The sequence below is a fragment of the Streptomyces sp. NPDC049954 genome (assembly GCF_040656295.1).
In the GTDB taxonomy this organism is placed as follows: domain Bacteria; phylum Actinomycetota; class Actinomycetes; order Streptomycetales; family Streptomycetaceae; genus Streptomyces.
Genome location: NZ_JBFALS010000018.1, coordinates 1 through 57671, shown reverse-complemented (window position 1 = coordinate 57671; position 57671 = coordinate 1). Strand labels below are relative to the sequence as shown.

The 57671-nt window shown below is 67.9% G+C and carries 48 protein-coding genes, 4 pseudogenes and 1 riboswitch (1 of these 53 running past the window's edge); of the genes and pseudogenes, 28 read left to right on the top strand and 24 right to left on the bottom strand.

The annotated features are described in order from the left end of the window. Positions 1–368: the 3' end of a metallophosphoesterase gene (locus tag AB0J21_RS30120; RefSeq protein ID WP_363149320.1), read on the top strand. Its footprint begins 796 nt before the window's first position; the window shows 368 of its 1164 coding nt (coding positions 797–1164); the start codon falls outside the window, past its left edge; the stop codon is at positions 366–368. 203 nt (positions 369–571) lie between these two features. Continuing rightward, complete coding sequence (locus AB0J21_RS30115; protein WP_363149319.1) at positions 572–1459, top strand: hypothetical protein; 888 nt, start codon at positions 572–574, stop codon at positions 1457–1459. 376 nt (positions 1460–1835) lie between these two features. Here the strand turns inward: AB0J21_RS30115 and thiC are convergent, their stop codons facing one another. Beyond that, the gene (gene thiC / locus AB0J21_RS30110) at positions 1836–3674 is read right to left on the bottom strand and encodes a phosphomethylpyrimidine synthase ThiC (protein ID WP_363149318.1); all 1839 of its coding nucleotides are present in this window, start codon (positions 3672–3674) and stop codon (positions 1836–1838) included. Beyond that, positions 3667–3815, bottom strand: a riboswitch (TPP riboswitch). (Overlaps the previous gene by 8 nt.) Before the next feature lie 72 nt (positions 3816–3887). On the opposite strand from thiC, the gene AB0J21_RS30105 reads away from it, so the two are divergent. Next, a complete protein-coding gene (locus AB0J21_RS30105) occupies positions 3888–5291 on the top strand; it encodes a YibE/F family protein (protein ID WP_363149317.1) in 1404 nt (467 codons plus the stop codon). A gap of 167 nt (positions 5292–5458) precedes the next feature. Here the strand turns inward: AB0J21_RS30105 and AB0J21_RS30100 are convergent, their stop codons facing one another. The 3 genes from AB0J21_RS30100 to AB0J21_RS30090 form a co-directional block, all read right to left on the bottom strand. Further along, entirely contained in the window at positions 5459–5914 is a 456-nt protein-coding gene (locus tag AB0J21_RS30100; protein WP_363149316.1) for an SsgA family sporulation/cell division regulator, read from the bottom strand. A gap of 826 nt (positions 5915–6740) precedes the next feature. Continuing rightward, positions 6741–6959 carry a DUF5326 family protein gene (locus tag AB0J21_RS30095; protein ID WP_363149315.1) on the bottom strand — a complete coding sequence of 73 codons (219 nt, stop codon included), beginning with the start codon at positions 6957–6959 and terminating at the stop codon, positions 6741–6743. A gap of 206 nt (positions 6960–7165) precedes the next feature. After that, positions 7166–7483, bottom strand: a complete 318-nt coding sequence (locus tag AB0J21_RS30090; RefSeq protein WP_363149314.1) for a cupin domain-containing protein — start codon at positions 7481–7483, stop codon at positions 7166–7168. 68 nt (positions 7484–7551) lie between these two features. Between AB0J21_RS30090 and AB0J21_RS30085 the strand changes: the two genes are divergently transcribed. The 5 genes and pseudogenes from AB0J21_RS30085 (at position 7552) to AB0J21_RS30065 (ending at position 12331) form a co-directional block, all read left to right on the top strand. After that, positions 7552–7932, top strand: a complete 381-nt coding sequence (locus AB0J21_RS30085; RefSeq protein ID WP_363149313.1) for a phage holin family protein — start codon at positions 7552–7554, stop codon at positions 7930–7932. A 232-nt stretch (positions 7933–8164) separates the two neighbouring features. Further along, positions 8165–9277 carry a cystathionine gamma-lyase gene (locus AB0J21_RS30080; protein ID WP_363149312.1) on the top strand — a complete coding sequence of 371 codons (1113 nt, stop codon included), beginning with the start codon at positions 8165–8167 and terminating at the stop codon, positions 9275–9277. A 275-nt stretch (positions 9278–9552) separates the two neighbouring features. Then, positions 9553–10469, top strand: a pseudogene (locus tag AB0J21_RS30075) (LysR family transcriptional regulator). Between the two features lie 72 nt (positions 10470–10541). Continuing rightward, positions 10542–11024: an NUDIX hydrolase gene (locus AB0J21_RS30070; protein WP_363149311.1), complete on the top strand. Its 483-nt coding sequence runs from the start codon at positions 10542–10544 to the stop codon at positions 11022–11024. Positions 11025–11422: 398 nt separating this feature from the next. Beyond that, positions 11423–12331, top strand: a complete 909-nt coding sequence (locus AB0J21_RS30065; RefSeq protein WP_363149310.1) for a GNAT family N-acetyltransferase — start codon at positions 11423–11425, stop codon at positions 12329–12331. 23 nt (positions 12332–12354) lie between these two features. Here the strand turns inward: AB0J21_RS30065 and AB0J21_RS30060 are convergent. Next, positions 12355–13238 (bottom strand): IS5 family transposase gene (locus AB0J21_RS30060; protein WP_363149364.1). Its coding sequence is split into 2 segments (ribosomal slippage): positions 12355–12818 and positions 12818–13238, totalling 885 coding nucleotides; the frame shifts between segments, so codons are not numbered across the junction. 249 nt (positions 13239–13487) lie between these two features. Here AB0J21_RS30060 and AB0J21_RS30055 point away from each other — a divergent pair. Together AB0J21_RS30055 and AB0J21_RS30050 are read left to right on the top strand one after the other, a co-directional pair. After that, complete coding sequence (locus AB0J21_RS30055) at positions 13488–13955, top strand: MarR family transcriptional regulator (protein WP_363149309.1); 468 nt, start codon at positions 13488–13490, stop codon at positions 13953–13955. Positions 13956–14065: 110 nt separating this feature from the next. Then, positions 14066–14518 carry a GNAT family N-acetyltransferase gene (locus tag AB0J21_RS30050; protein ID WP_363149308.1) on the top strand — a complete coding sequence of 151 codons (453 nt, stop codon included), beginning with the start codon at positions 14066–14068 and terminating at the stop codon, positions 14516–14518. 90 nt (positions 14519–14608) lie between these two features. On the opposite strand, the gene AB0J21_RS30045 is transcribed toward AB0J21_RS30050, so the two are convergent. Then, positions 14609–16009 carry a serine hydrolase domain-containing protein gene (locus AB0J21_RS30045; protein WP_363149307.1) on the bottom strand — a complete coding sequence of 467 codons (1401 nt, stop codon included), beginning with the start codon at positions 16007–16009 and terminating at the stop codon, positions 14609–14611. A gap of 117 nt (positions 16010–16126) precedes the next feature. Between AB0J21_RS30045 and AB0J21_RS30040 the strand changes: the two genes are divergently transcribed. After that, positions 16127–17131, top strand: a complete 1005-nt coding sequence (locus AB0J21_RS30040; RefSeq protein WP_363149306.1) for an aminoglycoside phosphotransferase family protein — start codon at positions 16127–16129, stop codon at positions 17129–17131. A 129-nt stretch (positions 17132–17260) separates the two neighbouring features. Then, positions 17261–18127, top strand: a complete 867-nt coding sequence (locus tag AB0J21_RS30035) for a GNAT family N-acetyltransferase (protein ID WP_363149305.1) — start codon at positions 17261–17263, stop codon at positions 18125–18127. A 668-nt stretch (positions 18128–18795) separates the two neighbouring features. Here AB0J21_RS30035 and AB0J21_RS30030 read toward each other — a convergent pair. From AB0J21_RS30030 to AB0J21_RS30015, 4 genes are all read right to left on the bottom strand, one after another. Continuing rightward, positions 18796–18942: a hypothetical protein gene (locus AB0J21_RS30030; RefSeq protein WP_363149304.1), complete on the bottom strand. Its 147-nt coding sequence runs from the start codon at positions 18940–18942 to the stop codon at positions 18796–18798. Positions 18943–19334: 392 nt separating this feature from the next. Then, positions 19335–19679 carry a hypothetical protein gene (locus AB0J21_RS30025; protein ID WP_363149303.1) on the bottom strand — a complete coding sequence of 115 codons (345 nt, stop codon included), beginning with the start codon at positions 19677–19679 and terminating at the stop codon, positions 19335–19337. Between the two features lie 38 nt (positions 19680–19717). Then, positions 19718–20032, bottom strand: coding sequence for a hypothetical protein (locus tag AB0J21_RS30020; protein ID WP_363149302.1), 315 nt, complete (start codon positions 20030–20032; stop codon positions 19718–19720). A 942-nt stretch (positions 20033–20974) separates the two neighbouring features. Beyond that, positions 20975–21256 carry a LysR family transcriptional regulator gene (locus tag AB0J21_RS30015; protein WP_363149301.1) on the bottom strand — a complete coding sequence of 94 codons (282 nt, stop codon included), beginning with the start codon at positions 21254–21256 and terminating at the stop codon, positions 20975–20977. Between the two features lie 259 nt (positions 21257–21515). Between AB0J21_RS30015 and AB0J21_RS30010 the strand changes: the two genes are divergently transcribed. Together AB0J21_RS30010 and AB0J21_RS30005 are read left to right on the top strand one after the other, a co-directional pair. Then, positions 21516–21911: a GNAT family N-acetyltransferase gene (locus AB0J21_RS30010; protein WP_363149300.1), complete on the top strand. Its 396-nt coding sequence runs from the start codon at positions 21516–21518 to the stop codon at positions 21909–21911. Positions 21912–22098: 187 nt separating this feature from the next. Beyond that, positions 22099–22929 (top strand): annotated as a pseudogene (locus AB0J21_RS30005) (IS5 family transposase). A gap of 432 nt (positions 22930–23361) precedes the next feature. On the opposite strand, the gene AB0J21_RS30000 reads toward AB0J21_RS30005, so the two are convergent. Then, entirely contained in the window at positions 23362–24300 is a 939-nt protein-coding gene (locus tag AB0J21_RS30000) for a zinc-binding dehydrogenase (protein WP_363149299.1), read from the bottom strand. 82 nt (positions 24301–24382) lie between these two features. Between AB0J21_RS30000 and AB0J21_RS29995 the strand changes: the two genes are divergently transcribed. Beyond that, positions 24383–24856: a MarR family winged helix-turn-helix transcriptional regulator gene (locus AB0J21_RS29995; protein WP_363149298.1), complete on the top strand. Its 474-nt coding sequence runs from the start codon at positions 24383–24385 to the stop codon at positions 24854–24856. 62 nt (positions 24857–24918) lie between these two features. Here AB0J21_RS29995 and AB0J21_RS29990 read toward each other — a convergent pair whose 3' ends face one another. Continuing rightward, positions 24919–25617, bottom strand: coding sequence for a hypothetical protein (locus AB0J21_RS29990; protein WP_363149369.1), 699 nt, complete (start codon positions 25615–25617; stop codon positions 24919–24921). A gap of 760 nt (positions 25618–26377) precedes the next feature. On the opposite strand from AB0J21_RS29990, the gene AB0J21_RS29985 reads away from it, so the two are divergent. Further along, the gene (locus AB0J21_RS29985) at positions 26378–26743 is read left to right on the top strand and encodes a hypothetical protein (RefSeq protein WP_363149368.1); all 366 of its coding nucleotides are present in this window, start codon (positions 26378–26380) and stop codon (positions 26741–26743) included. 198 nt (positions 26744–26941) lie between these two features. Here the strand turns inward: AB0J21_RS29985 and AB0J21_RS29980 are convergent. The 5 genes and pseudogenes from AB0J21_RS29980 to dnaB form a co-directional block, all read right to left on the bottom strand. Continuing rightward, positions 26942–27334, bottom strand: a pseudogene (locus AB0J21_RS29980) (TniQ family protein); the annotation flags it as partial. Continuing rightward, positions 27331–28443: an ATP-binding protein gene (locus AB0J21_RS29975; protein ID WP_363149297.1), complete on the bottom strand. Its 1113-nt coding sequence runs from the start codon at positions 28441–28443 to the stop codon at positions 27331–27333. The pseudogene AB0J21_RS29980 and the gene AB0J21_RS29975, both read right to left, overlap by 4 nt. Then, positions 28440–30572, bottom strand: coding sequence for a helix-turn-helix domain-containing protein (locus AB0J21_RS29970; protein WP_363149296.1), 2133 nt, complete (start codon positions 30570–30572; stop codon positions 28440–28442). Before AB0J21_RS29970 ends, AB0J21_RS29975 begins: the two co-directional genes overlap by 4 nt. Beyond that, positions 30569–31285 carry a TnsA-like heteromeric transposase endonuclease subunit gene (locus AB0J21_RS29965; protein WP_363149295.1) on the bottom strand — a complete coding sequence of 239 codons (717 nt, stop codon included), beginning with the start codon at positions 31283–31285 and terminating at the stop codon, positions 30569–30571. Before AB0J21_RS29965 ends, AB0J21_RS29970 begins: the two co-directional genes overlap by 4 nt. Positions 31286–31503: 218 nt before the next feature. Then, positions 31504–32979 (bottom strand): replicative DNA helicase, encoded by a 1476-nt coding sequence (dnaB, locus tag AB0J21_RS29960; protein ID WP_363149363.1) that lies wholly within the window; start codon positions 32977–32979, stop codon positions 31504–31506. Positions 32980–33456: 477 nt separating this feature from the next. Here dnaB and AB0J21_RS29955 point away from each other — a divergent pair, with 477 nt between their 5' ends. Next, complete coding sequence (locus AB0J21_RS29955; RefSeq protein WP_363149294.1) at positions 33457–34794, top strand: MATE family efflux transporter; 1338 nt, start codon at positions 33457–33459, stop codon at positions 34792–34794. 191 nt (positions 34795–34985) lie between these two features. On the opposite strand, the gene rplI is transcribed toward AB0J21_RS29955, so the two are convergent. The 4 genes from rplI to rpsF form a co-directional block, all read right to left on the bottom strand. Further along, positions 34986–35432 carry a 50S ribosomal protein L9 gene (gene rplI / locus AB0J21_RS29950; RefSeq protein ID WP_363149293.1) on the bottom strand — a complete coding sequence of 149 codons (447 nt, stop codon included), beginning with the start codon at positions 35430–35432 and terminating at the stop codon, positions 34986–34988. 18 nt (positions 35433–35450) lie between these two features. After that, positions 35451–35687, bottom strand: a complete 237-nt coding sequence (gene rpsR, locus AB0J21_RS29945) for a 30S ribosomal protein S18 (protein WP_008746874.1) — start codon at positions 35685–35687, stop codon at positions 35451–35453. Positions 35688–35732: 45 nt separating this feature from the next. Then, on the bottom strand, positions 35733–36326 hold the full coding sequence (locus AB0J21_RS29940) for a single-stranded DNA-binding protein (RefSeq protein ID WP_363149292.1): 594 nt from the start codon (positions 36324–36326) through the stop codon (positions 35733–35735). Positions 36327–36403: 77 nt separating this feature from the next. Beyond that, the gene (gene rpsF / locus AB0J21_RS29935) at positions 36404–36694 is read right to left on the bottom strand and encodes a 30S ribosomal protein S6 (RefSeq protein ID WP_104787430.1); all 291 of its coding nucleotides are present in this window, start codon (positions 36692–36694) and stop codon (positions 36404–36406) included. A gap of 275 nt (positions 36695–36969) precedes the next feature. Here rpsF and AB0J21_RS29930 point away from each other — a divergent pair, with 275 nt between their 5' ends. The 3 genes from AB0J21_RS29930 (at position 36970) to AB0J21_RS29920 (ending at position 39872) form a co-directional block, all read left to right on the top strand. Next, positions 36970–37296: a hypothetical protein gene (locus tag AB0J21_RS29930; RefSeq protein WP_363149291.1), complete on the top strand. Its 327-nt coding sequence runs from the start codon at positions 36970–36972 to the stop codon at positions 37294–37296. A 345-nt stretch (positions 37297–37641) separates the two neighbouring features. Then, the gene (locus AB0J21_RS29925) at positions 37642–38763 is read left to right on the top strand and encodes a peptidoglycan bridge formation glycyltransferase FemA/FemB family protein (protein ID WP_363149290.1); all 1122 of its coding nucleotides are present in this window, start codon (positions 37642–37644) and stop codon (positions 38761–38763) included. 77 nt (positions 38764–38840) lie between these two features. After that, entirely contained in the window at positions 38841–39872 is a 1032-nt protein-coding gene (locus AB0J21_RS29920) for an alanine racemase (protein ID WP_363149289.1), read from the top strand. Between the two features lie 96 nt (positions 39873–39968). On the opposite strand, the gene AB0J21_RS29915 is transcribed toward AB0J21_RS29920, so the two are convergent. Together AB0J21_RS29915 and AB0J21_RS29910 are read right to left on the bottom strand one after the other, a co-directional pair. Then, the gene (locus AB0J21_RS29915) at positions 39969–41516 is read right to left on the bottom strand and encodes a glycosyltransferase 87 family protein (protein ID WP_363149288.1); all 1548 of its coding nucleotides are present in this window, start codon (positions 41514–41516) and stop codon (positions 39969–39971) included. A gap of 305 nt (positions 41517–41821) precedes the next feature. Then, positions 41822–44521: a transglycosylase domain-containing protein gene (locus AB0J21_RS29910; RefSeq protein WP_363149287.1), complete on the bottom strand. Its 2700-nt coding sequence runs from the start codon at positions 44519–44521 to the stop codon at positions 41822–41824. Positions 44522–44882: 361 nt separating this feature from the next. Between AB0J21_RS29910 and AB0J21_RS29905 the strand changes: the two genes are divergently transcribed. The 3 genes from AB0J21_RS29905 (at position 44883) to AB0J21_RS29895 (ending at position 48097) form a co-directional block, all read left to right on the top strand. Continuing rightward, positions 44883–45557 (top strand): helix-turn-helix transcriptional regulator, encoded by a 675-nt coding sequence (locus tag AB0J21_RS29905; RefSeq protein ID WP_363149286.1) that lies wholly within the window; start codon positions 44883–44885, stop codon positions 45555–45557. A gap of 59 nt (positions 45558–45616) precedes the next feature. Then, entirely contained in the window at positions 45617–46699 is a 1083-nt protein-coding gene (locus AB0J21_RS29900; RefSeq protein ID WP_363149285.1) for an inositol-3-phosphate synthase, read from the top strand. Between the two features lie 105 nt (positions 46700–46804). After that, entirely contained in the window at positions 46805–48097 is a 1293-nt protein-coding gene (locus AB0J21_RS29895; RefSeq protein WP_363149284.1) for an MFS transporter, read from the top strand. Between the two features lie 153 nt (positions 48098–48250). On the opposite strand, the gene AB0J21_RS29890 is transcribed toward AB0J21_RS29895, so the two are convergent. Then, positions 48251–49717: a CCA tRNA nucleotidyltransferase gene (locus AB0J21_RS29890; RefSeq protein ID WP_363149283.1), complete on the bottom strand. Its 1467-nt coding sequence runs from the start codon at positions 49715–49717 to the stop codon at positions 48251–48253. 202 nt (positions 49718–49919) lie between these two features. Here AB0J21_RS29890 and AB0J21_RS29885 point away from each other — a divergent pair, with 202 nt between their 5' ends. The 5 genes and pseudogenes from AB0J21_RS29885 to AB0J21_RS29865 all read left to right on the top strand — a co-directional run. Then, positions 49920–52304: a DUF6049 family protein gene (locus tag AB0J21_RS29885; protein WP_363149282.1), complete on the top strand. Its 2385-nt coding sequence runs from the start codon at positions 49920–49922 to the stop codon at positions 52302–52304. 47 nt (positions 52305–52351) lie between these two features. After that, a complete protein-coding gene (gene murJ, locus AB0J21_RS29880; protein ID WP_363149281.1) occupies positions 52352–54640 on the top strand; it encodes a murein biosynthesis integral membrane protein MurJ in 2289 nt (762 codons plus the stop codon). A gap of 109 nt (positions 54641–54749) precedes the next feature. Further along, on the top strand, positions 54750–56477 hold the full coding sequence (locus AB0J21_RS29875; protein ID WP_363149280.1) for a protein kinase family protein: 1728 nt from the start codon (positions 54750–54752) through the stop codon (positions 56475–56477). Between the two features lie 20 nt (positions 56478–56497). Further along, a complete protein-coding gene (sigM, locus tag AB0J21_RS29870; protein ID WP_363149279.1) occupies positions 56498–57301 on the top strand; it encodes an RNA polymerase sigma factor SigM in 804 nt (267 codons plus the stop codon). After that, positions 57298–57671 (top strand): annotated as a pseudogene (locus AB0J21_RS29865) (hypothetical protein); the annotation flags it as partial. The gene sigM and the pseudogene AB0J21_RS29865, both read left to right, overlap by 4 nt.

Genomic DNA, 57671 nt, shown 5'->3' with positions numbered 1-57671 from the left:
CCTACCTCGACTACGGCGACACGATCGAAGCGGTCAACGACACGATCCACGAGATCCTCAACCGCAACGACGCCGACGAATGCTGGGACGTCTTCCGGAAGTTCACCAAACGCTTCGCCTTCCGGGACCAGTCGGGCCCCGAGGCGGTGCGCGAACTGCTGAGTGTCTTCGGCGGCAACCGCATCGTGCACGGCCACAGCCCCATCCCCTACCTGCTCGGTGACGTCGGCTCCGAGGACGGCGAGGACAGCGGCGGCCCCGTCGTCGACGGTCCGCACATCTATGCCGACCGGCTCGCCGTCGCCATGGACGGCGGGGTGACCATGGCCGGAAAGCTGCTCGTCCACCGGGTTCCCTTCCCCGCCTGACCCGGGTCCGCTCGCGGCGTGAACGGGCCTGTCCTCTTGGCATATACGGCCGTCATCATTCACCCCAGGTCAATTTCCAGAAACACCCTGTTACGACGCGCCATGCCCGGCCTACCATCGCCTTATCCGTAGCAGGCTCTCCTCCGTTTCCGCCCCACTGCCCGCACCCAGGCGGGCGTCCTGGCCCTACGGAGCATCGGGGGATGCATATGAACAGCGCTCCGCATCTGCTGAACCAGGACCGCCCCGAATTCGAGCGCGTCCTGGACGAGGCACTCCGTACGGCCGACGCCCACCCGGAAATCGCCCGGGTCGCGCAGCGATTCAACCCTGCCCAGCTGCGCACCCTCGCCACGGGTGCGACGATCTTCATCACGGCGGCGGCGACGGCCGAATATCAGCACTACGTCAACGCACGGGAGCGGTCCCGCGAACCGGCACGCATCAGCACCGAACCCCGATCCGAGAACGGCGAGACGCCGACCGAGGCGACACCGAACGGCATCGCCGCCGCACTCAGCGAGGTGACGGAGTCCGCAGGGGCCGGAGCGACAGCCATGGTGGCTGTACTCGCCCCTCTCCTGGCCGCGGTCGCCGCCGTCATCTTCCTCCTCGCCGGCTACCTGCTGAAGCTCCTGACCCCCGAGCCCGCCATAGCGAGTGGGCTGCTCACCGCCGGGTGGGTCTTCGCCGTCCTCGCCGCCCTCGGCATCCTGATCGCCGGCGCCGCGCTCCTGTTCACCGCTCTGCGCAACAACTCGTCCGCCAAGTCCTCGGAGGACGGAAGTGGGCTCGCCGGGGAAACACCCGAGGTCGCCGCCGCGCGTGCGGCCTGGCACCAGGCGCTGCTGGAGAAGGGTCTCCTGCCGTTCTTCCGGGATCTCGACGACGCTCCCCGCACGGAAGCCGGGCACGTTCCCGCCCATCCAGGACCGACCCCGCCCTCCCAGCAACGGATGCCTCGCCTCGGTTATCACCGGCCCGGTTTCAGCGGCCCGGAATCGGATGGTGAATCCGGGACCCGGCCCCGCTACTCCAGCCCCGATTTCAGCAGCCCCGACTACGGCGGGCCGGACCACCGCCCGGAATGACGGCGGCCCGGCCGACGCACGACGAGATCGCTTCGATGCACCATCCCCTGCGCCGGGACGGGTGCCTGATGTGGGAGCGCCCCCCTATTCGGAGAGGGATCGCTTGACCGGAATGAGGCGATGTTTCACGTGAAACCAGCGTCATCTCGATGTTTCACGTGAAACACCTACTCCACGGTGTTTCACGTGAAACGTCCTTCTGCGCCCTCTCCCAAACAGGCAGAAGGAGACGTCAGCCCGCCAGAGGAATCGTGTCCGGAAGCGGGCGGGCGCCAGGGCCCCGTCATGACGACAGGGCCCCTCTGACTGGCTGTCGGCTCGCTGAGATCCTCAGCCACCACTGCAGGCAGACGCCTCAGGCCCGCTTCTCGGTGTCTTACTCCGCCAGAGGCAGGTAGACGCGGCCCCCCGAAGCGGCGAACTCACGTGACTTCTCCAGCATCGCGGCGTCGATCTCGTCCTGACTCAACTCCGCATTCGCGGAACGGGCTTCGAGGAGGTCCGGGGCGAACTGCTCAGTGATGTCGTGGCTGATCTTCATCGAGCAGAACTTCGGCCCGCACATGGAGCAGAAGTGCGCGGTCTTGGCCGGTTCGGCCGGCAGCGTCTCGTCGTGGTATTCACGGGCGGTGTCCGGGTCGAGCGCGAGATTGAACTGGTCCTCCCAGCGGAACTCGAAGCGCGCCTCCGACAGGGCGTCGTCCCAGTCCTGCGCCCCGGGATGCCCCTTGGCCACGTCGGCGGCGTGGGCGGCGATCTTGTACGTGATCACCCCGGTCTTCACGTCGTCCCGGTTGGGCAGGCCCAGGTGTTCCTTGGGCGTGACGTAGCAGAGCATGGCGGTACCCCACCAGCCGATCATCGCCGCCCCGATGCCCGAGGTGATGTGGTCGTAGGCGGGGGCGATGTCCGTGGTCAACGGACCGAGCGTGTAGAACGGCGCCTCCTCGCAGATCTCCTGCTGGAGGTCGATGTTCTCCTTGATCTTGTGCATCGGCACATGTCCGGGGCCCTCGATCATCGTCTGGACGCCGTGTCGACGGGCGACCGCGTTCAGCTCACCGAGCGTCCGCAACTCGGCGAACTGCGCCTCGTCGTTGGCGTCCGCGATCGAGCCGGGCCGCAGCCCGTCCCCGAGCGAGTACGTCACGTCGTACGCCGCGAGAATCTCGCACAGTTCCTCGAAGTGCTCGTACAGGAAGGACTCCTGGTGATGGGCGAGGCACCAGGCGGCCATGATCGAGCCGCCCCGCGAGACGATGCCGGTCTTCCGCCGGGCCGTGAGCGGGACGTACGGCAGCCGGACGCCGGCGTGCACGGTCATGTAGTCCACGCCCTGCTCGGCCTGCTCGATCACCGTGTCCTTGTAGATCTCCCAGCTCAGCTCCTCAGCCTTGCCGTCGACCTTTTCCAGCGCCTGGTAGAGGGGCACCGTGCCGATGGGGACCGGCGCATTACGCAGCACCCATTCCCTCGTGGTGTGGATGTTCCGTCCGGTGGAGAGGTCCATGACGGTGTCGGCACCCCAACGGGTCGCCCACGTCATCTTCTCCACCTCCTCCTCGATCGAGGAGGTCACCGCGGAGTTGCCGATGTTGGCGTTGACCTTGACCAGGAACCGCTTCCCGATGATCATCGGCTCGGTCTCGGGATGGTTGACGTTCGCCGGCAGCACAGCACGCCCGGCGGCCAGCTCGGCCCGGACGACCTCGGGTTCGAGGTTCTCGCGCAGCGCGACGAACTCCATCTCCGGGGTGATCTCCCCCCGCCTGGCGTAGGCGAGTTGTGTGACGGCGCGTCCGCCCCTGCCCCGGCGCGGCTGCCGGGGGCGCCCGGGAAAGACCGCATCGAGGTTGCGGAGCCCACCCCGGGGGGAAGTGTGCTTGAGCCCGTCGTCCTCCGGTCGCACCGGCCGCCCCGCGTACGTCTCGGTGTCGCCGCGGCCTGCGATCCAGTTCTCCCTGAGCGGTGCGAGCCCACCGCGTACGTCGGTGCTCGCGGTCGGGTCGGTGTACGGGCCCGAGGTGTCGTACAAGGTCACGGTACGGCCGTTGGTCAGGTGCACGGCCCGCACCGGCACCCGCAGGTCGGGGCGTGAGCCCTCGACGTACGCCTTGTGCCAGCCGATGGTGCGTTCACTCTGCGGGGGCCTCGGCTGTTCGCTCGCGGGCCTCTCCTTCGCGGAGGCAGGGGTGTGCGCGTCCGATGTGGTCATGAGACCTACTCCCTACGCCGGCATTACCCGGTAACAGGTTCGGCGGTCGACGCAGCCTTCCCGCACTTCTCGCCGGGGTCCCGGCCGTACGGAGTTCAGCGTCCTCTCAGCCCGGTGCTCCGAGCTCCCGCGTGTACATATCGCGGCTTCACGCTAACGCCCTCCCGGGCGTGCTGAACAGAGGGCGTGTGCCGTTCTTGCGATGATCGGGCGGTGACGACACGACCCCCCACCGATCTCGGCCACGACTCCTCCCACGGCCACAGCCATCACCACGGCCCGGCGGCGCCGGGCTCAAGGAGACTGCGCACGGTCATCGCCGCCGTGCTCGTGCCGTTCACCGCTGCCGTGGTCCTGGGGCTCGTGACGCTGTGGCCCGGCGAGCCGCCCGAGCACGGGCGTTCAGGCGTGGGCTTCGACCGGCAGACCGTGGCCGGCAAGGTCGTCGGGATCACGCACATCGGCTGCAAGGACGGGACGGCGTCGAACGGTGCGTCGGGCACGGGTTCCGGGACGGCCGGGCCCTCCGAGGGCTCGTCGGGGGCAGTACCGGGCAACGGCGGGCACGCGGACGGTGTCTGCGAACAGGCGAAGGTCGAGGTCACCGAGGGCAAGGATCACGGGCGGACCTTCAACGAGCTGGTCCAGCCCGACTCCCCACGCCGACTGCACGTAGGCCAGGAAGTCGTTCTGGCCTACGCGCCGGACGCGCCCCGTGAACTCCAGTACTCCGTCACCGATGTCGGCCGAAAGCTGCCGATGCTGCTGCTTGCCGGGATCTTCGCGCTGGCGGTGGTCGCCGTCGGCCGACTGCGGGGGGTCATGGCGCTCGTGGCGCTCGCCGTGAGCTTCCTCGTGCTCACCTTCTTCATTCTGCCCGCGGTGTTGCAGGGGTCGAATCCCCTGGTGGTGGCGGTCGTGGGGGCGAGTGCCATCATGTTGCTCGCGCTCTACCTCTGCCACGGGCTGACGGCCCGCACCTCGGTGGCCGTCCTCGGCACCCTGGTGTCTCTGTTGCTCATCGGCCTGCTCGGCTCGCTCTTCATCGGGTGGGCGGCGTTGACCGGCAACACCGACGACAACACCGGGCTCGTCCACGGCCTCTATCCCCAGATCGACATGAGCGGGCTCCTGCTGGCCGGCGTCATCATCGGTTCGCTCGGCGTGCTGGACGACGTGACGGTCACGCAGACCTCGGCCGTCTGGGAGCTGAGGCAGGCCGACCCGACGATAAGCCGACGTGCTCTGTACCGCGCCGGTATCCGGATCGGGAGGGACCACATCGCCTCCGTGGTCAACACGCTGGTGCTGGCGTACGCGGGAGCCTCTCTGCCGCTGCTCCTGCTCTTCTCGCTGGCTCAGAGCGACGTCGGCACGGTCGCGGGCAGCGAGCTGGTGGCCGAGGAGATCGTCCGGACACTGGTGGGGTCCATCGGCCTGGTGGCCTCCGTCCCGGTCACCACGGCGCTGGCGACGCTCGTCGTCTCGGCCGACCGCCCCCACCCGGAGCCCGAGGGCACCTCGGTGTCCCCGCACCTTCCGACGGTGCCCGGCCCGGACCGCGGCCCGTTGCGCGGCGCGGTGCTCGGTGGCGGGGGCCGACGCCGCAAACGGTGAGACGGCCGGTGGAAGATCGCGCGCTCCGCTCGCCACGAGCGCCGGTGTCCCGCGCGGCAGCGGGGCCGCAGCAGACCGAGTCCGATGCGGCCCTTGGCACCCTTGACTTCTCCGCCAAGACCCATCGGCTCTCTCCAGGCCCCGAGGTCCGTTACCGACCTCCGGAATCAGCCCGCGCTCTGTTCCTCGCCGAGGATGCGGTGCAGGGCGTCGTCGAGGTGACTCTCGAAATCCGCCGAGGCGCGCTCCTCACCCAGCGGAACAAGCCGGTCGGTGCGGTCGAGGAACGCGACGATCGGCGCCATGCTCACCCGGAAGAGCGCGTGATCGGCTCCGACCTGCAGCCGGATGTGCATGTCGGCCGGCGGCTCCGCGTCCATCAGCGGGTCGAGTTCGACGGGGGCGACACGTACGTCGCCGTCTCCGCACGGCTCCTCGATACCGTCGCTGAGCAGGTCTCTCCCGAAGGTCCAGGAGACTGGAGCGTCCCCCGGGAGATGGAACGTCAGCCGGACGGCGTACGGATCGTCGGCCTCGTACCGAAGCTCGACGGGGATACGGAAGGACAGCTCCTCGGAAACGAGGAAGCTCATCATGACTTCTGCCTGTACGGACTCGCGCATCGCCAACCCCGTCGATTGCCGTCACCTGATCAGGGGCTCAGACCCCTGACACTCCTGACACATTGCTCAGTGCACACATCACATCACAGTGAGTGACACCACAGATACTGATTGAAGAACAAACCTGCGGGGAAAACTGTCCGCAACCTACTCGCCGAGCAGGCCGGAACTCCCACGACCGATCACCGGTATTCCGGCTGCCCCCTGGCAGATCGCGTATGCGCCGCGCCCTAGAGACACCGCACGTTCACTCCTTTGCCCCAGCGGGCCGCCTACGGAGCAGAGGGAAAGTCCGCCGCGGCAGCGGCGGCCCGAACATCGCGGAGTGTGACGCCTGGAACGGACGGCGAGCCCCTCGGGGCGCCGTCCGAGAACGGTGTGCGCCACGAGGGGCTCGAAGAGGGCACCCGAACCGGAGAGTTCGGTGAAGGTGCGGTCAACCGTGGCCAAGGGTCACTTCCAGGGCGCGAGTACAGCCTCCCCGCCATGGGCCGAGGAGGCACAGGAAGCGGCTGCGGAGTCGGGCCCCACGCCGGTGTCCGGACTGTAGCCTCTGGCGCTGTCGGATGGTGGCGGAGCGAGGAAACTTCCCCCGGGTGGGCGAACGGGCCCACGTCCTCGCCCCTCGGCACGCCCTGCGCGGGGACTGCGGGATGGTGCCCGCAGGCCGCCGCAAGGACGGGGCACCTGTCTCTGACGACAGGCCCCCGAGGTGGCGCGGCCACGCGACTGCGCGCCGAGCCGCCCTGCCTGCCTGCCTGCCTGCCTGCCTGCCTGCCTGCCTGCCTGCCGGACAGCGGCCGGACCCGCCCTGCGAGTTCCCGTGTCAGTAACGGCCGGAGGACGAACCCGAGTCCTTGAACTTGCGTACGACGTAAATCAGCACGCCCACCACCGCCACGAAAACCAGCACCTTGAACAGCAGACCGATCACGAAACTGAGGATCGAGGTGATCAGGCCACCGAAAATCACGAGGGCGACCACGGGCACGGCCACCCACTTCACCCACCACGGCATACCCGCGAATATCTCCCGAACCGCCATCGTCCCTACCTCGTCTCCCCGTAACCCGGTGCCCGCCCGTCCGTCGCTGTCGGCGGGGCTGTCGGCTGTACGTCCGGCTGCTGTACGTCCGTCTGGTCTCGATGCTAAGGCGCCATGCCTCCCTGGCGGGCGTCTCGCACCCCTGGCTCATCCCTGAACAATCCCTTAGGGGACTGCCGCCGAGCCGACTGGCCGTTCGGGGTGTCTCAGCCCTCCGGAGGCGAGAAGACGACGAGTACCCGCAGGTCCTCGCTGATGTGGTGGAACCGATGGGGGGTTCCGGCCGGCACGAAGACCACACTGCCGCGCGCGACCTCTGTCGTGTCCGGGCCCACGGTGACGGCGGCCCGGCCGCTCACCACGAAGTAGACCTCGTCCTGGCGATGAGGCTGCTGGGGGTCGGTGCTCCCCGCGTCGAGCGCGTACAGCCCGACCGACATGCTCTTCTCCCGGAGGAACTGGAGGTAGGCACCGTCGTTGACGGCCCGCTCCACCTCCAACTCGTCCAGCCGGAACGCCTTCATCGACTCGCGCACCTTTCGGTCACTCTGCTTACCTGGCCGGGCTGATCCTGTCTGCAACGATCAACCGCATGAAGAACTTCGTACTCAAGACGATCGCCAACGCGGCCGCTCTCGCCGTTGCGGTGTGGCTGGTCGACGACATCACCCTCGCCGGCCACAGCACGGGCACCAAAGTCCTCACCCTGATTATCGTCGCACTGGTCTTCGGTGTGGTGAACGTCCTGGTGAAGCCGCTCGTACAGCTCCTCACCCTCCCCCTTTTCATCCTGACGCTCGGGCTGTTCACCCTGGTCATCAACGCTCTGATGCTGCTGCTGACCTCGTGGGTGTGCGACAAGCTGGACGTCAGTTTCCACGTGGACGGCTTCTGGACAGCCGTGCTCGGCGGACTGATCGTGTCGGTGGTCTCCTGGGCGATCAGCCTGGCGCTGCCGGAGGACCGCGACTGATCCCCGACCTCCACAAGCACTAGTCACCGCCCGCCCCCCCTTTTTGGACAGCGATCGTTTTCGCTCCTTCCCTTTCTCACGAGGCCCACTTCCTCTTTCCTCGGAGTCGCCCCGGCATCGTCCTCCGACCGGAGGTGACCGATGCTGTATCCATCGCGCACGTACGACCACACAGGCAGAGGGCCGGAGGGCGAAGACAGCGCCCACAGCCCACAGAAAGGGGCAGGTCAGGATGACAGGGGAAGGCACGAGGGCGGTACGGGCGGGCTTGCCGGAGCCGACGAAGAACGCGCCGACGCTGCCGGGCCCGGTGTTCGCGGCTCACTACCATCTGCCCGGGGACGTCTCGGGGCCGTACACCTACGGCCGCGACGACAATCCGACATGGACGCTGCTGGAGCGGGCCGTCGGGGAACTGGAGGCTCCCGGGGAGGAGGTCGAGACCCTGGTCTTCGCCTCGGGCATGGCCGCGATCTCCGCCACACTCTTCTCCCAGGTCGCAGCGGGCGACATCGTCGTACTGCCGAACGACGGCTACCAGGTCCTCCCGCTGGTCCGTGAACAGCTCACCGCTTTCGGCGTCGAGGTACGCACCGCACCAACCGGCCAGGACGCCCAGCTCGACGTGCTGGACGGAGCGAAACTGCTGTGGATCGAGACGCCCTCCAACCCGGGGCTGGACGTGTGCGACGTCCGCCGGCTGGTCGCCGCAGCGCACGCGCAGGGCACACTCGTCGCCGTCGACAACACCCTGTCCACGCCGCTCGGCCAGCGTCCGCTGGAGCTGGGCGCGGACTTCTCCGTGGCCTCCGACACCAAGGGCCTCACGGGCCACGGCGATCTGCTCCTGGGGCACGTGACCGGACGTGATCCCGAACAGATGGCGGGCGTCCGGCGCTGGCGCAAGATCGTCGGCGCGATCCCCGGGCCGATGGAGGCCTGGCTCGCCCACCGTTCGCTGGCCACCCTGGAGCTGCGCAGCAGCCGGCAGAACACCAATGCCCTCGCCCTCGCCGAGGCCCTGCGACACCGCGGCGACATCAGCGGCCTGCGGTATCCGGGGCTGCCCGACGACCCGTCGCACAAGATCGCCACCGAGCAGATGCTCCGCTACGGCACCGTCCTCACCTTCACCCTTCCGTCCCGGGAACGGGCGGAGCGCTTCATGTCGAGCTTGCGGCTGGTGGAGGACGCCACGAGCTTCGGCGGCGTCCGCTCCACCGCGGAGCGTCGGCGCAGGTGGGGCGGCGACGCGGTCCCCGAGGGCTTCATCAGGTTCTCCGCCGGTGCGGAGGACACGGAGGACCTGGTGGCCGACGTCCTGCGGGCTCTCGACGAGAGCTGACGCCCGCGAGGTCTCGGTCCAAACCAGGGAGACGTCCTGTCCATGCGCTTCCGCCCCGGCCGTAACCCCTCGTTCCGGCCGGGGGCTGCGCCTACGGAGGCGGGCGGTCCGAACCTCCCCCCTCGTGGCTCGAACCGCCCCGGTTCCTTGTACGAAGGACCTTACGAGGCAGGCTAGTTGACCGACTGCCAGTGTCCAATCACGGCAGCGACAGCGGGGTATCGACATATTTGTAGTTGGCGGGTCCGGACGGACCGGAAGGAGAGGGGCCGACCGTGGACCTGGCCCTGCTCCGCACGTTCGTCACCGTGCACCGGGTGGTTCCTTCACGCGGGCCGCGGCACTTCTCGGTCTCTCGCAGCCTGCGGTCACCTCTCAGATCCGCACCCTGGAAAGACAGCTCGGCCGCCCACTGTTCCTCCGGAAGGCGCGTGGGGTCGTCCCCGCCTCGCTGGCGGAGGAACTGGCCCACAAGGCGGCACCCCACCTGGACGCTCTGGTCGCCCTCGCGGAGAACGGTCTCGCTGAAGAACCCAGCCCTTCGCGGACGCTGCATCTGGCGGGGCCGCCGGAGTTCACCGCGCAGCGTGCACTTCCCGCGCTGAGCGCGCTGACCGGCCAGGACGGGCAGGGCTTCAGCCTCCGCGTCACCTTCGGCTTCGGCAACGCCGAGGAGACCCTCGAAGGACTGGCCGCCGGTCACCATGATCTGGCCATCAGTACGACCAGGCCGCGAGGGTCCCTGCTGGCCGCCACCGCTCTGTGCGACGAGGAGCACGTCCTGGTGGCCGATCCCCGCTGGGCCGCGCGCCTGGGGCATCCGTACCTGCTGAGGGAGTCGGGTGCTGCGGCGCTCGACGATCTGCCGGTCGTCGAGGTCCACGAATCGCTTCCGCTGGTGGCCCGCTACTGGACTGCGGCCTTCGACGCCCTGCCGCCGGCCTCCGGCACCGTCGTGGTCCCGGACCTTCGGGCCGTACTCGCCTGCGCCGTGGCCGGAGCGGGTCTCACCGTACTGCCGCGGTATCTGTGCGCTGCGGCTGTAGCCCGGGGTGAGCTGATCATCCTGCTCGAACCCCCCGTTTCTCCCCTGCGTACGTACTTCCTCGCCGTGCGGACGGGAACCCTGGCCATGGCGCACATCGCCAGAGCGCACGAGTGGCTGCTGCGCTCGGCAGCGACCTGGTGCTGAGAACTGGCGCAAGCTCCGCAGCGAGGCCGCCCGCGATGTTTCACGTGGAACAACTCGGGCCACATTCCCTCCATGACCGTCCGCCCCGTGGTCAAGCGCACCGCACGAGCCGTTCTCCTCGACGGAGACCATCTCGTCCTGATCAAACGCACGAAGCCCGGACTCGATCCTTACTGGGTGACCCCGGGCGGCGGTGTCGAGCCGGAGGACCGCACCGTGATCGACGCCCTGCATCGAGAGGTCCACGAAGAGCTGGGGGCGAAGATCAGCGAGGTGGTTCCCTGCTTCGTGGACACTGTGGAACACATCGGCGAGGACGGCGGCGCGACCGGCGTGAAGGTGCAGCTCTTCTTCGCCTGCCGACTCGAATCCATGGACCTCTCACAACGGCACGGCCCCGAGATCGAGAACCCGTGCGGTAGGTACGAGATCGTGCGAGTTCCCTTCAGCAGGGTCGGGATCGCCTCGGTCCATCTCGTCCCGCTCTCTCTGCGCCACTACTTGGACGCGAATATCGAGGGAGTCGGTGCCCTGCTCTCCCCGGACCTCGCCTGACGCGGCTCCAGCGACACGTGATCCTTCCTGGTCGTCCCAGGTCGACAGCTCTGGACCTTGCCCGGACACCAGCCCAGACGCCACCTGGGTCTGCGGAACGGCCTTGAGGGCAGCACCGGGTCGGGGCCGGCGGCCGCCCCGCACCTGCCACGATCGCCACCGCGCGCATCGGACGGAAGCGCCAGCAGCCCGCGCGTACGGCGTAATGCTGAGCGTCGGCAGCCCACGGACGCGGCACAGGGATGGCGCCCCGGATTCCCTCCTCCTCACCGTCGATGCACCAGGACGCTTCTCGCTCGCCACTCCGTGTTTCACGTGAAACATTCCGGGCCGACGCTCTGGCCCGGCGTCCGAAAAGGGGGTGGACGTAGCTACCTTGCCTCCGTCAGCCTGACCCCGTGCCGTCACGCTCCTCTGCCCCACTCCCAGTCCGTAGGCTCACCCGGCGCGACCTTTCCGCCTGCACCGCTCTGGCCGAGGATCGGGGCTGGCCTCCTGAGACCCACCTGTGGTCGCTGCTGCTCAGCGCCTGCACCGGATACGGCGTCGATGACCCGCAGGGAGGGCTGGCCGCAGCCTGTGTCCTCTCGCTCTACGGCCCGGAGGAGCGGCCTGGTCTGGGCGTACTGGGGATGCTCCTGGTCGCTCGTCGGCACACGCGCCAGGGTTTCGGCCGCGCACTGGTGAACGCGGCGGCAGCGACCGCCGGGGCCGCCCCTCTGACCCTTAGCGCGACTCCTCAGGGGCTGCCCCTCTACGAGCAACTGGGCTTCACGACTACCGGAGGTGTGGCGACCCACCGAGGCCGGTTTGTGGGTGCCCCGCCACCCACCCCGTCCACCGCGCCGACGAGCACAGCACGTATCGGCACACGTCGTATCCGCACACGTCGTGCCACCGCCGGCGATCTTCACGCGATTCTGCGCCTGGACGGCGAGGTGTTCGGGCTCGACCGCACGGCGCTGCTCGCCCGGCTCCCGGCTTTCGCAGATCAGCTCCGCGTCGCCGAGGACGACGGTGTGCTCGTCGGTTACGCGGCGCGCTGGCCGGGTCTGCACGCCGATGTCCTGGGCCCGGTGATCGCCCACGACACCGCCACCGCCCAGTCCCTCATCGAAGACCTGGCGGGGGAAAGCACTCGGCCGGTCAAGGTGGACGTGGATGTCCGGCACAAGGAGCTGGGTGACTGGCTCCACGAGAGCGGGCTGGAACGTACATCCGTGAGCCCCGTCATGCTGCGCGGATCCGAGAGGCTGCCGGGCGACTGGCGCCGCCGCTTCGCTCCGCTCTCCACGGCGGTCGCCTGAGAAAGTGTTGGGTAACTAGTTGATCACTCGTGGTCGAGGTCGTCGGTGAGACGTTGGGCCGCTTCGGCTTCGATGGGGCCGTGGGGTTCGATGGTCTCGCCGGCGAGGCGGGCGGCCATGAGCCGGATCATCGCAACCTTGATCATGGCTTCGGCGTGCGCCGTCTTGCGCTCGTAGTCGCGGGCCAACCGTCTGCACCGTCCCAGCCAGGAGAATGTTCGTTCCACCACCCACCTGCGGGGCAGCACCTGGAAGCCTTTCACGTCCGCGTTGCGTGGTACTGCGACGATCTCGACGTTCTCGTTGTCCGCCGCCCAGCGGATCAGTCCGGAATCGACGCGGTTGACGTAGCCGCCGTCGACCCAGAGCAGGCCGACCTGCGGAAACAGGTCCCGAATGCCGGTGAGGACCAGTTTCGCTCCGGCCCGGTCCTGGACCGAAGCGGAGTGCACCACGGCGCGCAGTACGAGGCCGCAGGTGTCCACAGCAGATGGCGCTTGCGCCCGCGCACCCGTTTTCCCGCGTCGTAACCGATGCTCTCGCCACCCTGATGGGACTTCGCCGACTGCGAGTCCAGCACCGCGGCCGACGGCTCTGGATCACGACCGTCGGCCACCCGGATGCGGTCCCTCAACGCGTCATGCACCCGGTCCCAGGTCCCGTCGGCCGCCCATGACCTGAACCACCGGTAGGCGACGTCCCACGGCGCAAGGTCATGCGGAACCAGCCGCCAGGCACACCCGGTGCCCAGCACGTACAGCACCGTGTCCAGGACCAGCCGGCGCGAGAACTTCAGCGGACGGCCGCCGCGCCGCAGGTCACGCACGGGCAGAAGCGGCTCGATCACCGCCCACTGAGCATCCGTCAACGACGTCTCGTAGCAAGGCTTACAGGAACAGACGCACATGTAGATGATCTTCGCTGGCGCCTGACCCGCGAAGATCACCACCCGCCAGCAACAGAACGCAAGCGATCAGTTACCCAACACTTTCTGAGGCAGAGCCCTCGGCAGCTCTGGAAGCAGTCCTGGAACAGGACTCCTCAGCGGTAAGAGACAACCCCGGAATAGTTGCAGGCGCTTTATAGTTGCACGCAATGACTATTTCAGAGCATGCCCTACCCTGAATGCAGTCGCTCAGGACGGAGGAAGCCCCCCATGACCGCGACCGACCCCGCACTGACGGCGCTCGCCCACAGCTGGTCCGCCCTTTCCGTGCTGCACGGACGGATCGAGTCACGCATCGAGCGCGCACTTCAGGCCGGCCACCAGTTGAGTGTGCGCGAGTACTCCCTCCTCGACGTGCTCTCCAGGCAGCACGACGGCGAGGGCGGCCACCTCCAGATGCGCCAGGTCGCCGAGGCGGTCGTACTGAGCCAGAGCGCCACCACTCGCCTCGTGACACGGCTGGAGGACCGCGGACTGCTCTCGCGCTACCTGTGCCCCACCGACCGGCGGGGCATCTACACCGATGTGAGCGACGCCGGACGCGACCTGCTGGAAGAGGCCCGTCCGACGAACGACGCCGCTCTGCGCGCGGCCCTGGACGATGCCGCGCAAGACCCGCAGCTGGCCCCCCTCGTCACGGCGATGGAGGCCATGGAGACGGTTCAGCAACCTGTGTGACACCGTCGGTCCGAGACGGTCGCGGCAAGTCGGCGGCAGACCCGCCCCGGCTGTTCGTCACGTGCTGCTGACATCGCGGGGAGCCCCGGACGAACATCTAAGCTCGGCCCATGGCAGATCTTGAGATACGACGGGCCACGGCCGAGGACATCGCGGCCGTCGTGGACATGCTCGCGGACGACCCGCTCGGCGCCCAGCGCGAAACCCCGGACGACCTCACCCCCTACCGAGCCGCCTTCGCGCGGCTTGAACAGGACCCGAACCAGCAGCTGATCGTGGCGGTGCGGGAGGGAGAGGTGGTCGGCTGCCTCCAGCTCACCACCATCCCCGGGCTCTCCCGGCGTGGGGCCACCCGCACGCTCGTCGAAGCGGTGCGCGTGCGAGCTTCGGAGCGGAGCTCGGGCCTCGGCACCCAGCTCATGCAGTGGTCCATCGAAGAGTCCCGGCAGCAAGGGGCGAGCCTGGTTCAGCTCACCTCCGATTCCCTGCGTACCGACGCGCACCGCTTCTACGAGCGCTTGGGCTTCAAGGGTTCGCACGTCGGCTTCAAGCTCGCGCTCTGAGCCTGTGCGCATGTTTCACGTGAAACATGCGCACAGGCTCGCAGAGGTCATCAGCCGCGGTCCGCGTTGAGCGCCCTGTCGCCGGACGGCTCAGATGTCGAGTCCGCGCCAGCCCTCAGGGTCCGTCCCGCCCGGGACTGGCGCGGCCTCGTCGTAGGGCTGACGTGTGAACACGAACGAGCCGAGATCCAGATGCGTGACCTGGCCCGCGGTGTCTCGCACAGCCCGAAGCTCTTCCCCGGCGTAGTAGGAGTCCAGGCCGACCCAGGTACCGTCGCCGACCGGACGGAACCTCGACTGACGACCGCCGCCCACGAGGCCTCCCAGTTCCAGTCTTCCTTCGGCGGCCAACCGGACCGCGACCGCCTGGGTGCCCCAGTACCACGGCCCGGTCAGCGCCAGCAGGTCCTGGTCCACGACGGGGAGCGGTCGCCAGGGGGCCGGCAGCTTGGGCTCCGCGTCCGCCACGATCCCGACAAGCTCGGCGGCCACCGATCCCGCAGCCACCCCTGACGTGCAGTTGGCCAGCACCACCGCGGCGACATCGTCCTCCTCACAGGTCCACAGTCCGGCGACGAAGCCGGGCACCGAGCCCGTGTGGCCCGCGAGGGTACGGTCGCCCCTGCGCCTCAGCTGCGTCCCGAGGCCGTACGACTCGTCCCAGCCGCTCGGCGAGGCAGGAGTCCGCAGCTCCCGAACGGATTCCCCGGAGAGCACCTTGTCGTCACCGTGCATGAGGAACGCGGCGAAGCAGGCGAGATCGTCTGCTGTGGACCACAGCTGTCCGGCAGGCGCCATGACTCCGAGGTCCTCGACTTTTTCGGACTGCATGACGTCGGCCCACGGGTGCACCGCCCAGCCGCCCGCGCTCGGCGTCCGGGGCTGCACGCTCGTCCGGTGCAGCCCGAGAGGCACCAGCACCTCCTGCTGCAGTACCTCGTCCCAGGTCGCGGCGCGCAGCCGGGCGACAAGGGCGCCCAGGAGCGCGAATCCGGGGTTGGAGTAGTGGTGAAGACGGCCGCGCTCGTGGCGGAACGGCTGCTCGCCCAGCACGTCGCCCAACTCGGGCCGCAGAGAAGCGGGCGTGCGTTCCCACCAGGGTCCGGGGGTCTCGGCGGCCAGCCCCGCGGTGTGGGAGAGCAGCTGTGCGACGGTGACCTCGCCGACTCCGGTCCCCGGCAGATGCCGATCGAGGGGGTCCTCCAGACGCAGGAGACCTTCGTCCCGCAGCCGCATGACCAGGACGGCGGTGAAGGTCTTGGTGATCGAGCCGACCCGGTACTGCACGCTGCCGTCCGGCCCGTGCCCGTCCACCGAGGTCCGCGCCCCGCTCCATACCTGTCGACCGCCGCGTACCACCGAGGCGACCAACGAGGGCGCCCTCCCCTCGGACTGGGCCCGTGCGATGCGATGCAGCAGAGCCCTGCGTGTCCCTGGCAACAGCCCGGGTTCCGGAGAGACGTTCGCGAACTGGTCCTGAGGTGACGTCATGGCGGCACGGTAACGGTCCCCGCGCCACCGACAGAAGCGAGTATCGCTCCACGTAAGGCCGGGGTACGACGAGGAATCGGGATGCCGAGCGGCCGGTCGGGGTGGTGCAATGCCCGGATGCAGCTCGACGCGGATGAGGTGGTGGACCGCGGCTCGTATCCCGAGGCGGTGACACCGTGGGAACAGGCGACCTGGCGCGGTGAGGCGCTCGACTGGATCTCTCACGAACTGGACGCTCACGGTCTACGGGCATCGGGACCACGCCGGGTGCGACTGCGCCCCTGGTCCGTCCTCGTACGGTTGCCCGTCGACGACCGCACCGTGTGGTTCAAGGCGAACCCGCCCGCGAGCGCCTTCGAGGCGCCGCTGACCGACGCGTTGTCCCGCTGGGTGCCGCAGCACGTGCTGGCCCCCCTCTCCGTCTCCCCAGACCGCGGCTGGTGCCTGCTGCCGGACGGTGGCCCTCTCCTGCGGGACGTGTGGGACACCGGCCGCGCCGGATCACCTGCCTGGGAAGAGGCGCTGAGCCAGTACGCCGAAATGCAGCACTCGCTCGTGACGCGCACCGAGGAGTTGGAGGCACTCGGCGTCCCCGGGAACCGTACGCCGGACCTTCCCGAGGTGTTCGATCGTCTGGTGAGCGCCTCCGCCGTCCGGGAACTCGCCGACACACGCGAGACAGCGGCGTGGCGCCCCCGAGTCGTCGAGTGGTGCGCGGAACTGTCCAGCGCCGGAATCCCCGACGCCCTCGACCACTCGGATCTGCACGACGGGCAGCTCTTCGCCCCGGCGCCGGGTCGGTTCACCTTCTTCGACTGGGGTGACGCCGCCATCACGCACCCCTTCTGCAGCCTGCTGGTCCCCGCTCGCGCGGCCCGCGACCGCTTCGGCTCCGGCATCCTCCCCCGACTCCGTGACGCCTACCTCGAACCGTGGACCGGCAACGGCCTCACCACCGGGGAACTGCACCGCGCCCTGCACCTCGCCTGGCGCCTCGCGGCCATCGGCCGGGCCTGCTCCTGGGAGCGCCTCTTCGAAGGGAACGACGCCGACAAGAATCCCGCACGAGGAGCGGAAGTCCTCTGGTGGCTGCGTCACATGCTCACCGAACCGCCGCTCTAACCCTTGGGGTACCGCGCTCGCCCTGCCTCGCGCAACGGACGGCCGGTTCGCGCGCGCAGGACCGGTGGTCGGTCCCAGCGGTCGGTTCATCGATTGCGGACCTTGGGGGTGGGGTGTCTGATCCCGGCTATGACGATTGTGCTGGGAACGCCGGCGGTCGACGGGGCGTACCAGGCCATGGCCGCGCTGCGGGAAGGGCAGTACGACGGAGCCCCGATGCAATTGCATTCGGGGGACATTGGCTGGAACTGCCGGTTCGGAACGGCCGAGACAGCCGCGGTGGTCCGGACCTGGAGCCGGAACGGACGGATCCTCGCGGTCGGGATGCTGGACTCGCCGATGGTGATACGGATGACGGTCGATCCAGGCGCTTTCCGGGGCGAGGGCTTGGCGCGGCGGCTCGTCGAGGACTTCTCGCTGCCTGAGCGCGGCGTGCTGCCGGAGGGAGCGGTGTCGATCGAGGCGCCGCTGGGCCTGCTGCTTCACGACCTGTTGACCAAGGAGGGCTGGGGCGTCGACGAGACGTGGACGCCGCTCTTCCGCGGCCTCGCGGAGCCGGTCGAAGACCCCGGTGTGCGGATCAGGGCAATCGGACCGGAGCAGGCGCGGGACTTCGCCAACGTCCTGCGGTCGGCGTTCAACGCCTTGAGGCCCACACACGAGTACCGGCGCGCGATGTCGGCGGGACCGTTCTCCGCAGACGCCCGCTGCCTGGGGGCCTATGACGATAAGGGCAATGTGGCGGGGGTGGTGACGGTGTGGTCGGCCGGCCCGGGGAAGCCGGGGCTGGTCGAGCCGATGGGCGTACACAAGGACCACCGTGGTCGCGGCTACGGTCGGGCGATCACCGTGGCCGGAGCGGCCGCGCTGCGGGAGATGGGCTCGTCGAGCGTGCGCGTGTGCACGCCGAGTTCCAACGTCGGTGGCATCGCCACGTACAACGCCGCCGGCTTCGAGGCGCGGCCGGAGGTGCGGGACCGGATCCGGACAGCCTGACACCGTGTCTGCTCGGCAAAGCGGGCCCGGGGTGTCCGGCGCTCGCATCAACGAGGGACCGGACTCGGGCCGCCTGTGTCGCGCCACGCACGATGGTGTGTGTTAACTGCCGGGTGCGCATGCTGGCCGTGACCCATTCTTCGGCGGTGGCTTCGAGGTTCGCCTGGACGAGCTTGCGGACGTCGCCGGTGCGGCCGAGCCGGGCGACGGAGATCCAGAGCGAGTGACCTTTGCCGCAGGCCAGGGTGAGGAGGTGCCGGCCCTGACGGTGAGGCCTGCCCGAGCAGTTGGGGCGGTTGGCCTTCCCGATGCGGCACCGGGTGGGCTGTGGGTGCCGTCGATCAGGACGACCTCGGCGCCTCGCCGGACGATCTTCTTCGGGGCACGGACCACTCGCAGCCCTTCACGGCGAACAGGCCGATCAGTTCATCGCGCCGACGCCGCGCGGCGGAGACGTCGTTGCCGTCGGCCATGTCGGCCGGCCGCTGAGCACACCGGAGCACCGGAGCACCGGAGCACGCCAGAACGATCACGGCGATCCTCCCCGGGCGGCGGCCGCCCGTCCCCGCGACCGTATCGCCTTCAGGTAGCGTCGCAGCAGGTTGGCACATGGCTGACGGCGCGTCGGCGGCCGTCCGTCGGCCAGTGTGTGCGGCCGGCTGCCTCAGCTACTCGTACGGCGGCTCCCGCTTCCCGCGCGCCTCGATGTTCAGGCCCAGCACCTCGACGTTCTGCCGCACGACGACGGGACCGGCGGCCTGCCGCACAACTACCGGAAGGCGCTGAGAGCCCGTCGGCAGCGCAGCCCCAGACACCCCCGCCCCTGCCGGGGACCAGCCGCACCGGCCGACCGACCACCTCAATGGCCGACGACCCGGCCCCGGTCGCCCGTCGGCAGTCCGCTCGCTCGTCTCGCTGCACATACCCACTCCGCCAGGACGAGTTGGTCCCGCTCGGCCCGTTGCCTGGCCAGCCCCCCTTCCCGTTCGAGTCCGGCCAGATCCGCCTGCCGCGCGGTGAGCCGCGCCACCACTCCGAGGCCCGTCCTGCGCCGGACCGTAGGAGCGGCCTCTTCGACGACGGGCGGAAATCCACCAACCCGCGCTGCCGGACGATCTGCACCTCGGACTGCCGCCCACGACCAGCAAGCGCTCCCCGGAACAACGTCACATCAGCACCCCGACCAGCCCATTCAGGACGAGAAGCTTCAACGATGACTCTGCTGGACTACAGCCTTCTTGGACCCAGCGTCCAGGGTCTCCGGAAGCTTGTCGAAAGTGTCTGGAAGAACATCGAGCAGACCCCAGATCTGTTCACCGGTCCTGACTGTCAGCAACTGTTGGCACCTCCACTGCTGCGGCATCTCAGGTCGGTGCCTGAGCCGCTGCACGAGTGTAGGGAACAGGTAGTGCGTCGCCTCTGCGGCGAGGTGTTTCTGGAGCCAGTTGACCGGGAGCCGCTGGCTGAATCCGTGCGTGGCGGCCTCTTGGGTCAGGTCCAGAAGCTGAGCGGTGTCGACGGCTCGGACGGTGCGGGGAAGGCTCGGGGTCATGTCGCGATGATGCCAAGAAGCCTCCGGGGGTCCGAAGATCATCGGCGGCGAGATGCGATCTGCCGACGGGCAGGGCCCCAGACTTCCTCGAACTGCTCGGAGGTCAGCGTCTCGGGGGCGTGTCCTTCCCACTCCGAGACGGGCAGTTCAGCGGTGATCCCGAACCCGCTGTCGTACTCATCGAGGCGGCCTGCGTCCTGGGCCTGCTGCCATTCGTCAAGGGAGGCCGCTGCGAGGGGGACCAGTTCAGTTCCCTGGAGCTCGACTTGCCGGGTTACCCAGCCTTCCGCGTCGACCTCGACGTAGAACCAGGTGTCTTCCTCGTCCCAGTAGCAGCGCATCCATGTCGTCACCTGACCATGATGGCGGGGTTTCCACCCCGGGCAGATCTCAGTTGTGACAGGCCCGACCTGCTGGGACGCTCCCGAAGTGGCAGAAAGAGACGACATCACCCCACTCAACGCCGGTTGGGATGGTGCCTGTTACCGAGTTCGCGCCGGAGAGCTGGAGATGCTCTTCCTTCCAGATCCGTTCGAGGCACTGGACGAAGTGTCGATGCGGAGGTCCGTCTGCCGGACGCTTCACGCTGGAGCACAGCGATCTTCACGGTCACTGAGGTCGAACGGCTGATGACCCGCTGGGCCGACACTGGGGAGGCACTGGGGAGGCACTGAACGGTCGGTATTTCTGGTGTTCGGACGGCTTGATCGTTAAAGAGCCCGGGGTCCTGTCAATGGCCAAAGTCATCATGGGATTGCTCGACAACGGAGAGTTTCACCAGTTCCTCCACCGGATCGACGACTCCGTGTGACCCGTCCTTCAGTAAGCGGTGAACTTTCAGTTGCGCGGCCTTGAAGGCTTCTCGCGGCCTGTCTCGGGCTCATGGCCTGGGGGGTGAATCCCGCTGATTGGTCGAGCATGAAGGGTGCCCCGCAGTTCGCCGGGTTCCAGCCCTGCGCTCGTGCCTCGCGGATGCTCGCGGTGACGCCAGCCGGCCGGATGGGCTCTGCCTTGATATCGAACCAGTTGCTGGGATGCGGCTGACCGCTGGTGACAACCAAAGTCGTGCCGGGCTGGTCGGCATCGGCGATCTCCACCGCGAAAGTCAGCGCTGTCCAGCACAGTCCTTGCATGTAGGAAGGCTTCCTGCGGATTCGCCATCGATACTCGGTCTCGTCGACGGTGATCCGTCGGGACCCCTTCTTGTTCAACGCCATCACGCCCCCTCTCCCGTCTCGGACTGTAGTGTCCCGTCCTTGCCCCGCCCCTGATATTCCTGGTGGCAGTTGCGACCTCTACCCCGAACGCAGTCCGTCTGATGGCCCGGCTGCGCTCGGCTCGCTCGAAGAGGGGCTGCCGAGGTCCGCTTCGAGGCGGTTGATCCGGGTCCCCAAAGCCGACGGATGGATGCCGAGGTCTCGGGATGCATCGGTGAAGGTGGGACAGGACCGAGCTGCCATGAAGCGCGAGAGCCGCTGCCACGCGGACGGGCTGGTGAGAGCTTCGCGGAGGATGGCGGGAAGAGCCTCGGCTTCATCAGCGGCGCGCAGGGCGGAGCGGTTCAGACCCTCCGTCACTCGAAAAGGTGACAAACCTTGACCAGGAAGTCTCCCGAAGACGGCATAAGTGCCGCCAATATGCCATCGGAGCTGAGCTTATGCCGCGAAATGTGAGACCCCACAACTGTAGGTTTCCGCGACCCGTGTCACCTGCCGCGTCTCTGACCTCGACGGTTCTCGGGCTTCTCAGGCCGTGTCATCTGCTGGATTCCCAGCTGCGTGTCACTTTCCTGGCCTGCCCGGTAGCGGAATCGGAGGTGGTCACTAGGTTCGGATCATGACGATCACGTATGAGTGGCGGGGCAACGTCGACAATTCAGCTCTCAACAAGCTGCATGCCGAAGGGTTCGATCACCCGGTCGGCCAGACGGACTGGCGGGCAAGGCTTCAACGTCACAGTCTCGGCTGGGTCTGCGCCTGGGACGATGATCATTTGGTCGGCTTCGTTAACGTCGCCTGGGACGGCGGCGTCCATGCGTTCGTCCTGGACACGGTCGTGGCTCAGCGCAATCGTTCAAACGGGGTGGGAGCTGAGCTGGTCAAGACAGCTGCCGAGGGATGCCGTGCTGCGGGGTGCGAGTGGCTGCATGTCGACTTCGAAGAGCACTTGCGATCGTTCTACTTCGATGTCTGCGGCTTCAGAGAGACGGCGGCAGGACTGATCGCCTTGTGACCTTGGGCCTCCCAGGCCTGGGGACTGTCCTGAGAGGCTGTCGGGTGGCTGGTCATGTACAGCGCGTGAGAGGTCGCGTTCTGCCACGGGCATGGCGGCGGCCCCGGAATGATCACGTGGTGTGTGCCAGTGCGACAACTCCGAGGCCGTCAGCGGCCCATGCTATCCGTCCAGCCTGACCGATGAGATGTGGGAGATCATCCAGCCGCTCCTTCCCGTCGTGACCTGCGAAAAGGCGGCGGGGTGCGCAAGTATCCGGACCGGCTGGTGCTCGACTCGGTCTTCTACGTGCTGCGCTCGGGCTGCCAGTGGCGAATGCTGCCGCGCGATCTGCTGCCCTGGGACGCGGCCCACCGCTGGTTCACCAAGTGGCGCCGGGACGGCACCTGGGACCGGGTCCACGACGAGCTCCGCCGTCAGGTCCGCATCGGGGCCGGACGCGATCCCGAGCCGTCGGCCGCCGTGATCGACGCCCAGTCGATCAAGACCAGCGAGGGCGGCGAGGCCCGCGGATTCGACGCCGGCAAGCGGACGACAGGCCGCAAGAGACATGTGATCGTGGACACGATGGGCCTGCTCCTGGTCGTCGCCGTCACCTCCGCCTCCGTTCAGGACCGGGCCGGAGGCCGCGCCGTCCTGGCCCGGCTCGCCGCCGGCTTCCGCACGGTCAGCCTGGTGTGGGCCGACGGCGGATACGCCACTTGATTCCACGCTCCTTTCATGGGCCCGCGATACGTTGAACATCGTCGTCGAGATCGTGAAGCGGACCGACGACGTCAAGGGTTTCAAGGTCCTGCCCCGCCGGTGGGTGGTGGAGCGGAGTTTCGGCTGGCTCGTCCGAAACCGTCGGCTGGCCCGCGACTACGAACGGCTGACGGCGGCCTCCGAGGCCATGATCAAGGTCGCGATGATTCGTCTGATGCTCGTCCGACTCGCCGGGCAGTCATCGCGGTGGAGCCACGAATCGGACCGCAAGACCACCCGGGCCGAAACCATCGAGAACCTCATCGCAGCGTAATCAACCAGCCACCCGACAGGCTCTCAGCCGTACCGGCGCAGCCACCGCTGTACCCATCGGCCCCCCCTGCGTTTCCCGAGGCGACCCATCGGCGGCAGAACGCTAGGGTCCTGCCCCGGCAGGCGCGAAGACGACGACTGGGGAGGTCCTGTACACGAAGGGGGGAACTACTCGCTCACTCGGCATGATTTCCAGCCCCGTGTCCTATTGGCCACGCGGTGGCCATCGCCGGTGGAAAGTGGCCACGGGATCTGGAAACCTACAAACTGTAGGATCTCGCCGCTCGTGACATAGCTCGGTGCCGTGACCTGTGTCTATCTGGTTGTCTCATGGCTTGGCCGATGAGTTCTGTCTCATCGCCGTGTCATTTCCTCTGCGGGTTCCTCCGGGCCGCAGCGGCCACGCGTTTCCCGACGCGGGTCAGTTTCACCGTCAGGGCAGCAGGACAACCTTGCCGAGGTTGGCACGGGCTTCGATGATCTCGTGCGCTCGTGCCGCATCAGCCAGCGGAATTTGGGCGTGAACGACTGACTGCAACCGCCCGGACAGGGTCAGCTTCCACAACTCCTCGCCATGCTGGTCATAGAGCTCGCGCTGAGTGTTGGCAAACCTCGCCATGGTGAGGCCGGTGATGGTTTTCGATCCTGCCAGGAGGTCGAAGGCGGGAACGGTGCCGCCGCCCGAGTTGAAGAAGACGAGTCGCCCGCCGGGTGCAAGGGCGGAGACGGCGCGTGGGAGTAGATCTCCGCCGACTCCGTCCAGGACGACGTCGACTGGCTCCCCCCAGTGCTCGCTGTCGTAGGTCACGATCTCGTCGGCGCCGAGACCGCGGAGGAACTCCGCCTTGGTGTGCGAGCTCACGGCCGCGACGACCCGTTCAATGCCCTGAAGCTTGGCCAGTTGGACCGCGAGATGCCCCACTCCGCTCGCCGCGCCCGTGATCAGGACCGACTCGCTCACGAGGGGGCGGGCCGTGGCGAGGGCGGCGAGGGCCACGTGTCCGCTGCGCACCAGCGCGACGGCCTGGACGGCGCTCGCTCCGTCCGGTATGCGGCTCGCCATGAAGCCGGGAACAACCGCCAGTTCGGAATACGAGCCGCCGCTGAATGTGAGCGACGTGATGCGGTCGCCGACCTCGAAATCCGTCACGTCCGGGCCGAGTGTGATCACTGTTCCGGCGACCTCGCCTCCAAGGACTCCCGGTAGCGGCGCCCTGCCGCCTTCTCCGCGAACCTTGCGCACGGAGGGAAGGGTCACGCCGATGGCTTCCGTGCGGACCAGCAGTTCCCCGGGGCCGGGCTTGGGGACCTCCGCATCTTCGACGCGGAGCACTTCCGGACCGCCGTACTCATAGAAACGAACCCGCCGCATGCACGCCTCCAGGTCATTGGGAGACCCAACGATAGCGAAAGGTCGTAGGGAACCCCAATGATTTTCTGGTTAGTCTGGCCCCATGCCCGAGACCGCCCGCGCTCCCGCCCGTATTCGCTCCCTCCCCAGCTGGCTCCTGGGCCGTGCCGCAGCTCGGGGACACCGGCTCGTCGCCGAAGCCCTCGCTCAGGTGGGCATGCGGATGATGCACCATGCGGTCCTGTCAGCCGTTGCCGAACAGGGACCCGTATCGCAGGCCGAGCTGGGCCGCAGCCTGAGCATCGATCCCAAGGACATGGTCGCGATCCTCAACGACCTCCAGAACGACGGCCTCGTGACCCGCGCGCCGGACGCCAAGGACCGCCGCAAGAACGCCATCGCCCTTTCACCGGGTGGGAAACTTCGCCTGCTTCAGACGGAGCAACTAGGCCGTGAGGCAAACGATGAGCTGACGGCCGTCTTGACGCCTAGCGAGCGAACCCAGCTCATGGGTCTCCTCGCGCGCATAGTCCAGCGGGAGGAGCCCTGCGCCGAAGCCGACCCGGGTGGCAAATAGCGGCTCGTCACACCTGCCTGGGAAGACAGCGAGGCAGCAGTCCCATCCCAGGTCAGAGGGCCTCAGTACCGTTTCCGGTTCTCCGTCGGCGCCTTCCGCTGGATGCAGGTGGCTTGCTCTCCGGCACGGAGGGCGGCGTCGTGGCTTGCTCCGCCGCGAGGGCGGAGGGGGATGTCGTAGAGGTGAGCCCAGCGGGCCATGTTCGCGGTGCTCATGCCGGTTTCACGGGCGAGGTCGGGCAGGGTTCGACGGCGGTGGACGTACTGCTCGAACAGCCAGCCCCGTTCGATGGTGCCGCGGCGCTTGTAGTCCTGGGGGCCGACTCGGAGCGGGATGCCGTACTCCCTGGCGAGGCCGGTCAGCACCTTGCGGGAGAAGCTGGTGAGGGCGGCGATCTGCTGAAGCGAGCGGTGTTCGTCCAGGTAGAGGCGGGTGAAGGTCTCTTTCGGTACTTCCTGACGAGCTTTGAGGAGAATGAGGCCAGCCGCCCGGGCGGTGTTCGGGGTCGGTGGGGGTGTGGGGGCGGGATGTTCGTCCAGCACGAGGCGAATTGACTCGATGCTGGTGTTGAAGGTCTCGGCCGCATACTGGGCCGGGTTCTTGCGCTGCAGGACGAGCTGGTGCAGCTCGGCAACATTGATGCGGTCCGGATCGGGTCCGGGCAGGGCGAGTCCGGTCAGCAGGGTGACGGGCGGTTGCCAGGTCACCGGCTCGTCGTGGATGTGGTGGGTGGCGAGGAAGGTGCGGGACTCCTCGGCCAACGTGTGGGCCCTCCGGGGTTTGGATGGTGGCGAAGCGGACGGCCTCGGCCCGGAACCGTGCTTCGTTGATGCTGGAGTGGCCGGGGGCGGCTTCGGCGGGAAGGCCGCTGATGCGCTGGAACAGCTGGCAGCGGACGACACGCTCGCGGAGCCCATTGCCGGGCATGGCGCCGGTGCGGCGGCAGATGTCCCGCCAGCGCTCGTGCGGGAGCAGCTGGGTGTAGTCCAGGCGGCGGCGCCGCTGGTAGTCGATGGGGACCTCAGCCGTGTCGAGATGATCGGAGAGCCGGACCAGTGCAGTGACGGTGTCCGCCCAGTGAGGCTGGTCGTCCAGTATCTGCAAGATGCGGGAGATCCCGATGCCGTCAGTGACTGCTCCGAGGTGTTCAGCAGCGTCCTCAAGGCGGACCTTGCTGCCGATGACCAGCAGGGACGCGGCCAGGACCGGGGCGAGAGTGCGGGGATAGACGCCGTCGGCAGGAGTGAGCCGGACTGCCCAAGCCGGCCAGAACATGCTGGGGATCTTCCGTGCCCGACGGGTGATCTCCCGGAGGGTTCTTTTCGGGAGCCGGGGCATGGCGGTGGGAGTGCGATAACGGAGGTGTTCGCTGGGCCGGAGCGAGGGGGCGAGAGCTGCCAGATTCACCGCGCTCAGCACGGGACTCTGTCCGCGTCCCCAGCTGTCGATGCTGGTGGCGCTGATCTGCCAGAGCTCCTCACGCATCGCTTCCAGCAGGCCACGCAACTCGGTCCCCGCCCGGTGAACATCGGGCTGTCCGAGAACGTGCAGGGCGATGCTCACCGCGACGGCCGTACTCACGGCACGCGGTGGGGCCATAAAGCCGGGCCGTTCCACCGCTCGCAGGGCAAGGAGGGAGCCGGGATCGACCGTGAAGTGGTCCTCGGCGATGTCCGCCGGGGCCAGGTTCCGGATGTCGTGTTCGGGCAGGTCTGCCAACACCCGCCCGCCGATGGCCCGGAGATCAGCCAGTGCCGCCCGGGACGGCTGCGGGCTGAGCGCGTAGGGGCCGAAGTCTGCGACGTCCGTCTCGATGACGTTCATCAGCAGCTCCTGGTCCCTGAGCGCGCGATGCGCATCGGGCAGCCGGAGCGTACGGGTCTGTGAAAGATCGAAGCCGCAGCCGCCGGAGAGCGGACCGCCCTCGTAGGCGGCCGGATTGCCGCAGTGTCCCGGGCGGGGAACGACTCGCCCGGAGCGAGGCCGCTGACGGGGAATGCGCCCGCACTCAGGGCAGCAGTCCGCCAGCAGCCGGGTATGGCGAGGACAGGCGAAAGCCCAGCCCAGGCGCCAGAACAACTGCCACCGTCCGCCGGTTTCCCGCAGGCAGTCCGGGCAGAACCGCGAGCCCCGGCCGCGCCCCCAGAGGACACGCCGGTTCACATACCGCCGCTCGAAATTGATGTCCACGGCCCGTGAGTCGAAACGGGCGAGCGTCATGCCCGTCACTGCCTGCTGGTCCAGCCCGCTCGCATGCGTGATGGCCGCGATCTGCTGCTCTTTGAGCAGAATCGTCCAGTCCGAGGGGATGCCCCGAAGGTGGTTCCCGGACCGGCCCCTGACCGGGAGTCCCAGATGCCCCAGCACCTCGCCGAGCTGGGTATCCAGCTGCTGGGCCAGCGCCTCCAGCCAGGAATCCAGCGCCTCTCCGTCAAGCGGTGCGAACCGGATGGGCCAGGTCCGAACGGCCGCGTTCATGCTGTCTTTCGGCGCCGCGGCCGGCTCGTCAACTTTCTTTGCTCCAGGGCTGCTTCTAGTTCTCGGCGGGCAGATTCGGACGCCTCGTCGTTCCTCACCCCGTCGAGGAGGTCGCGGTCCAAACGCTCGCTGCCGGTGCGGACCGCCCGCTGGCAGCCGCGGTTGATCAGTGTCATCAGTGAGCCGATGTGGCCGGTGCTGCGGGCGAAGCGGTAGTCGGGCAGGTCCTCTGCGAGCATCCCGGGATGTGCGTCGGCCAGCACGACGCGCTGTTCGAGAGCCAGCAGCATCTGCCGCCATTCCCGTCGGCCGACCTCGGACTCGATCGTGAAGGGCCGCATGCCCAGCCGGGTGGTGCGGCGCCCGGTCTGGGCGAAAGCGGCATCCCGTCGGGCATCGCCTTCGCTGAAGAGCCCCTTGTCGGCGAGGCCGACGCCGATCAGCAGCAAGGTCACGGGGAACTCGTTCGCGATCCATTTGAGGTGGTTGCTGACCTCGATGCCGTTCGTCTGGTTCCACTTGAGGAAGTGCACGTCGTCCAGAGCCAGGAGCCGGACCTCACAGGACAACACGCAGTCCAGGGCTCGCTGCCCGAACTGGGCAGTAGTGCCGCGAGCCCGGCCCGGGTGGCCGAAAAACTCCAGCAGAGCCCGATTGAGGTCCTTCATCCCGGTGTTCCCCGTCAGCCCGACCCGGCAGACCGGCCACCGCTCATTGCCCTTATCGGTGAACTCGCCCCGCTCGGCGATCTCCCGGCGGTGGAACTTGCGGGCGAACGCGAGGACCGAAGTCGTCTTCCCCAGGCCGGGGAACGCGTCGATGGCCACCGCGCCTTTGGCCTTGTCACCGTCTTGCAGATTGCTGTCGACGATGTCCCACAAATCCTCATGCAGAGAGGTCAGTTGAGGAGTCTTCAGCGGGCCGATGTTCGCATGCCACTCCCGCCGCAGCAGGTCGTACTCGGCTCTCGGCCCCTCACCGAGTGCATTCAGCCGACGGCGGGTCAGCGTCACGGGCTTGGCGCGAAGGGGAGTCTCGGCGAATGCCTTGAAGTCCTCCTTCCGCGACAGCGCCAGATTGCCCAGCCCCGGCGGACTTGCCGTACTCACACGTCCTCCAGAGCGTCCGCGTAGAAGTCCTCCTCGGCGGCGAGGTCCTCCAGATCGGCCTCGTCGTCATCGCCCATCTCGGCGATCTCCGCCAGCGGTTCTTCCGCAGGCTCCTCCAGGTCCTCGGCCTGGCCCAGGGCTTTGCGTACTGAGGGAAGCGAGACGATGACCTCCTCCTCGGTCTGGGGCAGTTCGAGGCCGGCCTGCTCGCGCGAGAGCCGCAGGACCATGCGCCGTTCCACCAGGGTGGTGCCCAGCCCGAGGTTCCAGCGCTCCAGCAGATCAGCGACGGCGAGCCGGTCGTCGGGGTAGCGGTACTTCTCCGCAGCCAGCTGACGGGCGAACTTGAGCGCGTCCTCACTCAGCGGCATACGCGCCGACGGCGCGTGTTCCCAGGTCAGGGCATGCCACTCGCGGGTCGTAGGGTTGCGGAAGTAGATCTGGGTGATGTCGTCCGGGTCCACCTGGAACGGCCAGCCGTTCTTCACCGGGCCACCGTAGGGACTACGGATACCCGTCTCCGGCAGGCCCGGCCCGCTGTAGCGGCGGCGGCCGATCTCCACGCCGTAGTGCTGGACCGTTCGCCACTTCGTGGGCAGGAACTCGAAGGCGAGGTCACGATCGCGAGGCACCTCGATGTAGCCGGCTCGGGCCATGCCGTGTTCGAACATCTGGGCCGGGGACATCCGCAGCCCCGGCAGACCGGGATCGACCAGGCTGGAGTGCGGACGACAGTGGTACTTCGTCGCGGTCCACTCCCGGATGATCTCCTCCAGCTCATCGAGGAAGAAGAACGCCTCTCCTTCCGGGTTCTCGCCGCGAGAATGGATGTCCGGACCCTTGTAACCGGGCAGGGCTTGCAACAGGTCCTCCCGCAGGGTGCGGAAGAACCGCTCGACCGGCCCTTTGTCCCGGCTGGTCCGCAACCGGGCAGGCTGGATCGAGATCCCCATCCGCCGGCAGACGCTGCTGAGATGGTCCGAGACGTAGACCTTGCCGTGGTCAACTACCAAGGTCTCCGGCACGATCGGCGGCGAGGCCAGACCGATCCCCTCGACTGCGACGTCGACCAGCGCGGTGCGCGGGATTCCGTGCTCGGGCCAGACCGCCCCTTGCGGCCAGTCGCGGCCGAACGGCCGGGGCCGGAAGGACTCGAAGAGCACCGCGGCAACGTCCACGGCCTTCGTGGACACCGGTGTCACCCGAATCCCGGTGATGCAGCGGGTGTACCAGTCCATCCCGACGCTCAACTCAGCCTGCACCCACCGCAGTGTGAACGGATCGAACGCGAACACGTCCAGCCGAGTGGAGTCCATCAGCAGGTACTCACCCGGCCTGGTCGGCCGCAGCTTCCCGTACGGACCCTCCGGGCGCCCCGCGATATCCCGGTTGCGCTTCGTACTCAGCCGGAACAGCGGATGCCGCCGCTCCAACTCCTCCAACAGCCGAAACGCCGTCGCCCGGCTCGGCTGCGGCACTACCCCCGCCCCGAACCGCGCGATCACCCTCGCCCGGGTCCGCTCAATCACCATCGTCCGCGACGGCTTCGACTGGTCGGCGTGCTCGACCATCACCTCCACCGCGGTCTCCACCCACCGGTCATCGGCCTTCGTCTCAGGGCGCCGGACCCCCTGTTCCAACGAGGCCAACCCGGCCTCGCCGTGGCGCCGGTAGTCCTTCACCCAGCGCTGAACCGTACGCGTGTTGACGCCAAGCTCGGCCGCTTTGGCTGCGTAACGGTCGTAGAGCGGCCGGTCAGACGCATATTCCTGCCTCGGCTCGCCCTCCGAGGCCAGCTCAGCAGACCCGGACCGAAAGCCCGTGAGGACTTCACGGATATGCGCCGCGCGTTTCAACACCCGGCTCCGCGCAGCCTCGGATAACTGGCTCAGGATCACGTCGGCCGCATCCTCGCCGTCATCCGCAGACGGTCCAGGCCCCTCCGGAATGACAATGGCCCGATCGGACACCAACAGTTCCTTGACAGCCAACCGCAGAAGCCGTCCGCGACCGTCCTTCAGGACCACCTCGTTGCCCGCCGCGGTGATGGCCAATTCGACGACCTCAACGGATTCACCGTCGTAACGAAAGCGAGTACCGACTCCCACCCGTGTCGCCGCCTGGCTCATGCAGGCCTCCTCAATCGGTGCCGATCACCCAGCGGAGCGGTCAAGTCAGTGGCCAATTCGCCCCGCCAGAGCAGGTGCAGGACAGACGACCGGACCGCAGCGGGTTCCTGAGAAGACAGAATCTCGACGACCTCGGCCAGGGCCTGCCCGTTCACTTCGACGGACCGCACCTGATCCAGCAGCCTGTCGTCGAAGAGCCAGTCCCGGCGGTAGCCCGCCAGGAATCGAATGTTCTCCAATTCCACGGCCGGAGGCTCGCTCCAGACCTCGTACTTCCATCCGCGCGACTCGACCACCCGGCGGGTCCAAGCGAAGGTGAACGCTACCTCCGGCATGGATAACCGGTGCAGCGGCTTGACGTCGACAACCATCGGCACTTGCTCGGTGATCAGGAGATAGTCCGGGATGTGCCGGCGGACCTTTCCCTCCAGCACTGCCTTCAGCAGGAAGGGCTGAGCCACGATGCCGCGTACAGACCGGTCGAAGTCAGCAAAGAGCAACCGTGACAGCTCCAGGCGCGATTCGTAGATCACGTGATCGCGCATCGTCGAGGACCAGTAGGTGCCCGAATAGTGCTTCTGGCCCTTGTACCAGCGGAACGTCCTCCACGGCGCCGCTCCGGAAAGGACCGCGCTGCCCACACTCGTCCACGGCTCGTCCTCAACGACACACCCTGATGTACGGAAGCTCACGGCTGCCAGATCAGATGCCATCGTGCCTCGCCCCCAGCGTCGGTCCGCGCTGTTTCCAAGCAGTCGATAACAGCGTGGATCCAACAGCGGTACCGTCGCTAGAGGCGAGCACATCGCCCACACGATTGAGCGAATCCGGGCTGTACCCCTTGGCAGTCTCACGACGATGTCGTAAACGACATCCGTACGGCATCGGCCGTGAGATTACGACACGGGGCGCGAGACCCTACAAACCCGCTTCAGGTCTGTGCCATGTCCACGAACCGGGAGTAGTGGCCCTGGAAGGCGACCGTGATGGTGGCCGTCGGGCCGTTGCGGTGCTTGGCGACGATCAGGTCGGCCTCGCCGGCGCGGGGGGACTCCTTCTCGTAGGCGTCCTCGCGGTGGAGGAGGATGACCATGTCCGCGTCCTGTTCGATCGACCCCGACTCACGGAGGTCGGAGACCATCGGCTTCTTGTCGGTGCGCTGCTCAGGACCACGGTTGAGCTGCGACAGCGCGATGACGGGGAGTTCGAGCTCCTTGGCCAGCAGCTTGAGGTTTCGGGACATGTCCGAGACTTCCTGCTGACGGCTCTCGGGCCGCCGCGATCCCCCGGACTGCATGAGCTGGAGGTAGTCGATGATGACCAGCTTGAGGTCGTTGCGCTGTTTCAGCCGACGGCACTTCGCGCGGATCTCCATCATCGACAGGTTGGGGGAGTCGTCGATGTAGAGCGGTGCCGCGGACACGTCCGGCATCCGGCGGGCCAGCCTGGTCCAGTCGTCGTCGGTCATGGTTCCGGAACGCATGTGGTGCAGAGCGACCCGGGCCTCCGCCGACAGCAGACGCATCGCGATCTCGTTACGGCCCATCTCGAGGGAGAAGATGACGCTGGGAAGGTTGTTGTTGATGGCCGCCGCCCGCGCGAAGTCCAGCGCGAGAGTCGACTTGCCCATGGCGGGGCGGGCCGCGATGACGACCATCTGCCCCGGGTGGAGTCCGTTGGTCAGGGAGTCGAAATCGGTGAACCCGGTCGGTACCCCCGTCATCTCTCCGCTGCGCGAGCCGATCGCCTCGATCTCGTCGAGAGCGCCCTCCATGATGTCGCCGAGCGGCAGGTAGTCCTCGCTGGTCCGCTGCTCGGTGACGGCGTAGATCTCGGCCTGCGCTCCGTTCACGATCTCGTCGACGTCCCCGTCCGCCGCGTACCCCATCTGCGTGATGCGCGTTCCGGCCTCGACCAGCCTGCGCAGCACCGCCCGCTCGTGGACGATCTCCGCGTAGTACTCGGCGTTCGCCGCGGTCGGCACCGTCTGCACGAGGGTGTGCAGATAGGGGGCGCCACCGATCTTGGTGATCTCTCCACGCCGGGTCAGTTCCGCCGCGACCGTGATCGGGTCGGCCGGCTCCCCCTTCGCGTACAGGTCGAGGATGGCCTGAAAGACCGTTTCGTGTGCGGGACGGTAGAAGTCGGCGCCCTTGATCACCTCCACGACGTCGGCGATCGCGTCCTTGGACAGCAGCATGCCGCCGAGTACGGACTGCTCCGCGTCGAGGTCCTGCGGCGGTACGCGCTCGAACCCGCCCGCGTCCCAGGAGCCGCCCTCGCGACCCCGGTCGTGCTGATCCTCCTTGCCGCTGTTGCGGCCCTCACCACCGGTGCCGTCCTCGCGCCGTCGACGGGAAGCAGGGAGACGGTCCCCCGGACCACTGTCGGCCCATGGGTCGTCCAAGGGCTCGGAGATGCTCACCGGGCCGCCTCCTCCTGTCCGCGACGCGGACCTCGCCGTGACCACCATTCGTACGGCACGACACTGACAAATCGAGAAGCCCGCATCCGGTTCGGAGGCGTCGGTTTTATGACGTTTCCGGGCTGCCGAGGCACTGCGGGCGACGCCCCACGTTAGGCCCGTCTGCACCGTCAGCCAATCTGGTTATCCACAGGCGCTGTGGATGAACGGCCCAGAGCTGTGGAGAACTCGCCGGATCCTGTGCATGAGCCGGTGGACAGCGCTGTGAACAAGCCCGCAGACCTTCACACAGACCACGCCTGAGCTGCGAATACTCCGTCCACCGCTTGTGCAGGAGAAAAAGTTTTCGCAGCGGGCCAAGTTCGGGCGACCAGACGCGCCGACTCCTTGGAGCATCCACCACTTGTAAGAGTCCCGAACGCTTTGCATCCCTTACCTGTGGAAGATTAGATTGGGCCTATGACACAGGTCCCCGGCTCGGCCCGAGCCACTCGCCGCCAGCACGACCGGGAGATCATCGCACTCGCCGTGCCCGCGTTCGGCGCGCTGGTCGCCGAGCCGCTGTTCGTCATGGCGGACAGCGCCATTGTGGGCCACCTCGGCACCCCCCAACTCGCCGGACTCGGAGTCGCCTCCGCCCTGCTCACCACCGCGGTGAGCATCTTCGTCTTCCTCGCCTACGCAACCACCGCCGCAGTATCCCGCCGGGTCGGTGCGAAGGACCTCGGCTCAGCCATCCGGCAGGGCTTGGACGGCATCTGGCTGGCCCTGCTGCTGGGCCTTCTCGTCGTCGCCTTCGCCCTCCCGGCCGCCCCCTGGCTCGTCGACGTGTTCGGTGCCTCCAAGACCGCCGCGCCCTACGCCATCACCTACCTGCGGATCTCGGCGCTCGGCATCCCGGCCATGCTGATCGTGCTCGCCGCCACGGGTGTTCTGCGCGGTCTCCAGAACACCCGCACCCCCCTGTACGTCGCTGTCAGCGGCTTCCTCGCGAATGCCGCCCTCAACGCTCTCCTCGTCTACGGCGCAGAACTGGGGATCGCCGGCTCCGCCTGGGGGACGGTGATCGCCCAATGGGGTATGGCCTTCGTCTACCTCGTCGTGGTCGTCCGTGGAGCGCAACGGCACGGGGCCTCCCTGCGGCCGGACCTCGCCGGGATACGAGCCAGCGCCCGGGCCGGCGCGCCACTCCTGATCCGGACCTTGTCGCTCCGCGCCATCCTGATGATCGCCACCGCGGTGGCCGCCCGGCTGGGGGACGCGGACATCGCCGCCCACCAGATCGTCCTGTCGCTGTGGAGCCTGCTCTCGTTCGCACTCGACGCGATCGCGATCGCCGGTCAAGCCATCATCGGCCGTTACCTCGGCGCCGAGGACTCCCGAGGCGCACAGGACGCCTGCCGGAGGATGGTGCACTGGGGGATCACTTCGGGAGTAATCCTCGGCTTGCTCGTCGTCGCGGCCCGGTCTCTGTTCGTCCCTCTGTTCACGAGCGACTCCACCGTCCATGACGCGGCTCTACCCGCTCTGCTCGTCGTGGCAGTGGTCCAGCCCGTATGCGGCATGGTCTACGTACTCGACGGCGTCCTCATGGGGGCAGGGGACGGCCCCTATCTCGCCGGGGCCATGATCATCACGCTGGCCGTGTTCACACCAGCCGCCCTCCTGGTCCCGGATCTGGGCGGTGGCCTGACGGCCCTGTGGGGGGCCATGGCCCTGATGATGGTCGTACGCCTGCTCACCCTGTGGCTGCGCTCGCGTTCCGGTCGTTGGGTCGTCACCGGCGCCAGTAGATGAGCCCATGTTTCACGTGAAACATCCGGCTATGTTTCACGTGAAACATAAGAGATCGCCCCAGACAGGCAGATCCGGCACAGACCGGCGAAGCCCGGGCACGCAGAAGGGCCGCACTCCCGCCGGGGAGTACGGCCCTTCCCGGTCGTACCGGGCACTCACGCGCTCAGTCGTACCGAAGGCTCACGCGGCCTTCAGGCGCTGACAACCTCGATGTTGACCTTCGCGGCCACCTCGGGGTGCAGACGCACCGACGCCTCGTGGGCGCCGAGCGACTTGATCGGCGAACCCAGTTCGATGCGGCGCTTGTCCACGTCCGGACCACCAGCAGCCTTGATCGCCGAGGCGACGTCGGCCGGGGTGACGGAACCGAAGAGACGGCCGGCCTCGCCGGAACGCGTGGACAGCCGGACCTTGACGCCTTCGAGCTGCGCCTTGATCTGGTTGGCCTGCTCGATCGTCGCGATCTCGTGGATCTTGCGAGCACGACGGATCTGCGCGACGTCCTTCTCGCCACCCTTGGTCCAGCGGATCGCGAAACCACGCGGGACCAGGTAGTTGCGAGCGTAACCGTCCTTGACGTCGACGACATCGCCGGCGCCGCCGAGGCCAGAGACCTCGTGGGTGAGGATGATCTTCATTAGTCGGTCACCCTTCCCTTATCGCGCGGTGGACGTGTAGGGCAGCAGCGCCATCTCACGGCTGTTCTTGACGGCCGTGGCGACATCGCGCTGGTGCTGAGTGCAGTTGCCGGTCACGCGGCGGGCACGGATCTTGCCGCGGTCGGAAATGTACTTCCGCAGCATGTTCGTGTCCTTGTAGTCAACGTACGTGACCTTGTCCTTGCAGAATGCGCAAACCTTCTTCTTCGGCTTGCGCACAGGCGGCTTCGCCATGGTGTTTCTCCTGTTTGATCAAGAAGTTGGGGTCGCGCCCACCCTTTAGAAGGGGGGCTCGTCCGAGTAGCCGCCGGCGCCGCCGCCGGAGTTTCCACCCCAGTTGCCGCCGCCACCCTGCTGCCCGCCGCCGGACGGAGCGCCGGTGGCCCAGGGGTCGTCGGAGGGAGCTCCGCCGCCGCCCTGCTGCTGACCGCCACCGGGGTTTCCACCCCAGCTGCCGCCCTGCTGGCCGCCACCGCCACCGCCGCCGTACCCGCCCTGGCCGCCCCGGCCCGTGGTCTTGGTGACCTTGGCCGTGGCACTGCGCAGGCTGGCGCCGACCTCGTCGACGTCCAGCTCGTAGACCGTGCGCTTGACGCCCTCGCGGTCCTCGTAGGACCGCTGCTTCAGCCGGCCCTGCACGATGACGCGCATGCCGCGCTGGAGCGACTCGGCGACGTTCTCCGCAGCCTGACGCCAGACCGAGCAGGTCAGGAACAGGCTTTCGCCGTCCTTCCACTCGTTGGTCTGCCGGTCGAAGGTGCGCGGAGTGGACGCGACGCGAAACTTCGCGACGGCCGCGCCGGAGGGCGTGAAGCGCAGTTCGGGGTCGTCGACAAGATTGCCGACCACCGTGATGACGGTCTCGCCTGCCATTGGGGGTACCTCTCGGCGGGTTAGCTCTGGGTGCTTGACTAGCTACTCGAAGCCCGTGAATCCCTGAGCTGGAGAGCTCAGTGGGTCTCGGGACGGAGGACCTTGGTCCGGAGGACCGACTCGTTCAGGTTCATCTGACGGTCGAGCTCCTTGACGACCGCAGGCTCGGCCTGGAGGTCGATGACCGAGTAGATGCCCTCGGGCTTCTTCTTGATCTCGTACGACAGACGACGACGGCCCCAGGTGTCGACCTTCTCAACCTTGCCGTCGCCCTCACGGACGACAGACAGGAAGTTCTCGATCAGGGGAGAGACAGCGCGCTCCTCAAGATCGGGGTCGAGGATCACCATCACCTCGTAGTGACGCATATGTAACCCACCTCCTCTGGACTCAGCGGCCACGGTCGATCCGTGGCAGGAGGGTTGTCATGCGTTGCGACGGTACTGGCCCCCACTGACAACCGGCGTCCACCAGCGAGAAGCGGGTGGGGGGCGGTTTTCCAGCGGGCAGACAGACACCGGCGCAGACGGTACACAGTACCCGCACACCCGCTTCCGGTTGAAATCCGGGCCCAGGGGGACGCAATCTGTACACAACGGATGTGACCGGCGCTACTATGCGCAGCTTCCGACGGAGGTGCCCGATGGCACAGGCAATGCGTCCCCCGGCTATGCGTCCCCCTTCCGCGAACTCCCTCGTCTCCGGTGACGGCAGGCCCCACCCCCTCCAGAACACGCTGGTCGTCGTCACCCTCGTACTCGGCGTGCTGGCCTTCGCCACCTCGTTCTTCCACGGACTTCATCTGCTGAGCTCGTGGGCCGGGCTGGTCGGCGTCGTACTGGGCGCCTATGGGCAGTACATCTCGGTCACCACCCGGGAACGCTTCGGGCTGGTCATCGGCATGGGTGCGGCCGGCGTCGGCCTGCTGATCGGCATGGCGCACGGCGGGCTGTTCGGCGGGGTCTTCTGAACGGGCCGAATCCCGTAGGTCCGTCTCGGCACCAGGTCCCGTACGGAGGGCCAGGCCGGGCCTCGGCCTTCCCTCCAGCCCCGGCCCCGGACAGACGTCCAGGACGAAACCGGGCGCAGCCACCGGGCTGCCCGCGGTAGCGCTCCTGCTGGTGGGGAGGGGTCCCGCGATCCCGGTACCGTCTCTCACCCGGCTCGTGGCGCGGAGCAACGGCTCCGCGCCACGAGCCGGGTGTGCCTAAGACCTACGTGCCCAGCAAGGGCGTTCCGAAGGCGCAGTAGGCTTCGCCGCGAGAGCCGGAGCCCCTGTACCCATGGGGACACACCAGCCCGAGGAGCGCCCCGAATGAGCCTGACCCTGAGGACCATCAGCCGCGAGCACCATCTGGCGTTCATCCAGAGCCTGCCCGCGGCCAGTCACATGCAGGTCCCGGCATGGGCGGACGTGAAGGCGGAATGGCGTTCGGAGAGCCTGGGCTGGATCGATGACAAGACCGGCCACCTGGTGGGCGTCGGCCTGGTCCTCTACCGGCAGCTGCCGAAGATCAAGCGGTACCTCGCCTACCTGCCGGAGGGACCGGTCATCAACTGGTACGCCCCCAACCTGGAGGAATGGCTCCAGCCGATGCTGGCCCACCTCAAGAGCCAGGGCGCCTTCTCCGTGAAGATGGGTCCGCCGGTGGTCATCCGCCGCTGGGAGTCGCCTTCCATCAAGAAGGGCATCCAGGACCCCGATGTGAAGCGGCTGCGGGACATCGAGCCGGACATCATCGAACCGCGCGCCTTCGAGGTGGCGGACAAGCTGCGCAGGATGGGCTGGCAGCAGGGCGAGGACGGCGGCGCGGGCTTCGGCGACGTCCAGCCGAGGTACGTGTTCCAGGTGCCGCTGGCCAACCGCTCCCTGGAGGACGTCCACAAGGGCTTCAACCAGCTCTGGCGCCGCAACATCAAGAAGGCCGAGAAGGCCGGCGTCGAGGTCGTCCAGGGCAGCTACCACGACCTGCCGGAGTGGCAGCGGCTGTATGAGATCACCGCCGTGCGCGACAAGTTCCGCCCGCGCCCGCTCTCGTACTTCGAGCGCATGTGGTCGGCCCTGAACTCCGAGGACCCCAACCGGATGCGCCTGTACTTCGCGCGCCACAACGGGGTGAACCTGTCCGCGGCCACCATGCTCGTGGTCGGTGGCCACGTCTGGTACTCGTACGGTGCCTCCGACAACATCGGCCGTGAGGTCAGGCCCTCCAACGCCATGCAGTGGCGCATGCTCCGGGACTCCTACGCGCTCGGCGCGAGCGTCTACGACCTGCGGGGCATCAGCGACTCCCTGGACGAGAACGACCATCTCTTCGGTCTCATCCAGTTCAAGGTGGGTACCGGTGGCGAGGCGGCCGAGTACCTCGGAGAGTGGGACTTCCCCCTCAACAAGCTGCTGCACAAGGCTCTCGACATCTACATGTCCAGGCGCTGACCCGCCGGACCCGTCACACTTGCTGTACCCCTTCCCTCTGCTTCACCGCAGCCACACGAAAGGTTCCGGGACCGGCCATGGCGCTCACGCTCTATGTCGACACCGCGCGCTGGCGGGCACACCACAAGCACGTGCTGGAGCAGTTCCCGGGCATCGTCCCGGTCTGCAAGGGCAACGGCTACGGCTTCGGCCACGAGCGGCTCGCCGAGGAGGCGACCCGCTTCGGCTCCGACATCCTCGCCGTCGGCACCACGTACGAGGCCGCCCGGATCAAGGACTGGTTCAGCGGTGACCTGCTGGTCCTCACCCCGTTCCGGCGGGGCGAGGAACCCGTGCCCCTGCCCGACCGCGTCGTGCGCTCCGTCTCCTCGGTGGACGGGGTGCACGCTCTTGTGGGCGCCCGGGTCGTCATCGAGGTCATGTCCTCGATGAAGCGGCACGGGGTGACCGAGCAGGACCTGCCGATGCTGCACGGCGCCATCGACGACGTACGCCTTGAGGGCTTCGCGATCCACCTGCCGCTGGACCGTACGGACGGGACGGACGCGGTCGAGGAGGTCATCGCCTGGATGGACCGGCTGCGCTCCGCCCGGCTCCCGCTGCACACGATGTTCGTCAGCCACCTCAAGGCGGAGGAACTCGCGCGGCTGCGGCAGCAGTTCCCGCAGACCCGGTTCAGGGCCCGTATCGGCACCCGGCTGTGGCTCGGGGACCACGAGGCGACGCAGTACCGCGGCGCGATCCTCGACGTCACCCCGGTGACCAAGGGGGACCGGTTCGGCTACCGGCAGCAGAAAGCCGCCTCCGACGGCTGGCTCGTGGTCGTCGCGGGCGGCACCTCTCACGGTGTCGGGCTGGAAGCCCCCAAGGCACTGCACGGGGTCATGCCGCGGGCCAAGGGCGTGGCCAGGGCCGGGCTCGCCACGGTGAACCGCAACCTCTCGCCGTTCGTGTCCGGCGGGAAGCAGCGCTGGTTCGCCGAACCACCGCACATGCAGGTGTCGATCCTGTTCGTGCCCTCCGACGCCCCCGAGCCCAGGGTCGGCGAGGAGCTCGTGGCCCATCTGCGGAACACGACGACGCAGTTCGACCGGCTCGTCGACCACTGACGGTCCGCACCAACGCAGCGGCGGGCGCCGACACCCCGAGGGGTGCCGGCGCCCGCCGCTGCCGTGAGGCGTGAGGCGCGCGCGTCCCTCATGACCCTAAGGTCGTCCGACCGGCCCCAGGCCCTCTCCGCCCCGTTCCTGGCCCCCTTCGGCGTCTGCCTCCTGCGACTGCCGGTCGTGCCCCCAGTCCACGTGCGGACCGTGGTGCTCATCGCCGTAGGACTGCGTCTCATCGGCATGACCGAAGACGTGGACGTCGGGGGCCCCGTCGAGCACCCCTCCGGAGGGGTCGTCCTCGCCCGCCCGCCGTACGACGTCCCGCTCGGGCATCAGGATGTCGCGTACGACGATCGCGCACAGGTAGAGCGTCGCCAGGAGGTGGCAGCCGATCGCGAGGTGGTAACCCTCGGCGGGCAGGCCCATCGCGTTCTTCCCACCCGTGGTGTACGCGAGGTACAGCCAGATGCCGAGGTAGTAGAGGACCTCGCCGGCCTGCCAGATCAGGAAGTCCCGCCAGCGCGGCCGGGCCAGTGCGGCGAGCGGCACCAGCCACAGGACGTACTGCGGCGAGTAGACCTTGTTGGTCAGGATGAAGGCGGCGACGACGAGGAAGGCCAGCTGAGCGAAGCGGGGCCGCCTCGGCGCCCGCAGCGTGAGCACGGCAAGCGCCAGGGCGGCCAGGATCATGAGCCCTGTCGCGAGGGAGTTGACCGTGTCGATACTGAGCGGGTTGTCCATGCGCTGGGAGAGGACGAGCCAGAAGGATCCGAAGTCGACACCTCGTTCCTGACTGAAGGTGTAGAACTTCGCCCAGCCCTCGGGGGCGAGGAGCATCACCGGAAGGTTCACCACGAGCCATGCGCCGGCCGCTCCGGCGACGGCGAGGGCGAGGGCGCGCCATTTGGCTGCCCTCCAGCACAGGACGATCAGTGGCCCGAGCAACAGGAAGGGGTAGAGCTTGGCTGCCGTGGCCAGCCCCAGGAGCACGCCGAAGGCCAGCGCCCGGCCCCGTGACCACATGAGCATCGCCGCCGCCGTGAGGGCCACCGCGAGCAGGTCCCAGTTGATCGTGGCGGTGAGCGCGGCCGCCGGGGCCAGGGCTACGAGAAGGCCGTCCCAGGGACGGCGGCGGTGGGTGCGGGTCGCGCAGACCGCGACGACCACGGCGCAGACCATGAGCATCCCGGCATTGACCAGCCAGTAGACCTGCTCGCGGTGGACGAGGTCCGCTCCGCCCGGGGTGAGCCAGGAGGCAACCTCCATGAACACGCCGGTCAGAACGGGGTACTCCAGGTACTTCATGTCGCCGGGGAGCCGGTCGAAGTACGGCACCAGTCCGTCGGCGAAGCCCCGTCCCTGGAACAGGTGGGGGATGTCCGAGTAACAGGCGTGGGTGTACTGGGCATTGGCTCCGAAGAACCAGCCGCCGTCGTAGCAGGGGATTTTCTGCACCATCCCGAGCGCGAACATGCCGATCGCCACCAGGGCGATCACGCGGACCGGCGTCCACCAGGACGCACTCAGCACGGCGCGTCTACCGATCGGCCCGCCGATCAGTTCGCTCCCCTTGGCCGCGACCCCGTCCTCCTGCGTGGGGCGCACCGGGTCGGGCTGCTGCACACGCGTACTCGTCATGGCGGCCATCCTGCACTACGCCCACGCGCCAAGGGATCAGACCCGGCCCTGGAGCCGTGGCGAGGCATGATCCGCCGCAGAGACCCCAGGTGAGTGGCGGGCCTATGTCAGGAACCGGTCCGGCTGCATCGTCGGCCGAAAGGATCTGCGTAGGCGAAACCGGCGGCCTGCGTCGGCAAACACGAGGGCCGCCGCACCCTCAAGTGCGGCGGCCTGTGGTTTCACGTGAAACATCGCCCATGTTTCACGTGAAACATTCACCTCTGTCCGGCTTCCACGGCTTCACACCAATAGCACACAGAAGCCCGGACCGCTCAGCCCCCGAAGGGGTTCCACCCGTTCTCCCCGCCCCCGGGGTCCTCCTGACCGGGCGGCTGGGGCGCCGACGGCGAATCCGAGGGGGGCGGTTGTTGACCACCGTCGCCTCCCTGGTCGCCTCCCTGATCCCCGCCTTCATTGCCGCCGTCATCACGGCAGTTGAAGTCGAAGGGCTTGCAGGTTTCGGTCGGCGACGACGGAGTGATGGACGGCGAGGGCGGAGGCGAGGAGGACGTGGGCGACGAGGACGGCGACTCGCTCGGTGTCTCCGAGGGAGAGGGGGGTGCCGAGGGGGAGGGCGGCGGAGTGGCCACCGTCTTCACGATGTCGCCGATGGGCTTGGCGGCCGGGAAGTTCTCCACCTCGGTGCCGGACAGCGCCTGGGACATGTAGTCGTGCCAGATCTCGGACGGGAACGAGGCACCGTGAATCTGCTCCTGCCCTCCGGTCCCGTACATCTCCTCGAACTTGCGTGTCTTGTTCTTCTCGTCGTCGTCCAAGCGGAACATGCTGATCGCTGTAGACAGCTGGGGGGTATAGCCGACGAACCAGGCCGACTTATTGCCGTCCGTGGTACCGGTCTTGCCGGCAGCAGGTCGATCGTCGAGCTTGGCCGCAGTACCCGTACCCTTTTCGACGACGTTCTTGAGGACGTCGGTCACGTTGTCAGCGACCTCAGGTTCGAACGCGCGCTTGGCATTCGACTCGTGCTTGAATTTCACACCCTTCTCATCCTCGACCTTGGTGACCGAATAGGGATCGTTCTGCAGACCACTGTTCGCGAAGGTGCTATAGGCCCCGGCCATCCGGATCGCACTCGGCGAGGAGGTGCCGAGAGAGAACGACGGGTAGTTGTTGCTGGCGAAGATGCCCTCACGGTCCTCGATACCGGCGGCGATGGCCGCGTCCTTCACCTTGTCGAGGCCGACATCCATGCCCAGTTGCACGTAGGCCGAGTTCACCGACCACTGCATGGCCTCGCGAAGGGTCAGCTGGTAATGGTCTTCCGGGTGGTAATCTTCGCCTCCGTCATTCTTCTGACGCCACTCATTGCCCTTCTTGTCAGTCCACACCGAGCCGTCGTACTTCTTAATCTTCAGCTTATTCTTGCCGCTGTAGATACTCATCGGTGAGATTCTGGTGCGCTGTGCTTCGCTCTGTGTCTCGGGAAGTTTCGGATCACGTTTCCCGTCCTGCATAGCCGCCGCAAGGACGAACGGCTTGAACGTCGAGCCCACCTGAGCACCGGTCACGTCCGCATTGTTCGTGTAGTGCTGCGTTGCGTCCTTACCGCCGTAAATAGCCACGATCGCACCCGACTTGGGATCTATCGAGGCACCACCGAACTGCACGTGCGTGTCCTTCTCCGGACGCAGCTTCGGCTTGATGTTCGCCTTCTCGACCTTCTCCACCGAACGAGTCAGCTCTTTCACCTTCTTCTTGTCGAAGGTGGTGTAGATGCGGTACCCGCCCTGCTGGAGCATGTTCTGCGTGATACCGGTCTGCTCACTGTGGCTCGTGACCCAGCCCTTGGCGAGGTCGACGAGGTAGCCGACCTGACCGCCCAGCTGACTGTTCGACCGAGGGTTCTTGGTCTTGGGGAGCGTCTGGTACTTGTCCCGTACCTGCTTGGCGAGGTGGCCGTCATTGACCTCCTCGTCCAGAATCCATTTCCAACGCCTGGTGACCCGATCGGTGTTGGCGGCACTTGTGGTGTTGGTCGGATCGTTGGAGCCCGCCACACCGGCCGGGTCGTAATAGGTGGGGCCCTTGAGGACGGAGGCCAGGAAGGCGGACTCACTGGGGTTGAGCTCTATCGCGTCCTTGTCGAAGTACGCGCGAGCGGCGGCCTGGATACCGTAGGCACCTCGTCCGTAGAACGCGGTGTTCAGGTACCCCTCCATGATCTCGTCTTTGTCGACCGTGGCGCCGACCTTGATCGAGATGAACAGTTCCTTGAACTTTCGGCTCAGGGTCTGGTTCTGATCGTCCAGCACGGCGTTCTTCACGTACTGCTGGGTGATGGTCGAGCCGCCCTGGGTCTGGCCGCCCTTGGCCATGTTGACGACGGCTCGCGCGATGCCCATGGGGTCGACGCCGCTGTCGGTCTCGAAGGTCTTGTTCTCTGCGGAGATCACCGCGTACCGCATGGACTTCGGGATCTGCGAGCCGGTGACGATCTGTCGGTTCACACTCTGCTCGCCACCCGTGGCGATCATTTCCGTGTTGTCCGACCAGTAGTAGACGTTGTTCTGCGCCCGGGCGGACAGAGCGACGTCCGGCACCTCCACCAAGGCGTAGGAAATGCCGGCCACGGCGACCAGTCCACCGAAGAACGCGACGCACATGCTCGTGACGAGCCGCCAGGACGGGACCCAGCGCCCCACACCGGCTTTGCCCGCCCGCGGGTAGTCGATGAACCTCTTCTTCGGCGGACCACCGCGCCTGCCGCCACCCGAGCCATGGCCCCCGCCGCCGTCCGGGGCGCGTCGACGGCCCCCGAGCTGACCGGCTCTCCGGGCCTCGGCACGGCTGGCGAAAGCCGGCTGCTCCCGGTGTCCGGGGCTGTGGGACGCGGCGGTCCCGGCGGTATCGGACGGTGCGGCGCGATGACCGGACGCCCCGGAACGGGCGCGTCGGGCCGCGGCCCGTCCGCCGCCCTGCGGCTGCGGCGGTTTGCGACGGTGCTCGCTCATCGAACGACTACTCCTCGGGCAGGCGCAGGCTAGCGCGCCTGGAAACGGCGGCTGGTGTGCGGTTCCCCCGAAGTAGTGCGGCGTCCGGCACCGGTTCCACACGCACTACGTCTGGGACGACGACGTTCCCGGGCGCCTCTTGGTTCCCGGTGGACTGCATGCCGCCCAGACTACGCACCGCTCAAACATCTTCCGCCTGAAGTTCACCCCAAAACAGGCAACTTGCATCCCGCGAATCAGTGATGTGACGCCGGTCACCCCTTCACCACTTGTCGCCACCGTGCTACCGCCCTATCGTGCTGATGTATCGAGTCGATACATCAGCACGGCATAAAGACCCGCGACCGCAGAGGAGGAGAGGATGAGCCGACGTTCCGGCATCCTCGAGTTCGCTGTCCTCGGTCTGCTGCGCGAGTCCCCCATGCACGGCTATGAACTGCGTAAACGGCTCAATACGTCGCTGGGTGTGTTCCGGGCCTTCAGCTACGGAACCCTTTACCCCTGCCTCAAGACGCTGGTGGCCCAGGGCTGGTTGGTCGAGGAGTCGGCCGCAGCACCGGGTGATCCACCGACGGCCCCGCTGTCCGGACGACGCGCCAAGATCGTCTACCGACTGACGGCGGAAGGTAAGGAGCACTTCGAGGAGTTGCTCGCACAGACCGGCCCCGATGCCTACGAGGACGAGCACTTCGCGGCCCGGTTCGCCTTCTTCGGGCAGACCTCGCGCGATGTGCGCATGCGCGTCCTGGAAGGCCGGCGCAGCCGTCTGGAGGAACGCCTGGAGAAAATGCGCGCCTCTCTGGCGCGCACCCGGGAGCGTCTCGACGACTACACCCTTGAGCTCCAGCGACACGGAATGGAATCGGTGGAGCGCGAGGTGCGCTGGCTGAACGAGCTCATTGAGAGCGAACGCGCGGGCCGCGACCAGCGGCCCACAGCGTCGGAGGGCTCGGAGCAGCACAAGGGAGAGCCGGGCGATCTGCCCCGTTCGGGAAGCGATTCCCGAACGGATTCGCCCGGCAAGCCCGCCACCTGAGGATCCGCAGCACCGCGGATACCTCATCGGACACTGAGATCACACAGGGAGCAACCGGAATGGGTTCGGTTCGCGTAGCCATCGTCGGCGTGGGCAACTGCGCCGCCTCGCTGGTGCAGGGCGTCGAGTACTACAAGGACGCCGACCCGGAGAGCAAGGTCCCGGGTCTGATGCACGTCCAGTTCGGCGAATACCACGTCAAGGACATCGAGTTCGTCGCCGCCTTCGACGTGGACGCCAAGAAGGTCGGTCTCGACCTCGCGGACGCCATCGGCGCCAGCGAGAACAACACCATCAAGATCTGCGACGTGCCGAACTCCGGCATCACCGTCCAGCGCGGCCACACCCTCGACGGTCTCGGCAAGTACTACCGGGAGACCATCGAGGAGTCCGACGCCACCCCGGTCGACATCGTCCAGACCCTCAAGGACAAGCAGGTCGACGTTCTGGTCTGCTACCTGCCGGTCGGTTCCGAGGACGCCGCGAAGTACTACGCGCAGTGCGCCATCGATGCCAAGGTCGCCTTCGTCAACGCCCTTCCCGTCTTCATCGCGGGCACCAAGGAGTGGGCGGACAAGTTCACCGAGGCCGGCGTGCCGATCGTCGGTGACGACATCAAGTCCCAGGTCGGCGCGACCATCACGCACCGGGTCATGGCGAAGCTGTTCGAGGACCGCGGTGTCGTCCTGGACCGCACGATGCAGCTGAACGTCGGCGGCAACATGGACTTCAAGAACATGCTGGAGCGCGAGCGCCTGGAGTCGAAGAAGATCTCCAAGACGCAGGCCGTGACCTCCCAGATCCCCGACCGGGACCTGGGTGCCAAGAACGTGCACATCGGCCCCTCGGACTACGTCCAGTGGCTCGACGACCGCAAGTGGGCCTACGTCCGCCTTGAGGGCCGCGCGTTCGGCGACGTCCCGCTGAACCTCGAGTACAAGCTGGAGGTCTGGGACTCCCCGAACTCGGCCGGTGTCATCATCGACGCCGTCCGCGCGGCGAAGATCGCCAAGGACCGCGGCATCGGTGGCCCCGTGCTCTCCGCGAGCAGCTACTTCATGAAGTCCCCGCCCGTGCAGTACTTCGACGACGAGGCGCGCACCAACGTCGAGAAGTTCATCGCCGGCGAGGTCGAGCGCTGACCTTCCCGTCCCTCGCACGGCCGCGACCGTGCTGAGCCGACGTCGAAGAAGAGGGCCTCGGGGCTGGCTGCCCCGGGGCCCTCTCGGCATGTGAAGCTGTGCCGCATGGCTGTCGTCCCTGATCTGCGCACCCTCCTGCGGCTGAGGGACTTCCGGCATCTGCTGACCGTCCGCCTGCTGTCCCAGGCCGCGGACGGCGTCTTCCAGGTGGGACTGGCTACCTATGTCGTCTTCTCGCCCGAGAAACAGGCCACCGCCGCGGAGATCGCCTCCGCCATGGCCGTCCTGCTCCTGCCGTACTCGCTGATCGGACCGTTCGCGGGGGTGTTTCTCGATCGCTGGCGCCGTCGGCAGGTCTTCCTCTTCGGTAATCTGCTCCGCGTCGTTCTCACCGCGATCACGGCTCTGCTGATCTTCGCGGACACCCCTGACTGGCTCTTCTACGTCGCCGCATTGTGCGTGACAGCCGTCAACCGCTTCGTCCTGGCCGGCCTTTCGGCCGCACTTCCCCGCGTGGTCGACGGCGACCGGCTCGTGGTCGCCAACGCCCTGTCACCGACCGCGGGAACACTGGCCGCCACCGCGGGCGGCGGCCTCGCCCTCGCCGTGCGGATCGGCGGCTGGGACTCGGACGCCGCCGTACTGCTGCTCGGGGCACTCCTCTACCTCGCTTCGGCCCTCAGCACCCTGCGCATCCCGGTGGACCTGCTGGGCCCGGAGGAGCGGGGCGTACGTGAGCGCTCCGTAGGGGAGTCCCTGGGTGCCACCGCGCGCGGACTGATCTCTGGTATCCGGCACCTCGCCGAGCCGGTTCGGCGTCCGGCCGCACGGGCACTGGCCGGGATGACGCTCATGCGGTTCTGTTACGGCGCGCTCACCGTGACCGTGCTGATGCTGTGCCGCTACGCCTGGTCCACGACGGAGGAACAGGGGCTCGCCCTGCTCGGCGTGGCCGTGGGGCTGTCGGGGGCCGGTTTCTTCGTCGCCGCGGTGATCACTCCGTGGGCCACACGGCGTTTCGGCGCCTCCGGCTGGATCACGGCGTGCGCGGGGGCCGCCGCGGTCCTCGTGCCGGCCCTGGGACTTCCCTTCGCCCGGGGGCCGATGATGGCCGCCGCTGTCGTCCTGGGGGTCGTGACTCAGGGTGCGAAGATCGCGACCGACACCGTGGTGCAGGCGCTGGTGACCGACCGCTTTCGGGGGCGGGTCTTCTCCGTCTACGACGTGCTCTTCAACATCGCGTTCGTGGGCGCTGCCGCGCTCTCGGCGCTCGTCCTCCCCGAGGACGGCCGCTCCGTCCCACTCGTACTCGGTGTGGCTCTCGTCTATGTCGCCGTAGCGGTACTCACGGGCGGCAAACGCAAACCCCGGGCCCACGTCGTCGGCCGTACCCCATGAACCAACGCCGGGGGCGGGTGATGTTTCACGTGAAACATCTCCGGAATGCTGCGGCCGCCCCGAACAGCAGGAAACCGCGGTGTTTCACGTGAAACACCGCGGTTTGCGCGAGAAAGCTGCCTTCCCTGCCATTCCACCTGGAACGGCAGGTACCTATGCCTGCTGAGCCCACCACTCCTTGAGCGCCGCCCCGGCTGCTTCCTTGCCCAGCGGGCCGTTCTCCAGCCGCAGCTCCAGCAAGAACTGGTAGGCCCGGCCAATCACCGGCCCCGGCCCCACGCCCAGGAGCTGCATGATCTCGTTGCCGTCGAGATCGGGGCGGATCGAGTCCAGCTCCTCCTCCTCCTGGAGGCGGGCAATGCGTTCCTCCAGCCCGTCGTAGGCGCGGGAAAGAGCCTGGGCCTTGCGCTTGTTGCGCGTCGTGCAGTCCGAGCGGGTCAACTTGTGCAACCGCTCCAGAAGCGGGCCCGCGTCCCGGACGTACCGGCGCACGGCGGAGTCCGTCCATTCCCCGGTGCCGTAACCGTGGAACCGCAGATGCAGCTCCACCAGCCGGGACACGTCCTTCACGAGCTCGTTCGAGTACTTGAGCGCGGTCATACGCTTCTTGACCATCTTGGCGCCCACCACTTCGTGGTGGTGGAACGAGACCCGTCCGTCCTTCTCGAAGCGCCGGGTCCTCGGCTTCCCGATGTCGTGGAGAAGAGCCGCGATCCGCAGCGTCAGGTCGGGACCGCTCTGCTCCAGATCGATGGCCTGCTCCAACACCGTCAAGGAGTGCTCGTAGACATCCTTGTGCCGGTGGTGCTCATCGCTCTCCAGGCGCAGCGCCGGGAGCTCAGGCAGTACGCGATCGGCCAGACCCGTCTCCACGAGAAGCCGGAGGCCGTTGGCCGAGTGCTCGGACAGCAGCAGCTTGTTCAGCTCGTCCCGAACCCGCTCAGCGGACACGATCTCGACCCGCTCGGCCATCGCGGTCATCGCGGCGATCACCTCGGGAGCGACCGCGAAGTCCAGCTGAGCCGCGAACCGAGCGGCCCGCATCATGCGCAGCGGATCGTCGGAGAAGGACTCCTGGGGGGTCCCCGGCGTCCTCAGCACCTGCGCGGCGAGGTCGTCCAGTCCTCCGTACGGGTCGATGAAGCGCTTCTCGGGGAGGGCGACCGCCATCGCGTTGACCGTGAAGTCACGGCGGACCAGGTCTTCCTCGATGGACTCGCCGTAGGAGACCTCGGGCTTGCGCGAGCTGCGGTCGTACGCCTCGGACCGGTAGGTCGTGATCTCGATCTGGAAGCTCTGGTCGAGAACCGCGGTACGGGCGTCCTTCCGGCAGCCGACCGTGCCGAAGGCGATCCCCACCTCCCAGACGGCGTCGGCCCAGGGCCGGACGATATCGAGGACGTCCTGGGGGCGGGCATCCGTGGTGAAGTCGAGGTCGTTCCCCAGCCGCCCGAGCAGCGCGTCCCGCACCGAACCGCCGACCAGCGCCAGTGTGAACCCGGCCTCCTCAAAGCGGCGGGCGAGTTCGTCCGCGACAGGCGATACGCGCAGCAGTTCGCTGACAGCGCGCTGCTGCACCTGGCTCAGTGCACTGGTGTTGTCATCATTGGCGTTCGGCACAACAGGAAAGGGTACGTGGCCGCGCCTCGCGGAACCGAACCGTAGGTGAGCGCATGGAGGACACGGCTACCGAACCCGGGGCGGCTCCAGCGATCTTGGGGGCCACTCCGCGGCACTTCGCCACAGCGGGCATCGTTACCATGCGTGGACGCAGGAAGCGACAACCACCGACCACTGACGACGACGAGGGACGGGCGAACGCGTGGCCGAGGCGGCAGAATTCCACGGGACACGTCCCTCACCTGCTCGCCGCTGGCTTCAGCAGGCGGCAGCCGTGGTCCTCGCGGTGCCGCTCCTGAGTCTCGCGGCTCAGGTACCCGCAGCTCACGCCGTCGGCGCCCCGGCTGCGGCGGAGCCCACCGGCTCCCGCACCGTGGAGGTGTCCCTCAACACCCTGACCCCGCAGGCCCCCGCCCCGGACGACACCGTGACGGTCACGGGAACGGTCACCAACAAGAGCAAGCAGGCCATCTCCGACGCCCACGTGGCGCTGCGTACAGGCCCGCCCCTCGACGGCCGTACGGCGATCGACAACGCCGCCAAGCGCACCGGGTACCTCCCGGGCGCCGATGGCACGGAGATCGACGGAAAGTACACGGAGAAGTACGCGAAGCTGGCCTCTGGAGCCAGCCGTGCGTTCCGCATCTCGGTACCGGTGGATGACCTGCAGCTGGACTCGGCCGGCGTCTATCAGCTCGCGGTCTCCCTGGACGGCCGTACGGCGGCGGTGCCGTGGCAGGACCAGGTCCTCGGTATCCAACGGACCTTCCTGCCCTGGCAGCCGGAGCCCACGGAGCGCCAGTCCCGTACGACGTTCCTGTGGCCGCTCATCTCCTCTTCGCACATGACCGCGCGCACCGCGCCGGACCTGAAGCAGACGCGTATCTTCGACGACGACGAGCTGGCCAAGGAGATCAAACCGGGTGGTCGGCTGGAGCGGATGGTCACGCTCGGCAGGGAACTCGATGTCACCTGGGTCGTCGACCCGGACCTGCTCGCTTCGGTCGACGCGATGCACGCCGGATACCGGCTCCCCGGTCAGGGCGACGAGACCGTTCCCGGGTCGAAGGAGAACCGGGACGCGGCGACGAAATGGCTCAACGAGCTGAGCAAGGCCGTCGCGGACAAGAAGATCGTGTCCCTGCCCTTCGCCGACCCCGACATCGCCTCGATCGCGCACCACGGCAAGAGTGTCCCCGGGACGCTCGGCTCCTACAAGGACGCCACGGAGGTCGCCGTCGACGCTGTCGACTCGATCCTCCACGTACGGCCGAGCATCGACTTCGCCTGGCCGGTCGACGGGGCGATCGACCGCTCGGTCGTCGACGTGGCGACCTCCGCCGGCGCGAACAAGGTGATCGCCCGCAGCGACAGCCTTCAGGAGCGCGGCTACCTGCCGTACACCCCCTCCGCCACCCGGCCCATCGGCAGGGGAGTGACCGCGGTCGTCGCCGACGCCCGGCTGTCGACCGCCTTCCAGGGCGACATGACCTCCCCCGAGAACGCGACGCTCGCGACCCAGAAGTTCCTGGCCCAGAGCCTCATGCTGACCCGCCAGGACGAGGAGCTGCAGCGGACGGTCGTCGTCGCGCCCCAGCGGATGCCCACGGCGCGCCAGGCGCAGACCATGGCGAACGCGCTGCACGCCCTGGAGGACGGCCGCTGGTCCCTGCCCCAGGACCTCGACCAGGCGGCAAAGGCCAAGGCAGACCCGGATGCCACCACGCGCATTCCCGCCGCCTCGGCGTACCCGAAGTCGCTGCGGAAGCAGGAACTGCCCCCATCGGCGTTCGAGTCGCTACGCGGCACCGAGCAACGTCTCGCGGACTTCCAGGCCATCCTCAGTGACCCCTCCCGGGTCGCCACCCCGTTCGGCCGAGCGGTCGAGCGCGGTCTGTCGACCACGTGGCGCGGCCGGCCGGCCGCGGCTGCGACGTACCGGACGGATGTCCGTAACTACCTGACCAACCTCACCAGTCAGGTGCAGTTGATCGACAAGACCGACGCGAAGCTGTCCGGGCGCAGCGCGACCATCCCGGTCACGGTGCAGAACAACCTGGTGCAGGACGTCCAGAACCTGACCCTGCGGCTGACCTCGACGAAACCGACCCGCCTCAAGATCGGCGACAGCCCCTTCAAGGACCAGCCGATCAAGATCTCCGGCGGGCACAGCCAGACGGTGAAGTTCACCACCACCATCAACGCGAACGGCCCCGTGCCGGTTAAAGCACAGCTGTACACGGCAGACGGCAGGCCCTATGGGGGCCCCGTCGAGTTCGCGGTCGACGCCACGGAGATCACCTCCACCGTGATGCTCGTGATCGCGGGCGGTGTTCTGCTGCTCGTCCTCGCCGGCCTGCGCATGTACACGCAGCGCAAGCGGGCCTCGCGGGGCGACGGCCCGCAGAACGGCGAAGCCCCTGCCCCCACCCCCGAGGGAGGCGGCCCCGAGGGCGACGCCGGGAGCGGCCCGATGGCCGACGGTGACGGTACGGACGCGGGGCGGCAGAAGGACCGCGCGGCCGGTACCGACACCGGAACGGAAAGCAGTGAGCCGTCCGGCGCGGGTGAGAGAGTGGACCGCTGAGCAATGTCGTGGCCCGTGGGCCCGGGGACGATGAGGTGGGGTAATCCATGAACGCGCCGTACGACGGTGACCGTGGGCAGGGCGCAGGTGGCCCCGCCCCAGGCGGGCAGGTCCCGCCCGGACAGGACGACGACGGACAGCCGTGGCCTCCGCACGCCCCCCGGCCCGACCAGCACCAGCACCAGCACCAGCACGACGCTTACCGGCGGGACGCCCCCGACCCTCGGGCCTCCTACCAGGACCCTTACGGCGGGCAGATTCCTTACGGCGGCCAGGAGCCCTACGGTGCACCGGAGCAGCCGTACGGCCCGCAGAGCCCCTATCCACAGGACCCGGTGACCGGGGCCTACTACGACCGGTCGGCGCAGCCCCCGCCGCCCTCCGGGCCCCACCAGGGGACACAGCCGCTCTATGCTCAGCCCCCCGCCGCGGCCTACAACCCCGATCCACGACTCTGGGCGCAGAACCCCGCGGCCGGACCGGAAGGCCCCGCACAGCAGCCGTACGAGGACCCCCGCACCACGCGGTTCGTCGGGGCGGCCGACCTCGTGTCCGGACCGCCGCCGGGCCCGGGCCAGGGCGGCCAGGACGCGTTCGCGCACCTGTACCGCGACCAGCAGGCCGGCGGCGAGCCGCTCAGCGGTTCCACACCGCCGGTCGAGGCCCCCGAAGCACCAGCGGCCGCCCCCGCGAAGACCAACCGCGCGACGAGTCTCCTGAAGTCCAGCGCGCTGATGGCGGCGGGCACGATCGTCTCCCGGCTCACCGGCTTCCTGCGTACCCTCGTGATCGCCGCCGCCATCGGCGTCGGCACGCTCAACGACACCTATCAGGTCGCCAACACCCTCCCGACGATGATCTACGTCCTCGTCGGCGGCGGTGCTCTCAACGCCGTCTTCATCCCGCAGCTCGTGCGGGCGATGAAGAACGACGACGACGGCGGTGAGGCGTACGCGAACCGGCTTCTGACCCTCGTGGTCACGCTGATGGCGGCCGTGACCATCGTCTGTGTGCTGGCTGCGCCGCTGTTCATCCGGCTGATGTCCACGAAAATCGCGGACAACCCGGAGCAGATGGATGTCGCCGTCGCCTTCGCGCGGTACTGCCTGCCCACGATGTTCTTCATGGGCGTGCACGTCGTACTCGGCCAGATCCTGAACGCGCGCGGCCGCTTCGGCGCCATGATGTGGACGCCGGTCCTCAACAACGTCATCGTCATCGCCACCTTCGGCGCGTTCATCTGGGTCTTCGGCGGCTACACCTCCTCGGGGGTCGACGCCGGGAACGTCACCCCCGACGGAGTGCGTCTGCTGGGTATCGGCACCCTGCTGGGTCTCACCGTGCAGGCGCTGGCGATGCTCCCGTACCTGCGCGACGCCGGCTTCAGGCCGCGTCTGCGCTTCGACTGGCGCGGCCACGGCCTGGGCAAAGCCGTCGGGCTCGCGAAGTGGACCTTCCTGTTCGTGCTGGCCAACCAGCTCGGCATGATCGTCGTCACGCAGCTCGCGACCTGGGCCGGGTCCAATGCCGACAAGCACGGCTACACCGGCACCGGTATCACCGCCTACAACTACGCACTGCTGCTGTGGCAGATGCCCCAGGCGATCATCACCGTCTCTGTCATGACCGCCGTCCTGCCCCGGATCTCCCGCTCGGCGGCCGACGGGGACGCCTCGGCGGTCCGCGACGACATCTCCTACGGGCTGCGCACCTCGGCTGTGGCGATCGTGCCCTGTGCCTTCGCGTTCCTGGCCCTGGGCGTCCCCATGACCATGCTCCTGTACGCCGGCTCGGGCGCCGAGGGCGCGCGCAGTATCGGCTTCACCCTCATGGGCTTCGCTCTGGGACTGATCCCGTACTCCGTTCAGTACGTCGTCCTGCGCGGCTTCTACGCCTACGAGGACACGCGGACGCCGTTCTACAACACGGTGATCGTGGCGGTCACCAACGCGGCCGCCTCCGCCCTGTGCTTCGTGTTTCTTCCGGATCGCTGGGCAGTCGTGGGTATGGCGGCCTCTTACGGGCTCGCCTATGTGGTCGGTGTCGGCGTCGCCTGGCGACGTCTGCGCAAGCGGCTGGACGGCGATCTGGACGGCGCCCACGTCCTGCGCACCTACGCGCGGCTGATCGGTGCCTCGATCCCTGCCGCCCTGGTGGGCGGGGGCATCGCCTACGCGGTACTGAAGGCGCTGGGCAACGGTGCGGGCGGCTCGCTGGTGGCTCTGGTGGTGGGCGGAGTGGCCCTCCTCGGGGTCTTCTACGTCGCGGCCCGGCGGATGCGGATCGCAGAGCTGAATTCCATGATCGGTATGGTGCGCGGACGGCTCGGGCGGTGACCTCACACAACCTTCGGCAGTCGCCGTGTGTCGTGCATAGCGTCGGTCTGTGGGCACAATTGAGTTCGGCGTCGCAGGGCGCGCAACGGATGGGGAGGCAGGGACGACGGTGGCGGATCGCAGCACGTCTGCCGTCGACGTGGCACAAGACAGCGGTGATGCACCGCTGACCGCGAAAGCGGACGATGCCACGGCCGACGAGGAGGCCGGTACCCCTGAAGGGGGCACTGCCCACGAAGGCGCACAGGACAGCGAAGCGGACGGCGAGGCCACCCGGCCCGCCGCTCCACCGGAGCTGCACAGTGGCCACAAGCTGGCCAAACGCTACCGGCTGGAGGAGTGCGTCACCCGGCTCGACGGCTTCAGCAGTTGGCGGGCGGTCGACGAGAAACTCCGCCGGGCCGTCGGCGTTCACCTGCTGCCCGCCAAACACCCCCGTGCCTCGGCGGTCCTCGCCGCGGCACGCTCGACGGCACTGCTGACCGACCCCAGGTTCGTCCAGGTCCTCGACGCCGTCGAGGAGAACAATCTCGTCTACGTCGTCCACGAGTGGCTGCCCGACGCCACCGAACTGACGACCGTACTCGCCTCCGGGCCGCTGGAGGCCCACGAGGCCTACGAACTCGTCTGCCAGGTGTCCGAGGCCATGGCGGCGGCTCACCGCGCGGATCTCGCCCACCTGCGGCTGAACCCGGGCGCCGTGCTGCGTACCTCGACCGGTCAGTACCGGGTGCGCGGGCTCGCGGTCAACGCGGCACTGCGCGGAGTGACCTCGGACGATCCCGAACGCACCGACACCGAGGCGATCGGCGCCCTCCTCTACGCCTCGTTGACCCAGAGGTGGCCGTACGAGGAGGACGCCTACGGCCTCTCGGGGCTTCCCAAGGGTGTCGGCCTCATCCCGCCCGACCAGGTGCGGGCGGGGGTGCACCGCGGCCTGTCCGAGCTAGCGATGCGCGCCCTCGTCAACAAGGGCGCGACAGCCTCGCGGCAGGAGCAGCCCTGCACGACGGCGGCGGACCTCGTGAAGGCCGTCGCGGAGATGCCGCGCGTACGCCCTCCGGAGCCGACCTACGCGGCCCCTCCCGAGTACCAGAACACGACGTACCAGCAGGGTTCCTACGGCCGGCCGTCCGCCGTTCCCGGTGGCATCACCCCGCCGCCCGCTCCACCTGCACCGCTGCAGAGCCGTACCGGACGAGCCCTGAAGTGGGGAGTCTCCGCGCTGCTGATCGTGGCGCTCGGCCTCGGCAGCTGGCAGCTCGCGGACGCCCTGATGGAGAACGACCACGGGAAGCAGACTCACGCGCGCAGCGAGAACCAGACGACGACCGAGGACACCGGCAAGAAGGCCGCGGCAGCCGTTCATCCCCTGAAGATCGTCGGCGCTGCGGAGTACTACCCCGACAACCGGCCTCAGCACCCCGGCGACGTGGGGCTCACCTATGACGGGAAGAGCGACACCTACTGGCGCACCAAGTCCTTCAACGACGGCCCGGACATGAACCCGGCCTTCAAACAGGGGCTTGGCATCGTGTACGACCTCGGCTCCGAGAAGGAGATCTCCACGGCGTCGATAGGGCTTCGCTATCAGGGCGATCACACCACCATCACCCTCTACGCGGCGGACTCCCTCTCGTCCTCGGCTCCGCTCTCCTCCATGGACAAGATCGCAAGTACCACGACGCAGGGCGACACCGCCTCCATCAAGGTCAAGAAGCCGATGAAATCGCGGTACGTGGTCATGTGGATCACCGCGATGCCCCGGTCCGGTCTCGACGAGTACAGCAAGCCCGGGTACAAGCAGGCGATCACCGACGTGAAGTTCACGGGCTGACATCGGGCGGGAGGGGGACGGTGGACGAGGACCGCTACGACGGCGTCAGCGATCACTCCCTCCTCTCCTGGCATGTGGCCGGCGAACCGGATGCCTTCGCCGAGTTGGTCCGCCGCCACCGTGACCGCCTGTGGGCCGTGGCCCTGCGCACCCTGGGGGACCGTGAGGAGGCGGCCGACGCGGTTCAGGACGCTCTGGTCTCGGCATACCGGGCGGCCCATACCTTTCGGGGCCAATCAGCCGTCACGACATGGCTGCACCGGATCACCGTGAACGCCTGCCTGGACCGGGCCCGCAAAGCGGCCTCCCGCAGGACGTCACCACTCGACGACACCCGCCGCCTGGAGCAGTTGCTCGATCCTCACGAATCCGCCGAGGCTCCCGCCGAGCGCAACGATCTGCACCGCGAGCTGTTCACCGCACTGGACGTCCTCCCGGCCGAGCAGCGAGCCGCTCTGGTACTGGTGGACATGCAGGGGTATCCCGTGGCGGAGGCCGCCCGCATCCTCGGTGTCGCGGTCGGCACCGTCAAGAGCCGTTGCGCGCGAGGCCGAGCACGGCTCCAGCCGCTCCTGGCCCATCTCCGTCCACGCCCCGCTCACGTGAAGAGGCCCGGCGAGGACACGAGGCCTACCGACGAGGAAAGACCCCAGAGCAAGCAGTCCCCTGCGCCCGGCTTCCCCTCCGCAGGGCAGGAAAGAAAGGGCGGTGGGAGAGCGGACTCGGATACCTCGGAAGGGAACCGGCTCCGCAGGACTTCCGTCCCATCGCAGGCAGATCCCGAGGACTCAGACGCGACGGACGACGGAGGTGGACGAAGGTGACGACGAGGACCGACGCGACGCGGCACCCCGAAGTCGAGGAGATCGCAGATCTCGCCGAAGGTCTCCTGTCCGCCGGGCGCGGCGCCATCCTCCACGCCCATCTGTCCGACTGCCCGCCCTGCGCCGAGGTGTACGCCTCCCTCGTCGAGATTCAGAGCCTGCTCAGCACCCTCCCTGCGGCCCCGTCGATGCCGACTGACGTGTCGGCCCGGATCGAGGCTGCGATCACGGCGGAAAGCTTGCCTTCCCTGAAGGTGCGGCGGATCGAGCCTGATGTTTCACGTGAAACATCGGCCCCCTCCGCCGCCGATGTTTCACGTGAAACATGCACCCCCTCGGCGGCGGTCGATGTTTCACGTGAAACATCGAC

What these genes read in the sequence shown, in the direction of transcription:
- AB0J21_RS29895 (WP_363149284.1), top strand. Translation starts at nt 46,805, where the DNA reads ATGGCTGTCGTCCCTGATCTGCGCACCCTCCTGCGGCTGAGGGACTTC.
- AB0J21_RS30055 (WP_363149309.1), top strand. Translation starts at nt 13,488, where the DNA reads ATGACCGCGACCGACCCCGCACTGACGGCGCTCGCCCACAGCTGGTCC.
- AB0J21_RS30070 (WP_363149311.1), top strand. Translation starts at nt 10,542, where the DNA reads ATGACCGTCCGCCCCGTGGTCAAGCGCACCGCACGAGCCGTTCTCCTC.
- AB0J21_RS30040 (WP_363149306.1), top strand. Translation starts at nt 16,127, where the DNA reads ATGCAGCTCGACGCGGATGAGGTGGTGGACCGCGGCTCGTATCCCGAG.
- AB0J21_RS30080 (WP_363149312.1), top strand. Translation starts at nt 8,165, where the DNA reads ATGACAGGGGAAGGCACGAGGGCGGTACGGGCGGGCTTGCCGGAGCCG.
- AB0J21_RS29995 (WP_363149298.1), top strand. Translation starts at nt 24,383, where the DNA reads ATGCCCGAGACCGCCCGCGCTCCCGCCCGTATTCGCTCCCTCCCCAGC.
- AB0J21_RS29955 (WP_363149294.1), top strand. Translation starts at nt 33,457, where the DNA reads ATGACACAGGTCCCCGGCTCGGCCCGAGCCACTCGCCGCCAGCACGAC.
- AB0J21_RS30085 (WP_363149313.1), top strand. Translation starts at nt 7,552, where the DNA reads ATGAAGAACTTCGTACTCAAGACGATCGCCAACGCGGCCGCTCTCGCC.
- AB0J21_RS30045 (WP_363149307.1), bottom strand. Translation starts at nt 16,009, where the DNA reads ATGACGTCACCTCAGGACCAGTTCGCGAACGTCTCTCCGGAACCCGGG.
- AB0J21_RS29910 (WP_363149287.1), bottom strand. Translation starts at nt 44,521, where the DNA reads ATGAGCGAGCACCGTCGCAAACCGCCGCAGCCGCAGGGCGGCGGACGG.
- rpsF (WP_104787430.1), bottom strand. Translation starts at nt 36,694, where the DNA reads ATGCGTCACTACGAGGTGATGGTGATCCTCGACCCCGATCTTGAGGAG.
- AB0J21_RS29920 (WP_363149289.1), top strand. Translation starts at nt 38,841, where the DNA reads ATGGCGCTCACGCTCTATGTCGACACCGCGCGCTGGCGGGCACACCAC.
- thiC (WP_363149318.1), bottom strand. Translation starts at nt 3,674, where the DNA reads ATGACCACATCGGACGCGCACACCCCTGCCTCCGCGAAGGAGAGGCCC.
- AB0J21_RS30035 (WP_363149305.1), top strand. Translation starts at nt 17,261, where the DNA reads ATGACGATTGTGCTGGGAACGCCGGCGGTCGACGGGGCGTACCAGGCC.
- AB0J21_RS29900 (WP_363149285.1), top strand. Translation starts at nt 45,617, where the DNA reads ATGGGTTCGGTTCGCGTAGCCATCGTCGGCGTGGGCAACTGCGCCGCC.
- AB0J21_RS29965 (WP_363149295.1), bottom strand. Translation starts at nt 31,285, where the DNA reads ATGGCATCTGATCTGGCAGCCGTGAGCTTCCGTACATCAGGGTGTGTC.
- AB0J21_RS29970 (WP_363149296.1), bottom strand. Translation starts at nt 30,572, where the DNA reads ATGAGCCAGGCGGCGACACGGGTGGGAGTCGGTACTCGCTTTCGTTAC.
- AB0J21_RS29940 (WP_363149292.1), bottom strand. Translation starts at nt 36,326, where the DNA reads ATGGCAGGCGAGACCGTCATCACGGTGGTCGGCAATCTTGTCGACGAC.
- AB0J21_RS30115 (WP_363149319.1), top strand. Translation starts at nt 572, where the DNA reads ATGCATATGAACAGCGCTCCGCATCTGCTGAACCAGGACCGCCCCGAA.
- AB0J21_RS29930 (WP_363149291.1), top strand. Translation starts at nt 36,970, where the DNA reads ATGGCACAGGCAATGCGTCCCCCGGCTATGCGTCCCCCTTCCGCGAAC.
- AB0J21_RS30000 (WP_363149299.1), bottom strand. Translation starts at nt 24,300, where the DNA reads ATGCGGCGGGTTCGTTTCTATGAGTACGGCGGTCCGGAAGTGCTCCGC.
- AB0J21_RS30090 (WP_363149314.1), bottom strand. Translation starts at nt 7,483, where the DNA reads ATGAAGGCGTTCCGGCTGGACGAGTTGGAGGTGGAGCGGGCCGTCAAC.
- rpsR (WP_008746874.1), bottom strand. Translation starts at nt 35,687, where the DNA reads ATGGCGAAGCCGCCTGTGCGCAAGCCGAAGAAGAAGGTTTGCGCATTC.
- AB0J21_RS30050 (WP_363149308.1), top strand. Translation starts at nt 14,066, where the DNA reads ATGGCAGATCTTGAGATACGACGGGCCACGGCCGAGGACATCGCGGCC.
- AB0J21_RS30095 (WP_363149315.1), bottom strand. Translation starts at nt 6,959, where the DNA reads ATGGCGGTTCGGGAGATATTCGCGGGTATGCCGTGGTGGGTGAAGTGG.
- AB0J21_RS29905 (WP_363149286.1), top strand. Translation starts at nt 44,883, where the DNA reads ATGAGCCGACGTTCCGGCATCCTCGAGTTCGCTGTCCTCGGTCTGCTG.
- AB0J21_RS29915 (WP_363149288.1), bottom strand. Translation starts at nt 41,516, where the DNA reads ATGGCCGCCATGACGAGTACGCGTGTGCAGCAGCCCGACCCGGTGCGC.
- rplI (WP_363149293.1), bottom strand. Translation starts at nt 35,432, where the DNA reads ATGAAGATCATCCTCACCCACGAGGTCTCTGGCCTCGGCGGCGCCGGC.
- AB0J21_RS30025 (WP_363149303.1), bottom strand. Translation starts at nt 19,679, where the DNA reads ATGACCCCGAGCCTTCCCCGCACCGTCCGAGCCGTCGACACCGCTCAG.
- AB0J21_RS29925 (WP_363149290.1), top strand. Translation starts at nt 37,642, where the DNA reads ATGAGCCTGACCCTGAGGACCATCAGCCGCGAGCACCATCTGGCGTTC.
- AB0J21_RS30010 (WP_363149300.1), top strand. Translation starts at nt 21,516, where the DNA reads ATGACGATCACGTATGAGTGGCGGGGCAACGTCGACAATTCAGCTCTC.
- AB0J21_RS30100 (WP_363149316.1), bottom strand. Translation starts at nt 5,914, where the DNA reads ATGCGCGAGTCCGTACAGGCAGAAGTCATGATGAGCTTCCTCGTTTCC.
- murJ (WP_363149281.1), top strand. Translation starts at nt 52,352, where the DNA reads ATGAACGCGCCGTACGACGGTGACCGTGGGCAGGGCGCAGGTGGCCCC.